This window comes from Kitasatospora sp. NPDC086009, from assembly GCF_044540385.1.
GTDB lineage: Bacteria > Actinomycetota > Actinomycetes > Streptomycetales > Streptomycetaceae > Kitasatospora.
Genome location: NZ_JBITSA010000005.1, coordinates 497073 through 554743, shown reverse-complemented (window position 1 = coordinate 554743; position 57671 = coordinate 497073). Strand labels below are relative to the sequence as shown.

At 75.6% G+C, this 57671-nt stretch carries 44 protein-coding genes (2 of these 44 cut by a window edge); 27 read left to right on the top strand and 17 right to left on the bottom strand.

What is annotated here, in order from left to right; genetic code table 11:
• From pqqB to ACIF6L_RS16565, 6 genes are all read right to left on the bottom strand, one after another.
• Positions 1–419, bottom strand: the 5' portion of a protein-coding gene (pqqB, locus tag ACIF6L_RS16590; protein ID WP_396487689.1) for a pyrroloquinoline quinone biosynthesis protein PqqB. It extends 475 nt beyond the left edge of the window; only the first 419 of its 894 coding nucleotides appear in the window; the start codon lies at positions 417–419; the stop codon falls past the left edge of the window.
• Between the two features lie 11 nt (positions 420–430).
• Positions 431–1840 (bottom strand): pyrroloquinoline quinone biosynthesis protein PqqE, encoded by a 1410-nt coding sequence (pqqE, locus tag ACIF6L_RS16585; protein ID WP_396487641.1) that lies wholly within the window; start codon positions 1838–1840, stop codon positions 431–433.
• Positions 1837–2586 carry a pyrroloquinoline quinone biosynthesis protein C gene (locus ACIF6L_RS16580; RefSeq protein WP_359837644.1) on the bottom strand — a complete coding sequence of 250 codons (750 nt, stop codon included), beginning with the start codon at positions 2584–2586 and terminating at the stop codon, positions 1837–1839. The genes pqqE and ACIF6L_RS16580 overlap by 4 nt, the downstream gene beginning before the upstream one ends.
• Positions 2571–2738: a pyrroloquinoline quinone precursor peptide PqqA gene (gene pqqA / locus ACIF6L_RS16575; RefSeq protein WP_396487639.1), complete on the bottom strand. Its 168-nt coding sequence runs from the start codon at positions 2736–2738 to the stop codon at positions 2571–2573. Before pqqA ends, ACIF6L_RS16580 begins: the two co-directional genes overlap by 16 nt.
• Before the next feature lie 280 nt (positions 2739–3018).
• Positions 3019–4587: a PQQ-binding-like beta-propeller repeat protein gene (locus ACIF6L_RS16570; protein ID WP_396487637.1), complete on the bottom strand. Its 1569-nt coding sequence runs from the start codon at positions 4585–4587 to the stop codon at positions 3019–3021.
• 256 nt (positions 4588–4843) lie between these two features.
• Positions 4844–5491, bottom strand: a complete 648-nt coding sequence (locus ACIF6L_RS16565; protein ID WP_396487635.1) for a hypothetical protein — start codon at positions 5489–5491, stop codon at positions 4844–4846.
• A 420-nt stretch (positions 5492–5911) separates the two neighbouring features.
• Between ACIF6L_RS16565 and ACIF6L_RS16560 the strand changes: the two genes are divergently transcribed.
• Together ACIF6L_RS16560 and ACIF6L_RS16555 are read left to right on the top strand one after the other, a co-directional pair.
• On the top strand, positions 5912–6292 hold the full coding sequence (locus tag ACIF6L_RS16560; protein ID WP_329491226.1) for a hypothetical protein: 381 nt from the start codon (positions 5912–5914) through the stop codon (positions 6290–6292).
• Between the two features lie 20 nt (positions 6293–6312).
• Positions 6313–6576 carry a hypothetical protein gene (locus ACIF6L_RS16555; protein WP_359837639.1) on the top strand — a complete coding sequence of 88 codons (264 nt, stop codon included), beginning with the start codon at positions 6313–6315 and terminating at the stop codon, positions 6574–6576.
• A gap of 276 nt (positions 6577–6852) precedes the next feature.
• On the opposite strand, the gene ACIF6L_RS16550 is transcribed toward ACIF6L_RS16555, so the two are convergent.
• Positions 6853–7788 (bottom strand): NADP-dependent oxidoreductase, encoded by a 936-nt coding sequence (locus tag ACIF6L_RS16550; RefSeq protein ID WP_359809984.1) that lies wholly within the window; start codon positions 7786–7788, stop codon positions 6853–6855.
• Between the two features lie 139 nt (positions 7789–7927).
• On the opposite strand from ACIF6L_RS16550, the gene ACIF6L_RS16545 reads away from it, so the two are divergent.
• The gene (locus tag ACIF6L_RS16545) at positions 7928–8347 is read left to right on the top strand and encodes a winged helix-turn-helix transcriptional regulator (protein ID WP_396487633.1); all 420 of its coding nucleotides are present in this window, start codon (positions 7928–7930) and stop codon (positions 8345–8347) included.
• Here ACIF6L_RS16545 and ACIF6L_RS16540 read toward each other — a convergent pair.
• Positions 8308–8964: an AAA family ATPase gene (locus ACIF6L_RS16540; protein WP_396487631.1), complete on the bottom strand. Its 657-nt coding sequence runs from the start codon at positions 8962–8964 to the stop codon at positions 8308–8310. The genes ACIF6L_RS16545 and ACIF6L_RS16540 overlap by 40 nt on opposite strands.
• 131 nt (positions 8965–9095) lie before the next feature.
• Between ACIF6L_RS16540 and ACIF6L_RS16535 the strand changes: the two genes are divergently transcribed.
• Positions 9096–9638: an AAA family ATPase gene (locus ACIF6L_RS16535; protein WP_396487630.1), complete on the top strand. Its 543-nt coding sequence runs from the start codon at positions 9096–9098 to the stop codon at positions 9636–9638.
• A 116-nt stretch (positions 9639–9754) separates the two neighbouring features.
• On the opposite strand, the gene ACIF6L_RS16530 is transcribed toward ACIF6L_RS16535, so the two are convergent.
• A complete protein-coding gene (locus ACIF6L_RS16530; protein ID WP_396487628.1) occupies positions 9755–10303 on the bottom strand; it encodes a MarR family winged helix-turn-helix transcriptional regulator in 549 nt (182 codons plus the stop codon).
• Positions 10304–10349: 46 nt separating this feature from the next.
• Between ACIF6L_RS16530 and ACIF6L_RS16525 the strand changes: the two genes are divergently transcribed.
• The 3 genes from ACIF6L_RS16525 (at position 10350) to ACIF6L_RS16515 (ending at position 12929) form a co-directional block, all read left to right on the top strand.
• A complete protein-coding gene (locus ACIF6L_RS16525; RefSeq protein ID WP_396487627.1) occupies positions 10350–11321 on the top strand; it encodes an EamA family transporter in 972 nt (323 codons plus the stop codon).
• Positions 11322–11465: 144 nt separating this feature from the next.
• A complete protein-coding gene (locus ACIF6L_RS16520) occupies positions 11466–12362 on the top strand; it encodes a neutral zinc metallopeptidase (RefSeq protein WP_396487626.1) in 897 nt (298 codons plus the stop codon).
• A gap of 204 nt (positions 12363–12566) precedes the next feature.
• Complete coding sequence (locus ACIF6L_RS16515) at positions 12567–12929, top strand: hypothetical protein (RefSeq protein WP_359810005.1); 363 nt, start codon at positions 12567–12569, stop codon at positions 12927–12929.
• 136 nt (positions 12930–13065) lie between these two features.
• Here the strand turns inward: ACIF6L_RS16515 and ACIF6L_RS16510 are convergent, their stop codons facing one another.
• Positions 13066–14610: an alpha/beta hydrolase gene (locus ACIF6L_RS16510; protein ID WP_396487623.1), complete on the bottom strand. Its 1545-nt coding sequence runs from the start codon at positions 14608–14610 to the stop codon at positions 13066–13068.
• 300 nt (positions 14611–14910) lie between these two features.
• On the opposite strand from ACIF6L_RS16510, the gene ACIF6L_RS16505 reads away from it, so the two are divergent.
• The gene (locus ACIF6L_RS16505) at positions 14911–16446 is read left to right on the top strand and encodes a hypothetical protein (protein WP_396487622.1); all 1536 of its coding nucleotides are present in this window, start codon (positions 14911–14913) and stop codon (positions 16444–16446) included.
• On the opposite strand, the gene ACIF6L_RS16500 is transcribed toward ACIF6L_RS16505, so the two are convergent.
• Positions 16443–17135, bottom strand: coding sequence for a nitroreductase (locus ACIF6L_RS16500; protein WP_396487620.1), 693 nt, complete (start codon positions 17133–17135; stop codon positions 16443–16445). The two genes, ACIF6L_RS16505 and ACIF6L_RS16500, sit on opposite strands and share 4 nt — an antisense overlap.
• Positions 17136–17240: 105 nt before the next feature.
• Here ACIF6L_RS16500 and ACIF6L_RS16495 point away from each other — a divergent pair, with 105 nt between their 5' ends.
• Together ACIF6L_RS16495 and ACIF6L_RS16490 are read left to right on the top strand one after the other, a co-directional pair.
• Complete coding sequence (locus ACIF6L_RS16495; RefSeq protein WP_396487618.1) at positions 17241–17849, top strand: TetR/AcrR family transcriptional regulator; 609 nt, start codon at positions 17241–17243, stop codon at positions 17847–17849.
• Positions 17850–17962: 113 nt separating this feature from the next.
• Positions 17963–19063: a M20 family metallopeptidase gene (locus ACIF6L_RS16490; RefSeq protein ID WP_359837626.1), complete on the top strand. Its 1101-nt coding sequence runs from the start codon at positions 17963–17965 to the stop codon at positions 19061–19063.
• 127 nt (positions 19064–19190) lie between these two features.
• Here ACIF6L_RS16490 and ACIF6L_RS16485 read toward each other — a convergent pair whose 3' ends face one another.
• Both ACIF6L_RS16485 and ACIF6L_RS16480 read right to left on the bottom strand, forming a co-directional pair.
• Positions 19191–19829, bottom strand: coding sequence for an NAD(P)H-binding protein (locus ACIF6L_RS16485; protein ID WP_359837624.1), 639 nt, complete (start codon positions 19827–19829; stop codon positions 19191–19193).
• A 78-nt stretch (positions 19830–19907) separates the two neighbouring features.
• Positions 19908–20891, bottom strand: coding sequence for an EamA family transporter (locus ACIF6L_RS16480; protein ID WP_396487615.1), 984 nt, complete (start codon positions 20889–20891; stop codon positions 19908–19910).
• A gap of 98 nt (positions 20892–20989) precedes the next feature.
• Here ACIF6L_RS16480 and ACIF6L_RS16475 point away from each other — a divergent pair, with 98 nt between their 5' ends.
• Complete coding sequence (locus tag ACIF6L_RS16475; protein WP_329491241.1) at positions 20990–21487, top strand: MarR family transcriptional regulator; 498 nt, start codon at positions 20990–20992, stop codon at positions 21485–21487.
• 98 nt (positions 21488–21585) lie between these two features.
• Here the strand turns inward: ACIF6L_RS16475 and ACIF6L_RS16470 are convergent, their stop codons facing one another.
• Complete coding sequence (locus ACIF6L_RS16470; protein ID WP_396487613.1) at positions 21586–22512, bottom strand: methyltransferase domain-containing protein; 927 nt, start codon at positions 22510–22512, stop codon at positions 21586–21588.
• A gap of 29 nt (positions 22513–22541) precedes the next feature.
• On the opposite strand from ACIF6L_RS16470, the gene ACIF6L_RS16465 reads away from it, so the two are divergent.
• Both ACIF6L_RS16465 and ACIF6L_RS16460 read left to right on the top strand, forming a co-directional pair.
• Positions 22542–24035: a PLP-dependent aminotransferase family protein gene (locus ACIF6L_RS16465; protein WP_396487612.1), complete on the top strand. Its 1494-nt coding sequence runs from the start codon at positions 22542–22544 to the stop codon at positions 24033–24035.
• Positions 24036–24198: 163 nt separating this feature from the next.
• Positions 24199–25410 carry a glycoside hydrolase family 3 N-terminal domain-containing protein gene (locus ACIF6L_RS16460; RefSeq protein WP_396487610.1) on the top strand — a complete coding sequence of 404 codons (1212 nt, stop codon included), beginning with the start codon at positions 24199–24201 and terminating at the stop codon, positions 25408–25410.
• Positions 25411–25432: 22 nt separating this feature from the next.
• On the opposite strand, the gene ACIF6L_RS16455 is transcribed toward ACIF6L_RS16460, so the two are convergent.
• A complete protein-coding gene (locus ACIF6L_RS16455; protein WP_359810035.1) occupies positions 25433–26149 on the bottom strand; it encodes a polysaccharide deacetylase family protein in 717 nt (238 codons plus the stop codon).
• A 297-nt stretch (positions 26150–26446) separates the two neighbouring features.
• On the opposite strand from ACIF6L_RS16455, the gene ACIF6L_RS16450 reads away from it, so the two are divergent.
• The 3 genes from ACIF6L_RS16450 to ACIF6L_RS16440 all read left to right on the top strand — a co-directional run bounded on the left by ACIF6L_RS16450 (position 26447) and on the right by ACIF6L_RS16440 (position 27727).
• Complete coding sequence (locus ACIF6L_RS16450; RefSeq protein ID WP_329491246.1) at positions 26447–26902, top strand: hypothetical protein; 456 nt, start codon at positions 26447–26449, stop codon at positions 26900–26902.
• Positions 26903–27146: 244 nt separating this feature from the next.
• On the top strand, positions 27147–27521 hold the full coding sequence (locus tag ACIF6L_RS16445) for an ArsR/SmtB family transcription factor (protein WP_396487607.1): 375 nt from the start codon (positions 27147–27149) through the stop codon (positions 27519–27521).
• 74 nt (positions 27522–27595) lie between these two features.
• The gene (locus tag ACIF6L_RS16440) at positions 27596–27727 is read left to right on the top strand and encodes a DUF6126 family protein (RefSeq protein ID WP_329491248.1); all 132 of its coding nucleotides are present in this window, start codon (positions 27596–27598) and stop codon (positions 27725–27727) included.
• Here ACIF6L_RS16440 and ACIF6L_RS16435 read toward each other — a convergent pair.
• Positions 27705–30239, bottom strand: coding sequence for a cytochrome P450 (locus ACIF6L_RS16435; RefSeq protein WP_396487606.1), 2535 nt, complete (start codon positions 30237–30239; stop codon positions 27705–27707). The genes ACIF6L_RS16440 and ACIF6L_RS16435 overlap by 23 nt on opposite strands.
• Positions 30240–30675: 436 nt before the next feature.
• Between ACIF6L_RS16435 and ACIF6L_RS16430 the strand changes: the two genes are divergently transcribed.
• The 3 genes from ACIF6L_RS16430 to ACIF6L_RS16420 all read left to right on the top strand — a co-directional run bounded on the left by ACIF6L_RS16430 (position 30676) and on the right by ACIF6L_RS16420 (position 32804).
• Positions 30676–31455, top strand: a complete 780-nt coding sequence (locus ACIF6L_RS16430) for a sigma 54 modulation/S30EA ribosomal C-terminal domain-containing protein (protein ID WP_396487604.1) — start codon at positions 30676–30678, stop codon at positions 31453–31455.
• Between the two features lie 241 nt (positions 31456–31696).
• On the top strand, positions 31697–32119 hold the full coding sequence (locus tag ACIF6L_RS16425; RefSeq protein ID WP_329491251.1) for a hypothetical protein: 423 nt from the start codon (positions 31697–31699) through the stop codon (positions 32117–32119).
• 118 nt (positions 32120–32237) lie between these two features.
• Positions 32238–32804, top strand: coding sequence for an SMI1/KNR4 family protein (locus tag ACIF6L_RS16420; protein ID WP_396487602.1), 567 nt, complete (start codon positions 32238–32240; stop codon positions 32802–32804).
• Between the two features lie 323 nt (positions 32805–33127).
• Here the strand turns inward: ACIF6L_RS16420 and ACIF6L_RS16415 are convergent, their stop codons facing one another.
• Positions 33128–34513, bottom strand: a complete 1386-nt coding sequence (locus ACIF6L_RS16415) for an NAD(P)/FAD-dependent oxidoreductase (protein WP_396487600.1) — start codon at positions 34511–34513, stop codon at positions 33128–33130.
• An 882-nt stretch (positions 34514–35395) separates the two neighbouring features.
• On the opposite strand from ACIF6L_RS16415, the gene ACIF6L_RS16410 reads away from it, so the two are divergent.
• The 8 genes from ACIF6L_RS16410 to ACIF6L_RS16375 all read left to right on the top strand — a co-directional run.
• Complete coding sequence (locus ACIF6L_RS16410) at positions 35396–37663, top strand: RICIN domain-containing protein (protein WP_396487598.1); 2268 nt, start codon at positions 35396–35398, stop codon at positions 37661–37663.
• Between the two features lie 141 nt (positions 37664–37804).
• Complete coding sequence (locus tag ACIF6L_RS16405; RefSeq protein ID WP_396487596.1) at positions 37805–38515, top strand: hypothetical protein; 711 nt, start codon at positions 37805–37807, stop codon at positions 38513–38515.
• Between the two features lie 112 nt (positions 38516–38627).
• The gene (gene galE, locus ACIF6L_RS16400; protein ID WP_396487594.1) at positions 38628–39644 is read left to right on the top strand and encodes a UDP-glucose 4-epimerase GalE; all 1017 of its coding nucleotides are present in this window, start codon (positions 38628–38630) and stop codon (positions 39642–39644) included.
• Positions 39645–40015: 371 nt separating this feature from the next.
• The gene (locus ACIF6L_RS16395; RefSeq protein ID WP_396487593.1) at positions 40016–40327 is read left to right on the top strand and encodes a hypothetical protein; all 312 of its coding nucleotides are present in this window, start codon (positions 40016–40018) and stop codon (positions 40325–40327) included.
• Positions 40328–41561: 1234 nt separating this feature from the next.
• Positions 41562–42782 carry a response regulator transcription factor gene (locus ACIF6L_RS16390; RefSeq protein ID WP_396487591.1) on the top strand — a complete coding sequence of 407 codons (1221 nt, stop codon included), beginning with the start codon at positions 41562–41564 and terminating at the stop codon, positions 42780–42782.
• Between the two features lie 244 nt (positions 42783–43026).
• A complete protein-coding gene (locus ACIF6L_RS16385; protein ID WP_329491259.1) occupies positions 43027–43659 on the top strand; it encodes an NAD(P)H-dependent oxidoreductase in 633 nt (210 codons plus the stop codon).
• A gap of 200 nt (positions 43660–43859) precedes the next feature.
• Positions 43860–45053: a cytochrome P450 gene (locus ACIF6L_RS16380; RefSeq protein ID WP_329491260.1), complete on the top strand. Its 1194-nt coding sequence runs from the start codon at positions 43860–43862 to the stop codon at positions 45051–45053.
• A 32-nt stretch (positions 45054–45085) separates the two neighbouring features.
• Positions 45086–57671, top strand: partial view of a type I polyketide synthase gene (locus tag ACIF6L_RS16375; protein ID WP_396487588.1) — the 5' portion only. It continues 4463 nt past the right edge of the window; 12586 of the gene's 17049 nt are visible here — the first part of the coding sequence; it begins with the start codon at positions 45086–45088; its stop codon lies off the right edge, out of view.

The window sequence follows — 57671 nt, the reverse complement described above, 5'->3', positions numbered from 1 at the left end:
GCCAGGTCGAAGGCGGTGCCCGGCGCGACGGACTGCCAGCGGGCCTCGGTGTAGGGCGCGAGCAGCGGGCCGACCGGGAAGGCGCCGTGCAGCGCGGCACGGACCGGTTCGGTGGCGTGCACGCTCAGCCCGGCGGCCTCCCGCAGGGTCAACAGGCCGAGCGTGTGGTCGAGCTCGCCGCTGGTGAGCAGGACGCCGCGCAGCGGGGTGTCCCGGGTGCCGGCGGCCGGCGCCAGCTCCGGGGCGGCCAGCAGCTGGCTCCGCAGGTCGGGCGACGCGTTGACCAGGTACCAGGCGACGCCGTCCGCGCTGACCGCCAGGCAGTCCTGGCTGCGGGCGGCGCCGGTGCGGCGGGCGGTGGAGCAGCCCTCGCAGCCGCAGTTCCACTGGGGCAGTCCGCCGCCGGCGGCCGTGCCCAGGATCCGGATCTTCAGCGCGTCCTCCGGGGCACGGGGGCCGGGGTGGCCGCCGGGACCGGCCCGGTGACCAGGTGGTGGTCGGGGGAGAGGCGGCAGGCCGGGTCGGTGGCGCCGGCGTCCCCGGTGAACTGGAAGGCCTGGCAGCGGCAGCCGCCGTGGTCGGCCTCGCGCAGCGCGCAGCCGCGACAGGGCTCCGGCATCCAGTCGGTGCCCCGGTACCGGTTGAACAGCGGCGAGTCGTGCCAGATCGCGGCGAGCCCGTCGGTCGCCGCGTTCGGCAGCGCCGGACCGGGCAGCTGCGCGGCGGCCAGGCAGGGCAGCACGTCACCGGTGGGCGCGACCACCAGCTGCCGGCGGCCCCAGCCGTCCATGCAGGGCTTCACGGCGCCGCCGTGGTGGTCGGCCGCGACGTGCACGATCTCGATCCGCCCGCCGTGGCGCTCCCGGGCGGCGGCCACGTCCAGCTCGGCCTGGCGGACCTGGGCCTCGCTCGGCGCCAGGTGCGCCCGGTTCTGCCAGGCCCAGCCGTAGAACTGGGTGTGCGCCAGCTCGACCCGGTCGGCGCCGAGCGCCACGGCCAGGTCGGCGAGGGCGCCGAGCCGGGCCAGATTGCCCCGGTGCAGCACGGCGTTGACGGTCAGCGCCAGCCCGGCGCCGGTCAGCAGCGCCGCCGCGGCGAGCTTGCGCTCGTGCGCGGCGAGGCCGGCCACGGCGTCCGCGCGGCGCAGGTCGGCGTCCTGGAGGGAGAGCTGGACGTGGTCCAGGCCCGCCCCGGCGAGCGCGGTGGCACGCGGCTCGTCCAGCGGGAGCCCGCTGGTGACCAGGTTGGTGTAGAGGCCCAGGTCGTGCGCGTGGGCGACGATCCGGGCGAGGTCGCGGCGGAGCAGCGGCTCGCCGCCGGTGAGGTGGACCTGGAGGACGCCGAGCCCGCGGGCCTGGTCGAGCACGCGCAGCCACTGGTCGGTGTCCAGTTCGTCCCGGTAGCGGGCGAGTTCGACCGGGTTGGCGCAGTAGGTGCACTGGAGCGGGCAGCGGTAGGTGAGTTCGGCGATCAGGCCGAACGGCGCCGGCGCCCGGACGGCCGCGCCCGGCAGGCCGGTGGCCGGGTACGGCAGTGCGGGTGCGCCGGAGCCGTCCAGGGTGAGCAGCCGGCGCTCGGCGAGGTCGGCGAGCAGCTCGCGGACCTGCCCGTCGTCCACCCCGTCGTACTCGGCGGCGAGCCCGGCGGTGATCAGGGCGGTGTCGCGCCGGCCGTCGCAGTGGCGCAGTACGGCGGCCGCGGTGTCGTTGAGCAGCAGGACGCCCTCGGGGTAGAGCAGGGCGGCCCGATCGCGGACCGGGTCGTGCACCAGCCGCACCCCGCGCCGCAGGCCGGGCACCTGGGCGGCGGGGGCGGCCTGGGCGGCCTGGGCGGTCGTCACCGGTCGGCCCCGTAGTCGACGGCGTCCAGCATGGCCCGCAGCACCTCGCACTTGAAGGCCAGGGCGTCGAGGGCGGCCTGCTGCTGGTGGGCGGTGACGCAGTGGTCCAGCACGAGCTCCAGGGTGCGGGCGCTGTCCTTGCGGGCGGTGGGGATGCGGTGCTCGAAGTAGGCGTACCCCGCCGGGTCGATCCAGTCGTAGTGGGTGCGCCAGGCGGTCACCCGCTGGGCCATGTGGTCGGGCGAGAACATCTCGGTGAGGGCCGCCGCGACGCCCTCCGTCCACGCTCTGGTCTGGCAGAAGTGCAGATAGCCGTCGACGGCGAAGCGGACCCCGCGGGTGACGTGCCGTTCGTCGGTGACCTCCGCGCGGTCCAGGCCGACCGCCTCGGCGAGGACCAGCCAGTCGGCGAGGCCGCCCTCGGCGGGTGCGGTGGCGTCCGGTGCGCCCCCGGCCGGTGCGCCGCGCTCGGGGCCGGGCAGGGGCGCGGCCGGTCCGTCCTGGTAGGCGAGCCGCTCGGCCCAGGTCCGGCGGACCTCCGGGAGCGGGCAGTTGGCGATGATCGCGGCGTTCTTGCGGGTCAGGCAGAGCTGGTAGTACCAGCGGTTGGCGACCCAGCGCCGCAACTCCGGTGGCGTGCAGCCACCGGAGTGCAGGCGCAGATGGAACGGGTGGCTGTCCCAGTAGCGCTCCCGCAGGTCGTACAGCCTGGCCGCGAACCGCTCGCGGGTCAGCGGCTGAGCCACTGGGCGGCCCGTCCGGCGTAGGCGGTGACCTCGGCGCCGGTGCGGTGGCACTCGACCGCCGGTGCGGACCAGGCGGGCTTCGGGGCGGCGTCGGCCGGGCGCCCGGGCGGTGCGGCGGCGGGGGTGGGCAGCGGAGCGGCGGTGCGGTTCATCGGGATTCCTCCTCGGGAGAGGGCGGGTGGGAGGAGCGCACGCGCGCGGTGGGCCGCGCGGCCCCGTGGGTCAGGACGCTACGAGCCGCCGGGCCCGGCCGCCGGTCCAACCCGCGCGATGTGCGGACAATCGCGCTCGAACGGGTGACGGGCCGGGGCCGGGGGTTTGACCGGCCACCGGGCGGTCGGGCCGGAGCGCTGTCGGGAGGCGGCGCTGCCGGGAGGCGGCGCTGTCGGACCGGAGCGGCATCCGGGGGCGGCGCGCCGGGTTGGAACCGTGTCAGGCGGCGGCGCGGCCGAAGGCGACCAGGTGGCCGTCCTTGGTGCCCACGAACACCCGCCCGCCGTCCGTGGCGGGCACGGCAAACCTGCTCACCGTGCCGAGCGCGAAGCTGCGGCGCAGCTTGAGCGCGCCGTTGACCGGCAGCGGGTCGTACACCCGCAGCTCGCCGTTCTGGCCGCCCGGACCGCTGCCGGAGTAGACGGTCCAGACGAGCGCCGAACCGGAGGCCGTCCCGTTGGAGGTGACCACGGGGGAGCCGGACGCGTAGCCGAAGCCCTCGGCGCTGGTGCCCGCGCTGGTCAGCTGGGGGTTCCCGGCGCTGTTCACCGAGTACTTGAGCGCGCGCAGCGAGCCGTAGTTCTCGACCAGGTAGACATAGCCGCCGTCCCCGCCCCAGACCCCCGGGTGGCCCCAGACGCCCTTGAACGGGCCGGTCGTGCCGACCGCGGCGTCGGTGCCGTTCGGGCCCTGGCCCATGCCGCCCAGCCGGTCACGGTCCAGCAGGAAGATCCGGCCGTCCTTGCCGACCTGCACCAGCAGGTGCGGGTGGGCGGTCGTGCCGAAGCCGGACGGCAGGGCGGCGGGCCCGCCGGAGCCGAGGTCCACGTCGCCGTGGTCCATGTCCCGGTTGTCGGTCGGGCTGAAGAAGTCCTTCGGGGTGAGGCTTCCGTCGGCGTTCACACCCAGCCGCACGACGGATTCGGCGAAGTGGCCCTGCGGCTTGTCGCCGGGGCCCTTCGGCGGGGAGGAGCCCGTGCCCGCGCCGTTGCCGGTGGCGAGGAGGATCCTCCCGGCGCCGTCCGAGACCAGGCCGCCGCCGCTCATCCAGACGCCCGCGTTCTGCGAGGCCGAGCCGGACTGGGTGGACCAGAGCGTCAGCTTGCGGGTCCCGGTGTGGACGCCCGCGACGTGGCCGACGTACGTCCCGACGCCGCAGTCCGAGGCGAAGCCGAAGTAGACCGCCCCGTCCAGCAGCAGGAGCCCGGCGCGCTGCGCCGAGGTGCCCGGGTTGAACGGGACCCCGGGGCTGTTCACCGGCGAGCCCTGGACGGTGACCGGCCAGTCGCCGCGCTCGGCGCCCGAGGCGACGTCCAGCGCGTGCACCGAGAAGTGGGCGCCCCCCTCGGTGGACTTCGCCACCAGGTAGACCGTGCCGGTCGACTTGTCGTACACGGGCGTCGAGGTGATGCCGGTGCCGGGGGAGAGGCAGGCGGTGGACGACGGGACCGGTGTGCCGAGCACGCGCTGCCACAGGATCCGGCCGTCGGTCGCGCCGATGCCGTAGACGTGGTTCGTCTCGGTGGCGACCACCACGGTCGAACCGGCGACCAGGGGCTGGGCGAGGACGGCGCCGTCGACGGCGGTGGACCAGCGCCGGCCGAAGTCCGAGCCGGAGACCTGCGCCGGGCCCAGGCCCGGCTCGGCCGCGTCCCAGCCGGTGCGCAGGCTGTTCACCGAGACGGTGGGGTTGTCGGCGTGCGCGGGTATCGGGGTAACCAGCGAACCGGCCAGGGCCGGGGCGAGCAGCGCCAGTCCGCCCAGCAGGGCGGTGGCGGCGTGTGACACCGGCGTTCGGCCCCCCGGAGGGGTGTCGCGCGGGCGGTCCGGGGGCGTGGATGGGTGGAGTCGGCTCATGCGGTCCGCCTTGGCTTTCGGGGGAGTACCGGGTACGGCACGGTGGCGTCATTCTGTGAACGCCCGTGCCGTACCCGCATCCGCCCGCAGGCCCCCGCCCGGCGCCGTTCACGCCCCGGAGGGAACCGGCTGCGCCGCCCGGCGTCCCCCCGGCGGCCGGTTCGGGGGCCGCCGGTTCGCCGTGGGCTCAGCCGCCGAGCGACTTGGCCAGCACCATCGCCAGCCCGCTCTCGGCGAGCGCCTCCGCCGGGGCGTTGACGCCGTCGCCCGGGCGGCGGTCCTTCACCACCTCGACGGCGTAGACGCGTCCGCCGGCCACGAAGAGGGCCCTCGGGTGGGTGCCGTCCTTACGCTGGGTCAGTACCGCCTCCTGGCCGACCCCCGGCAGGGTGGTGACCTGGAGCTGGCCGTCCGCCTTGGCCGAGGCCAGGGCGGTCGGGGTGGTCTCGCGGATCGAGGCGTAGGAGTCGGGCGAGCCCCAGGTGCAGCCCCAGACCGGGCTGCCGTCGCTCGCCGGGTCGGGGTGGGTGCCGCGGAACGGGCCCGAGGTGCCCACCGCCGCGACGACCTGGGGGGACTGCAGCAGCGTGCAGGCGTCCGCCGGCCGCCCGGCGGGCGCGGCGGTGGGTGCTCCGGTGCTCGCGGGGGCGGGCGCGGAGGCGCTGGATCCGGGTGTCGTCGCCGCCGTGGGCGCGGCCGCGCCGGGTGTGGTGGGCGGGGGCGCGGCCGTCGCCCCGCCGGAGGACGAGCAGCCGGCCACGGCGACGCCCGCGAGGGCCAACGCGGGCAGCCAGAGCTGCCGACGCCCGTACCGGACCGCTGATTTGAGCTGCATGGGACCCCCTCGTCCGGCGTCCGCCGGTGCGGCGGACTGTGGTGCTCCAGGGATCCTAGTGGCCGGGCCGGTCCGGTATTTCCCGTTCCGGAAACGGGAGTTGCACAGCTGCGTCACGAGCCCGACCCGGCGCGTCCGGCGGTCGGACCGGCGGTCCGGGGTGCGGGGGTGGTACGCGCACGTGCGGCCGGGCTCCCGGCGGCGCCCGGGACGGGAGGGTCTGACCAGGACCGATGCGACGCAAGTCCTTTACCAGTACCGGGCGGTCGGTGTCGAGCTCTCCTTCCTCAGCTCCCCGGACGGGTGATGTTCTGGTGAAAGTGGTCATGCCAGGAATGGCGGCCCGGCATCCTTGGGCCGGTGACCAGGCGGATCCCGCAATCGGCGGATCCCGAGACCAGGCGGATGGAGGCCCAGACGGTGAGCACGAACCTGCCGGAGACCGTGGCGGAGGGGCCGGTCCTCCCGGCGCCGCCCCGGGTCGTGGACGACCTGGCCCGTGACCTGACCCATGCCGCCGCCGCCGTCCGGGCGGTCTCGCGGGCGGGGCGCAGCGGCGGCGACGTCGCCGTCGCGGCGTACACCGCCGTGGTCTGCACCGGCCGTTCGGCGGCCCGGGCACTGGAGGAGGCGGCCGCGTGGTGCCGCCAGGCACCCGAGGCGGAGGTGCACTCGCTGGCCTGGGCCCGGGTGCCCGGGCACCGCGACGACGTCTACGAGTACCGCGTCACGCTGGCCGTGAGCTTCCCCGACCACGAGACCGGCGAGCACAGCGGCGACACCCACCACGCCCCGCGCTGAGCCGGATTATGATCGCTCCCATGGATGATGGGGGCACGAACGAGATACGGGCGACCACGGCCGGGGAGACCGAACTCTCCACCGGGGCCGCGGTGGTGGTGACCGTCCTGGCGGCGCTGGGGGCGGTGGCGGTCCTGCTGGCCGTCCTCCACTGGCTGGGCTGGACCGCCCCCGGGATCGGCTGGCTGCTTGCCAAGGGCGCCGTCAAACTCTGCGCCGGCGGCGCGGTCGGCCTGATCGGTGCCCTCGCCTGGCTCCGCCAACGGCACGCCTCACGCGGGTAGTTCCGCCGTCGTCCGCACGCCGACGCCCGGGACGAGGGCCGACGACCCGCTGTTCGCCGGCCCTCGTGCCGTCACGCCGGGGGCGGGACGGGGACCGGGGCCACGGCAGCTGGATGGCGTTCAGGCCCAGCCGGCGTTGGCGGGGACGGTGTCGGGGCCGGCCTGGAAGGCGGTGAGGTGGCCGGTGGTGTCGGCGAGACCGGTGTAGTGGCCGATGGCGCCGTCGGTGCGGTGGTAGAGCGGGCCGAGGTCGCTCCGTTCTCGCGCCGGCGGTGGTCAGGGGACCAGGACGAGCCGGCCGCGCAGGCCGCCGCCGGCCAGTCGGCGGTGGGCGTCGGCGGCCCGGGCCAGCGGGTGGGTGGCGGCGACCCGGAGGGTGAGCCGGCCCGCGGCGGCGAGGGCGGACAGCTCGGCGAGCGCCGGGCCGTCGGCGGCGATCCAGACGGTGGCGACCCGGATGCCGCGCAGGCCCTGGGGCGCGCCCCCGGACACGGTGACGAAGCTGCCCCGGTTGCGGACGGCGCCGAGTGCGACCACCCCGAGCAGGGCGGCGTCCAGGGCGCCGTCCACCCCGCCCGGGACGAGCGCCCGGACGGCGGCGGCCGGATCGGCGGTACCGCGCGGCACGAACCACTCGGCCCCCAGACCCCGGACCAGCGCCTCGTCCGCCGCACCGGCCAGGGCCACGACCCGCAGGCCGCGCAGGGCGGCGAGTTCGACGGCGAAGCCGCCCACCGCGCCGGCCGCGCCGGTCACCAGCAGCGAGGCGCCGGCCGGGAGGCCGAGCAGGTCCAGTGCCTGGGCGGCGGTCAGTCCGTTCAGCGGCAGCGTCGCCGCCTCGACGGCCGGCACCCCCGCCGGGGCCGGGGCGAGCGCCGAGGCGTCCAGCACCACGTACTCGGCGTAGGTGCCGAGCGGGACGTCCAGGCGGTCGCGCAGACCGATCACCGGGTCGCCCGGGCCGAAGCCGGACACTCCCGGGCCCACCCGGTCGACCGTGCCCGCCACGTCCCAGCCCAGCCCGGTCACCTCGCGCGGTGCCATCAGCCCCGCCGCCACCAGGGCCCCGGAGCGGGTCACGGCGTCCACCGGATTGACCCCGGCGGCGGACACCCGGACCCGCACCTGGCCAGGGCCGGCCTCGGGGACGGGCACCTCGACCAGCTCCAGGGCTTCCGGACCGGCATGGCTGCGGACGACGACGGCGCGCACGGGGCACTCCTCGGGGAGGGCGGCGGGACCCGGCGGTCCCGGGGCGATCGGACTTGCCAACGGCACCCACGCTAGGGAGAGTTGCCCTCCGGTCGGAAGCACGCACCGCGAAGTGCGTACCGTACGGGGAGGGAAGCCCATGGCCACCATGACCGCCGCCCAGCGCCGCTCGGCCGAGCGCGCGAGCTTCGACGCCTACCTCGCGCAGTGCCCGGCGCGGCAACTGCTCGACCGGATCGGCGACAAGTGGGTCAGCCTCCTCGTCAACGCGCTGGCCGACGGCCCGCAGCGGTACAGCGAGCTGCGCCGCCGACTGGCCGGGGTCAGCGAGAAGATGCTCACCCAGACCCTGCGCGCCCTGGAGCGGGACGGCCTGCTCACCCGCACCGTCACGCCCTCGGTGCCCGCCCGGGTCGACTACGCGCTGACGCCGCTGGGGGCCGGACTGCTGCCGGTGGTGCGGTCGATCAAGGCCTGGGCGGAGGAGAACATGCCCGAGGTGCTCGCCGCCCGGGACGCCTACGACACCCGGCCGGACGTACGCGGCGCGGGGGGCTGAAGGCCCGGCCGGTCCGAGGGCGTGCGGAGCGCCTCGTCGAGGCGGACCGCGAGAGTGTCCCACGGGCGGCAGTCGACCACCGGGAGGCCGTACCGGTCCGCCTGCTCGGCGAGCCAGTGCGAGTACCGGGCGCCGACCTCGGCCCGCCGCACCTGCGGGCCGCACCCGGGCTCGCGGGCGGCGTAGTTGGCGGTGATCCGGGCCGCGTCCGGCTCGTGCAGGAACACCGCCCGGACGCGGCGCCCGGCCGCCCGCCCCGCCTCGACGGCCCGGGCGGCGGCGGCCGGGGTGAGGTAGTCGCCCTCGACGACGGCGGGCACGTCCACCGTCAGGCGGTTGCGGACGACACCGAGGACGGCGGGCTCCAGCGCCTCGGCGGTCGCGATCTGCAGCTGCAACTCCTGCTCCGCTGTGCGGGGTTCGGCAGGGTCAGGGCTGTCGAAGTGGTGCAGCCCCGGGTGCTGGGCGGCTGTGGTGATCTCCTGGACGGCGCTGACCACGTCGTCGAACTCCACCACGAACGCGCCCGTCTCCCGGGCCAGTCGCGCGGCTGCCCGGCTCTTCCCGATGCCCGAGGCTCCGCCGATCAACACGATGTCCCACCACAAGGTCGTCATGCGGCGGACCGTATCGCGGGCCGAGGGGCGGGATCACCCGCATTCCACTGGGCCGGTGCGGCGACGGGCCGGCCCGTCCGCATCGCGGCGGTGCCCGGCGGGCTCCGGCGGCGTCCACTAGCGTGGGGTGGATGACAGGCAGTGAGCACACCGTGCTGATCGTCCTGCGGGGCAACAGCGGATCCGGCAAGTCGAGCATCGCGGCCGAGCTGCGGGCCCGGTGCGGGCGGGGGAAGTTCGCGCTGGTCGGCCAGGACAACCTGCGCCGGACCGTGCTGCAGGAGCGGGACACGGACGGTTGCGCCTCGATCGGCCTGATCGACACCGTCGCCCGCTACGCCCTCGACCACGGCTTCCACGTCGTCGTCGAAGGCATCCTGACCGCCGCGCGGTACGGCCCGATGCTCGGGCGGCTGGCCGCGGACCACCGCGGCCGCACCCTGCTGTACTACCTCGACGTCGACCTGGCGGAGACTCTGCGCCGGCACTCGCTGCGGCCGCAGGCCGCCGAGTTCGGCTCCGAGGAGATGACCGGCTGGTACGTCGGGGGCGATCTGCTGCCCGGTGGTGCGGAGCAGGTCGTCGGCGAGGACAGCACCCTGGAGCAGACCGTGGCGCGGATCCTGGCGGACGCCGGTCTGACGCCGCCGGCGTCCGGAGCCGGCGAGGCCTGAGCTGCCGATTCCTCAGCTGCCGAGCCCTGGGCCGTCGGAGTTCTGGGCCGTCGGAGCCCTGGCCCGTCGGAGTTCTGGCCCGTCGGGGCTTCCCGGGGAGGGCGGGCGGATCCTCGTCAGGCCTCGGTGGACTTCGGGGGGTGGTCCAGGTGGTACTGCCAGCTGGTCAGCAGGCCCTCCAGGGCGGTGGCCTCCTGGGGAGTGAGCAGTTCCAGCAGGCGGTGCTCGTTGCGCATGTGGGCGGTGAACGCCTCGTCGATCAATCGCCGGCCGGCCGGGGTGAGTGCGACGACGCGCCCGCGCCCGTCCTCGTCGCTGCGACGGCGGGTGACCAGCCCGGCCCGCTCCAGGCGGTCGATCCGCTTCGTCATGGCGCCGGTGGTGACCATCGTGTGGGCGGCGAGTTCGCCGGGGGCCCGTTCGAAGGGGGTGCCGGCTCGGCGCAGCGCGGCGAGCACGTCGAACTCGCCCTCGCCGAGGCCGTAGCGGGCGTACACCAGGCTGAGCTCGTCGGTGAGGCGGGCGGCGAGGCGGTGCAGCCGGCCGATCACCGCCTGCGGCGAGACATCGAGGTCGGGCCGCTCCCGCCGCCATTCGGCCTGGATGGCGGCCACGTGGTCCGGGTCTCCGGGCGGCGGTCCGAGCGGGTCGCGCTGCTGTTCCATGGCGCCATCCTAGCCGGATAGCTTCCTGGGAAGTTATATTGCTTCCATGGAAGCGAATATTCGGTGGATCCTGGTGACCGCCGTCGCGCCGGTCGCCTGGGGTGCCAACTACTACGTCACCCGCGAGTTCCTCCCGGCGGACCGCCCGCTCTGGGGTGCCGCCCTGCGGGCCCTGCCGGCCGGCCTGATCCTGCTCGCCCTCGCCCGGCGGTTGCCGCGCGGGGCCTGGTGGTGGCGCTCGGCGGTGCTCGGACTGCTCAACACAGGAGTCTTCTTCGTCCTGCTCTACGTCGCCTCGCAACTGCTCGCCACCAGCGTCGCCTCGACCGTCATGGCGGCCTCCCCGCTGGCGATGATGCTGATCGCCTGGGCCCTGGTGGCCGAGCGGCCGGCCCGCGCGCACCTGGTCGGCGCGCTGGTGGGGCTGGGTGGGGTCGGGCTGATGGTGCTCGGCCGGGCGGGTGCGGTGAGCCCGGCCGGGTTGGCCGCCTCGATGGCCGCCATGCTGGTCTCCTCCTTCGGTTACGTCCTCGCCGGCCGCTGGCGCGACGGTGCGGACGTCCTGGCCTCGACCTCCTGGCAGCTGATCGCGGGCGGGCTCGTCCTGCTCCCGGCGGCCGCGGTTGCCGAGGGGGTGCCGCCGGTGCCCGCCCTGGCGGAGCTGCTGGCGTTCGGGTACGTCGCCGTGGTGGCCACGGCGCTGGCGTTCGTCGCGTGGTTCGCCGGTCTGCGGCACCTGCCGGCCGGGACGGTCGGCCTGGTCGGCCTGCTCAACCCGATGACCGGTGTCCTGCTCGGTACGGCGGTGGCGGGAGAGGAGCTGGGGCCGGTCCAGGCGGGCGGGTTGCTGCTGGTGCTGGTGGGAGTGCTGCTCGGGCGGCCGCGCGGGGCGGGGCGGCGTGCGGAACGCCCGCGGCCGGGGGCGCCGGTGGAGGGGGTCGAGACGGTCGAGGGTGGGGCCTGCCGGGGTGCGGGGCGCGGGGCGGGCGGGGGGTTCCGGGCCCGGCGACGTGGGTGAGCCGGCTCAGCTGGTTCACCCCGGCGGCCGGGTCCGGCAGACCCGTTCTGACCTGCGCGTCCTGCCCCGGCCGGGGTGGTCCGGCGGGCTACCGTGGCCGGGCGGCCGCACCCGGGTCGCGGCGGGTGCGACGGACGGAGGGACATGCAGTTCGACGAGCAGGGGGACCTCGACACCTCGCAGGTGGACGACCGGCGCGGCCGCCCGGGAGGCCGGGTCGCCATCGGCGGTGGCGCGGCGGGCCTGCTGATCGCGCTGGTCGCGGTGCTCTTCGGGGTCGACCCGAGCCTGCTCGGTCTCTCCGAGGGAGGCGGTCCCGGTGCGGACGCGCGCCCCAGTACCGCCGGCGAGGTGCAGCAGGTCTGCCGGAGCGGCGCGGACGCGAACCGCCGTCAGGACTGCCGGATCGTCGCCGTCACCAACAGCCTCCAGGAGTACTGGCGGGGCGAACTGCCCCGGCACGGCACGCCCTACCGCCCCGCCGAGACGGTCCTGTTCACCGACCGCGTCTCCACCGCCTGTGGCGCGGCGACGTCCGCCGTCGGCCCGTTCTACTGTCCGGGCGATCGTCAGGCCTACTTCGACCTCGGCTTCTTCGACGAGCTCTCCACCCGCTTCGGCGCCCGCGGCGGCCCCTTCGCCGAGGCGTACGTGGTGGCCCACGAGTACGGGCACCACATCCAGAACCTCACCGGCACGACCCAGCGGGTCGGCGGGGACCGGCAGGGCCAGAACAGCGCCTCGGTGAAGCTCGAACTCCAGGCGGACTGCTACGCGGGGGTCTGGGCGCACCACGCCACCACCACCCCGCAGGCCTCCACCGGCCGGCCGCTGATCAGCACCCTCACCGACCAGGACATCGCCCAGGGTTTGGACGCCGCGGCCGCCGTCGGCGACGACCGGATCCAGAAGCAGGCGACCGGCCGGATCGACCCGGAGGTCTGGACGCACGGCTCCTCGGCGCAGCGCCAGGCCTGGTTCACCGCCGGCTACCGCACGGGCTCGATGAGCGACTGCGACACCTTCGCGACCCCGCGCTGACCCTGTTCGGACTTCACGCCGACCGGTACCGGTATCGGCCACCCGGCTGCTCCCGGGGCTGCTCGTGCGTGTCGTTCCGCGCGCCCCGCCGCCCGCCACACCCTGTCATCCGTCAGGGACCGTTGCCGCCGCACCGCTCCTACGCTGCTGATCAGTGGCCGGATCACTCACCGCCGGCCCCCGCGACCCCAGAGGGAGAACCACATGCGCAGGATCCTGCACGCCGCCGCCGCGCTCGCCCTGGCGACCGCCGCCGTCACCACCCTGGGTGCCACCGGCGCCCAGGCCGCCGGCAGCTGGGACGGCTGCCCGTCCGGAGCGGTCTGCATCTACGGCGAGGGCGCCCCCACCTCCACCCCGCCGACCGATGTCCTCTACAGCTACGGAGCCCACAACCTGAGCAACAAGACGGGCTGGCACTGGGTCCTCAACAACCAGACCGGTGGCGCCCACGCCCGCCTGTGCCTCGGTTACAACGGCACCAACTGCAACTACGACATGGCCGCCCAGAACGGCGTCTGGGCCGACCTGGGCCCGGTCAACTCCATCACCCTCGACCGCCCCTGAGCTCAGCCGGCTCCGATCCGCCGAGGATGCGGGGGTGGCCGCCGGGCCCCGTGGCCACCCCCGCACTCCGGGCAGGCCGGGGCCACCACCCGTCCGCCCGGACCGCACCCGGCGCCGGGGGGCGCCTGGGTGCCGGTCAACCCGACTGCGGGGAGGGGCAGCTGAGATCACGGGCGGGGACGCGGCCGTCGAGCAGGTAGGACTCGACGACCTCGCGGACACAGGCGTTGGACCCCGGGTACTGGCCGTGGTCGCCGCTGCCGGTCACCGTCACCAGCCGGGAGCCGCGCAAGGCCCGGTGGGCCGAGCGGGCCGCCTCGTCGTAGGTGGCCGGGTCGTGCACCGAGTTGAGCATCAGCGTGGGCGGCAGGCCCGCCCCCGTCACCCGCACCCGGGAGGCGGTCGGCGCCGGCCAGGTGGCGCACACGGCGGCGAAGGCCAGCGTCCGGGCGCCCGCCAGCGGCCAACGGGCGGTGAGTTCGCGGCCCCGCGCGACCCAGGTGTCCAGATCACCCGTCCAGGGCGTGTCGTTGCAGGTCACGGCGAAGTACTCGGCGAGGAACCCGGGGCTCAGGTACTGGCCGAAGACCTGCCGCGCCGTCTCCCGGGCGGCCGGGCTCGCGCCCGGCCAATCGTCCAGTGCGGTCAGGGCGGTGGCCAGCGCGGGGAATCCGTCGCTCGCCCGGTAGACGGCCTGGACGGTGCCGTTGTCCAGCTGGTTGGGGCCGACCGTCAGGGCGCCGTCGACGAGCGGGCCGTCGTGCAGGGCCGCGCGCCGCCGCTCCCAGTGGGCCCCGGCCTCGGCGACGGTGGCGCCGTAGTGGTACGTGTCGTCCCGGGCCGCCAACCAGGGCAGGAAGTCCTCCTCGAAGCGGCGCTGGAAGCTCATCGGCTGCCCCAGCTGGAACCGCTCCCAGCTGCCGTCGAAGCCGACGTTGCTGTCCAGCACCATCCGCTCCACCCGCCGCGGGAAGAGCGTCGCGTAGTACGCGCCGATCATGGTCGCGTAGGACGGGCCGTAGTAGGTGATCCGCCGCTCGCCGAGCAGGGCGCGGAAGAGGTCGAGGTCGCGGACGGTCTGCTCGGTGGTCAGGAACGGCAGCAGACCGCCGCTGCGCCGCGCGCAGTCGGCGCCGAGGCGACGGGAGTTGTCGATCACGTGGGCGCGGGCGGCCGGGTCGTCGTCGCGGAAGTCCCCGGCGAAGAAGTCCTGGAACTCCTCCGGTGTCTGGCAGACGGGCCGGGTGCTCCGGCCCACCCCGCGCTGGTCGAAGCCCACCACGTCGTACGCGGCTCCGACGGCCGGCGCCGCGCGCACGAAGCTGCCCGGCCGCAGCAGCCCCGCCCCGCCGGGGCCGCCGGCGGCCATCAGCAGGGTGCCGCGCCGCTTCGCCGGGTCGTCCGCCCGGTGCCGGGACACCGCGACGGAGAGGTCCGGACCGCGCTTCGGGTGGTGCCAGTCGCGCGGGACGGCCATCGTGGCGCACTCCAGCTCGGGCGCCTCCACACAGGGCTGCCAGGCGAGTCGCTGCTGGGTGTAGCGGGAGGGGACGGGCGGTACCGGGGCGCCAGTGGCCGCGGCGGCGCCGGTGACGGGCAGGGACAGGGCGGCGAGGAGCGCGGCCACCGCGGTGGCGAGCGCCCCCCGGCGCCGACGGGTGCTGGGTACGGATTCGTTCACGTCTTGATCCTCGGGGCCCGGAGCGGGTGCGGTCGATCCGGCACGCACCACTTTTCGGGGTGGTGCGGACGACACCCGCCGAACGGCGGGGGTGCCGAGGGCGCAGGGCTCCTCCGGGTGGCCCGGGCAGCACTGTTGACGGGCCGTCGGCCGGACGAACGGCGGGCGCGCGAGGGGGGCGGCCCGGTCGTGTGTCGGGGCCGGGCCGCCCGGAGGAGCGATTGTCGGTGCAGGTCGTTAGGCTGCCGTCCGCAGTGATCGGAACGGAACCAGCACGGGCACGGGGCAGGCGGTAGCGGTATGACGACGACGGACGACGGGGTGGGCGGGGCCCGCGAGGCGCTGGCCGCGCTGCGCGCGCTGGCGCGGGAACCGTCCGGTGGGATCGAGCTGCTGGGCGGCTTCACGGACGAACAGATGGACGCCTGGCCGGTCTTCGTGCCGGCGGCCTGCCGCGCGGTGCTGCGCGAGGTCGGCGGGGTCGAGAGCGAGGAGTGGGGCACCTACGCCTTCGGTCCGGTCGGCGGGGAGGCACCGGGCGAGGGCTACCTGGTCGTCGGTGAGACCGGCTACGAGGGCGGGCAGCTGGTGGTCGGCGTCGGGGCGGCGGCGCGTGCCGACTGGGGCCCGGTGCTGCGCCTCGAACCCTGGGGGGACGAGGAGAGCGTCGTCGAGGCGCCCGGATTCGTCGGCTGGCTGCCGGAGTTGGCCGGCCGGCTGGCCGAGGGTGAGGACGCCTGGCAGCAGCCGGCCGGTGCCTCGACGGTGCTCGCCGTGCCCTCGCTGCGGGCGGCGGCCGCCGATCCCGGGCTCGCCCGGCTGGCCGGCCCCGGCGACAGTCTGACCGACGTCGTCGACCTGCGGGAACTGCCCGGCTACCCGTGCACGCTCGGCTGGGAGCCGTACTACTCGACCGCGCACGCCACCGCGGACACCAGCGGCAGCGAGGTCTCGTTCACCCTGGTCGGCGACGGGCGGGCGCTGCTGGTCCGGAGCCTGGTCAGCGGGGACTTCCTGGGCCGCCCGGTCGAGCGGCCCGCCGTCCCCGGCGACGCTCCCGAGCGGGCGGTGGCCGAACTGCGCGCCCTGGCGGCGGAGCTGCCCGGCCTGGTGGTCCTGGAGGGGGGCTGCACCGAGGCGGAGCTGGACGACTGGCCGGTGCCGCTGCCCGGCGAGGTGCGCGCCGTGCTGCGGGAGCTCACCGGCGTCCGGATCGCCGGTCTGGAGCCGGTCGAACTGCGCCCCGGTGCGGTGGCCGACCGGCACTCGCCGACGCTGGTGGACATGGTCGGCGGCCCGGGCTCGTTCTGGCCGGTGGCCTGGCTGGACCGGGGCCGCGACCCGGTCTCCGTGCAGGTGCGGATCGACCGGGAGACGGGGGAGTGGGGCCATGTCGTCTCCGTCCCGGGGGACGCGGAGCGGCTCGCCGAATGGCCGGAGGTGTCCCTGCTCGCCGAATCGCTGCCGCACCTGCTGCTCGTCCTCGCCCGGGCCGCCCGCGGTGCGGCGCGCCGGGCGGCGACGGCGGACGGCGGTGTGGACGGCGCCCGGTTCGCGAGCCGGGTGCGGTCCGCCCTCCACCACTTCCTGCCCAACACGGGCGAGCCCTGGGTCTTCTCGGCCCCGGCGCGGCAGTGGGCCACGGCCGGTGACGCACTGCGGGCCGCGGCGGCGGCCGCGCTCCCCGGGGACGCCCTGGTGGCGGACCTGCGGGAGGCGCCGATACCGGCCGACCTCTGCTTCCACCGGGTGCGGGCCTGGGGCTACCGGACCCGGGCCGAGCGGCTGTGCTTCCTGGCGGGCGGCCGGATCGTCGCCGTCGTCCCGGTCTCCTAGTCGTGGAACGTCGTGGTCGCCGTCAGTGCCACGCGTCCGGTGCTGACGCGGTTCACCGGTGCGGCGGCTTCGGCGTAGCCGAACGAGACCCCGACGAGCAGCTTCCCTCCGCTGACGCCGAGTTCGCCGCGCACGGTGTCGGCGTAGAAGCTCAGCAGCCCCTGGGGACAGCTGTCCACCCCGTACGCGGCCATCGCCAGCAGCAGCGTCTGCAGATAGGCGCCGACATCCGCGGCCGGGCGCGCGTCGGCACGGTCTGAGGAGACGAAGAGGAACGCGACGTGCGGTGCGCCGTAGAACCGCAGGCTCTCGGCGTCGTAGGCCGCGCGTGCCGCGGCGTCGTCGCGGCCGATACCCAGCGCGCCGTAGAGCTCGGCGCCGAAGGCGGCGCGCCGTTCCCGCTGGATCGGGGCGTACATGTCCTCGCGGTACGGGAAGTCGGCGGAGGTGCGGCGGGCGGCGTGGGCCGCCTGCAGGGCGTCTGCCAGTCGGTCGCGCGGTGCGCCGCTGACCACCTCCACCCGCCACGGCTGCGTGTTGGAGTTGGACGGCGCGGCGCCGGCCAGCGAGAAGACCGCACGCATCGTCTCCGGGGGCACGGCGTCGGGCCGGAACGCACGCACGGCGCGTCGGCCGCGGATCAGCCGCTCCGCGTAACCACTCAGCTCGGTGTGACCGGACCGGCCCATGGAGCACCCCTCACTCGCACGAAGTAGACGCAACCGTTTACTTGGACGGGTGCGACTCTACCCACCCGTCGCAGCGGAAGTAAACGCCGCCGTATACTCGCCCCCATGACTGCGGCACCGGAGACGGAAGTGCACGTACCTGCGCGGCCGGGGCGGGGTGCGCGGGAGCGCATCCTGGCCGCCGCCACCCGGCTGTTCGCGGACCAGGGGATCACCGCGACCGGCATGGAGCAGATCGCGGAAGCGGCGCCGGTGTCCAAGCGCACCCTCTACGCCCACTTCCGGACCAAGAGCGACCTCGTGATCGCCTACCTGCGGGCGCTCGCCGGGTCGGGGAACACGCTGGAGAGCGTGCTCACCCGTGAGGATCTCGACCCCCGGGAGCGGATCCTTCGGCTGTTCGACCCACCCGCCGCGGCGGCGGCCCCGGTTCGGGGGTGCCCGTTCATCGGTGCCGCGGCGGAGTTCCCCGACCCCCTGAGCCCGATCCACGCCTACGCCCGGGAACGGAAACTGCTGATGGCCCATCTGGTCACCACGCTCGTGGCGGAGCTGGGGTGCGCCGAGCCCGCCGCGCTCGCCGAGCAGTTGGTGACCCTCGCGGACGGCGCGGCCAGTCGCGCCATGGTGTTGAACGAGGCGGACTACGGCCGGCACGCGCGCGCGGCTGCGGAGACCCTCCTCGCCCACGCCCTCACGCCTCCCCTCCGCTGATCGCGCCCGGACACGTTCCCCGGGCGCGGCGGGCGGGTCGACGGGTCGGGCTCGGGGGCCTTCGGGGCGGGACGGCGGTTCGAGGGGCGGGCGGGTTCAGTAGCGTGGCGGGCATGACTACGCACAAGGCCGCACCGGTGAACGTCGACGAGATGCTCAAGGATCTCAGGACACTCGTCGAGGTCGAGTCCCCGTCACGTGACCTCGACGCGCTGAAGGCCTCGGCCGAGGCCGTGGCGGGTGTGGTCGAGAGCCGTCTCGGCGGGCGCGCGGTGCTGGTCGGGACCGACGCCGGGCCGCACGTCCACTGGTCGGGCGGCGGCGAGCCCAAGGTCCTGATCCTCGGCCACCACGACACGGTGTTCCCGTTGGGCACCCTCCGGCGCCGCCCGTTCACAGTCGAGGGCGGGCACGCGACCGGTCCCGGGGTCTTCGACATGCTCGGCGGCCTGGTCCAGGCCGTGCACGGGCTGGCGGCCCTCGACGACCTGTCGGGCGTGGAGATCCTGGTGACCGCCGACGAGGAGGTCGGCTCGGGCTCGTCCCGGGCCCTCATCGAGGAACGTGCGCGGGCCTGCGGCGCCGTGCTGGTCTTCGAGGGGGCGGCCGACGGCGGGGCGCTGAAGACCGGCCGCAAGGGCTGCGGCACGTTCGAGGTCTCCGTCGTGGGCCGGGCCTCGCACGCGGGCCTCGAACCCGAGGCGGGCGTCAACGCCCTGGTCGAGGCGGCGCACCAGGTGCTCGACATCGCGGCGCTCGGCCGGCCGGAGGTCGGCACGACCGTGGTCCCGACCGTGGCCTCGGCGGGCACCCTGGACAACGTCGTGCCGGCCGGGGCGACCGTCACCGTCGACGTCCGGGTCGAGTCGGCCGGGGAGAAGGAGCGGATCGAGGCCGCCTTCGCGGCGCTCACCCCGCATCTCGACGGGGCGCGGATCACGGTGCGGGGGAGCGTCGGCAGGCCGCCGATGCCCGCGTCGGCGTCGGCCGAACTCTTCGCGCTGGCGGAGCGGTTGCTGCCCGGTGTCGGGAGCATGAGGGTCGGCGGTGGGAGCGACGGCAACTTCACGGCCGCCCTGGGGATCCCGACACTCGACGGACTCGGAGCGGTCGGCGGGGGTGCCCACGCGGACCACGAGTACCTGGAGGTCGCGTCGATGGCCGAGCGGGCGGATCTCGTCGCCGGTCTGGTGACGGCGATCCGGAACGCGTAGGACGCTCCCGCGGCCGGCCCCGCCACCGACCCGCCCCCGCGGCCGGCCCCGCCGCCGGCCCGCCCGCGACGTGCGGGTGCCCGGTGCCGAGGGCACCGGGCACTCCCGGGGGCGGTGACGGCGGGGCTCAGTAGGCGACGGTGAAGCGGGTGCGGTGGTGGACCGGCCGAGCGGCTTCGTCGAGGAGGGCGACGGCGAGGTCCTCCATGGAGATCGCCGAGACACCGGCCTCGTCGACCAGCAGCTCGTCGCGCCCGAGGCGGTAGTGGCCGGTGCGCCGGCCCGGTTCGAGCAGCGCGGCGGGGCTGAGGTAGGCCCAGTCGACCTCGGTCTCGGCCCGGTAGAGGGCGAGCTGCTCGCCGCAGGCGAGGGCGATGGGGAGCCAGGCGGCCGGGAAGTCGGGGTCGTCGATGACGGTGGCGCCGTCGCCGCCGGGCAGGGTCAGGCTGCCCGCGCCGCCGACCACGAGCAGGCGGACGTCCGTCCCGGCCAGGCCGGCCAGCAGGCCCTTGGTGGCGAGCGCCAGGTCGGGCTCGCTGCCGGGGGCGGGGCGGGTGGCGCTGATCACCACGGACCGGCCGGCGGCGAGACGGGCGACGTCCTCCGGGTTGCGGGCGTCGCCGGTGGCGATCTCGGCGGCGGCCGGCAGCGCGTGCGGCCGGGACGGGTCGCGGAGGACGGCGGTGACCTCGTGGCCCCGGGCGAGGGCCTCGGTCACCACCCGGCTGCCGACGTTGCCGGTCGCGCCGAAGACGGTGATGCGCATGGGATGGCTCCGGTTCTCTGGTGGTGCGGGTGAGGGGTGGTGTGGGTGAGGGGTTCCGCGGGAGTGCCTGACGACGGTTCAGGCGCGTACGGCGGCGGACTCGTTCGCGGGCCGCTCGCCGTCCCGCGCGGGTTCCGGGTCGGCCGGGTCAGCGGGGTCGGTCGGGCCGGTCGGGTGGGCCGGGTCGGCCGGGGCCGCGGCGGCGCGGGGCCGCTGGGTCTGGGCGGCGACCAGCGAACCGAGCACGATCACCGCGCCGAGCCCCTGGACGGGGGTGAGGTTCTGTCCGAGGACGAGCCAGCCGAGGGCGGTGGCGACCACCGGGCTGAGCAGTCCCAGGAAGGTGACCGAGGTGGCGGGCAGCGCCCGGATGCCGCGGAGCCAGAGCGCGTACGACAGGGCCGCGCCGATCAGGCCGAGGTAGCCGTAGCCGAGCAGGTTGTCGCCGGTGAGGTGGGAGGGCGGGGCGCCCTCGACGACGAGGGCGACGGGCAGCAGCAGCAGTCCGCCCGCGGTGAGCTGCCAGCCGGTGGTGGCGAGCAGTGGTGCCGGTGAGGTCCAGCGCTTGGAGAGGACGACGCCGGTGGCCATCACGACCGCGCCGCCGAGCGCGGCCGCGACTCCGAGGGCGTCGAGCTGGGCGCCGGCGCGCAGGACCAGCAGGCTGACGCCGGCGATCCCGGCGATGCCGGAGAGGAGGGTGCGCAGTGAGAGCCGGTCACCGAGCAGACCGGCCGAGAGCCCGGCGGCGATCAGCGGCTGGACGGCGCCGACGGTGGCCGCGACCCCGCCCGGCAGTCGGTAGGCGGCGATGAAGAGCAGGGCGAAGAACGCGCCGATGTTGAGCGCGCCCAGGACCAGTGAGCGCCACCACCAGCTGCCCTTCGGGAGCCGGCGGGTGAGGGCGATGAGCAGCAGCCCGGCGGGCAGGGCGCGGATCACCCCGGCGAGCAGCGGGCGGCCGGGCGGGAGCAGTTCGGTGGTGACGAGGTAGGTCGAACCCCAGATGGCGGGGGCCAGCGCGGTCAGCAGGACGATTCCGAGTCGTCGGTTCCTTAGCACTAAGCCAATGTATCTCAGCGCTAAGGCATCTCGGGCCGGCGCCGGCCGTTCGGTCGTGTGAGGTATCTCACCGCTAAGGCATCGTTTAGGCTGGGGGCGTGGCAGATCATGTGGACCGGCTGGTCAAGCAGTGGGGCGCCGAGCGTCCCGACCTCGACGTCTCCCCGATGGAGGTGATCGGCCGGCTGAAACGGCTCACCTACCTGGTGGAGGCCGAGCTCAAGCGGAACTTCGCCACCCACGGTCTGGACGCCCCCTCCTTCGACGTCCTCGCCACCCTGCGCCGCAGCGGCCCGCCCTACCGCCTCACCCCGACCGGCCTGATGCGGACCGCGATGGTCACCTCCGGTGCCATCAGCCAGCGGCTCGACCGCCTGGAGGCCCGCGGTCTGGTCACCCGCACCCCCAGCGGCTCCGACGGGCGGAGCCGGGACGTCGAACTGACCCCCGAGGGCCGCGCCCTGGTCGACCGGGCGCTCCCGGACCACCTGGTCACCGAACGGCGGCTGCTGGCCGGCCTGGACGAGCGGCAGACCGAGGCGCTGATCGACGCCCTGCGCACCCTCCTCGCCTCCCTCGGGGACAGCCCGGAGTAGCACAACCGAGGCCGGGGCGGGACCGGGACCGGGGTGGGACCGGGACCGGGGTGGGACCGGGGCGCCACCGGCCCCGGCCGGCAACGGCAGCCGGACGGTCAGGGGTTGACCGCCACCGCCTTGAAGAAGGTGTAGTGGAACGTCCCGCCCTCCTCCGCCGTGCGCCGCAGGTCGGCGATGCCGCGGTCGAACGCGGCCGCGGTGCTGAGCCCCGCGGCGAGGGCGTCGGCGCGCACGGACTCGACCATCGCGACGAAGGTCCGCCGGGTGAACCCCTCCACCAGCGCCGGCCGGCTGTCGTCCACCGAGACGGTGAGCGGGCGGACGGTGATGTCCCGGAAGCCCGCGGCCGCCAGGACGGGGTGCAGCCGGCGGCCGAGGAGCGCGTCGCCGCCCGCGTCGGCCTGGAGCCGGACCAGGTGGCCCACGGTCGCCCGGGCGGCGGCGCTGTCCGGGTGGAAGAACGTCGACCCGTGGTCCCCCTCGATCACCGTGACGGTGCCGCCGGGACGCAGCACCCGCCGCAGCGCGGTCAGCGCGGCCGACGGATCCGCCAGGTGCTCCAGCACGAAGCAGACGAAGAGGTGGTCGAACGAGTCGTCCGGAAAGGGCAGTTCGTGCAGGTCCCCGTGGTGCCAGGTCACCTGCGCGCCGGGCGCCTGCGCCGCCACCCGGGCGCGGGCCTGGGCGAGCGAGTCGGCCGAGATGTCGGCGGCCGTCAGCTCCGCGCCCGGGCTGGACGCCAGCAGGTGCACGGTCTGCGCCCCGACGCCGCAGCCCGCCTCCAGGACCCGGCTGCCCGCCGGGTAGGCCGTACCGGCGTGCAGCAGTTCGGCGAGGGTGTCGGCCTGGTCGCCCAGCCGCAGCGCCTCGGTGGGCGAGTAGCCGTGGACGTAGGAGTGCTCGCCGGCCTGTTCACCGCCCCGCTCGTGGGCGTGTGCGTGGGGCTGGCGGTCGTCGTGCGGGAGCGGGGTGCTCGCCGGTCCGGCGGTGGGGGCTGCTGTGTCCGTCGTCTCCGTGGTCATGACCCCACCCTGGCCCGCACAATGGCCCGGTGAACAGGTCCAAAGTGACGCCCGCCCAGGGGTCCATAACCGCCGGTGCGGACTTCCTCCAGCTCGACGCCGCCGACGCGCCGCCCGGCGGCCTCGGCGACTGGCTGGCCCACCGCCTGCGCGAGGCGATCTCGGACGGCCGGCTCCCGGCGGGCAGCCGCGTGCCCGCGACCCGGGTGCTGGCAGCGGAGCTGCGGATCTCCCGGGGGGTCGTCACCGACGCGTACCGGCGCCTCACCGAGGAGGGCCGGCTCGCCGGTCGGGGGCGCGGCGGCACGGTCGTCCTCGCCGCGGCCGTCTCCGTACCACCGCCGCCGTTCGTGACCCCGGTGCCGGCCGCGCCGGAGCCCGCCCTGTTCGCGGCCGACCCCGTCCCCGCCAGCTTCGACGCGCTGCGGGCCGCGCCCGCCCGGATCGACCTCTCGCCCGGCGTGCCCGACCTCGCCGCCTTCCCCCGGGCCGCCTGGCTCCGGGCCGAACGCGCCGTCCTCGACGCGCTCCCCGCCCACGAGTTCGGCTACGGCGACCCGCGGGGCAGCGCAGCGCTGCGCCGGGCCGTCGCCCGCTGGCTGGCCCGCAACCGCGGCATCGGCGCCGACCCCGACGAGGTGCTGATCGTCGCGGGCGCCGCCCAGGCCCTCGCCCTGCTCGGCCAGGTCTTCGGCCGGGCGGGCATCAGCGAGGTCGCCGTCGAGGACCCGGGCTCGCTCGGCACCCGCCAGCACCTCGGCCACTGGCTCCGCGCCACCCCGCCCGTCCCGGTCGACGCGGAGGGCATCCGGGTCGACGCACTGCGCGCCACCGGCGCCCCGGCCGTGCTGCTCACCCCCGCCCACCAGTTCCCGACCGGCGTGGTGCTCGGTGGCCGGCGCCGCCGCGAACTGCTGCACTGGGCCGGCGAGGGCGGTCTGGTGATCGAGGACGACTACGACGCCGAGCACCGGTACGACCGGCCGCCGGTGCCCGCCCTGCGCGCGGTCCTCCCCGAGCAGGTCTGCTACATGGGGAGCGTCTCCAAGCTGCTCGCCCCCGCGCTGCGGACGGGGTGGCTGCTCGTCCCGCCCCGCTACCGCGAGGCCGCCCTCGCGGCCAAGCGCTTCGCCGACCTCGGCAATCCCGTGCTGCCCCAGCTGGTGCTGGCCCGGCTGATGGACTCCGGCGAGCTGGAGCGGCACCTGCGCCTGCTGCGGCCCCGGCACCGGCGCCGCCGGGACGCGATGATCGCCGCGATCGGCGCGCACCTGCCGGGGGCCGTCGTGCACGGCGCCGCGGCCGGGCTGCACCTGATGGTCACCTTCCCGGCCGGGCTCGGCTGCGGTGACGCCGAACTCGCCACCGCGGCGCTCGCGCACGGCGTCAAGGTGCAGCCGCTCTCCTGGCACGCCCGGCTGCCGCACCCGCCCGGGCTCGTCCTCGGTTACGCGGCGGGCACGCCGGGCGGGATCGAGGAGGGCATCGCCGTCCTGGGCCGGCTGCTGCGCGGGCCGGGGTGACGGGCCGTGGAGGCGCCCGGGGCCGGGGGAGGGCGGGTGCCGTCCGCCGTGCCGGTCGGCCGCCACCCCGGTAGCGTGGCGGACCGGGCGGGCACCTCGCCCGGTCCGCTCGAACCCGTCCGCCCGTACCCGTCCGCACTCGTCCCAGTCCCGGGGAGGCCCGATGCCGTCGCTGCCGCGGACCGCCGGTGTCGTGCTCCCGGCGCTGCTGCTGACCGCGGCGGCCCTGGTGCCGGCCTGTTCGGCGCAGGGAGGGCAGCGACCGCCGTCCGCGGCGGAGAGGACCTCGTCGATGGCCACCGGTCCGGATGCCGCGTCGCCCACCACCGCGGGCTCCCCCTTGCCCACCGACCGGACCGCCGGTCTGGACTCCCGGCAGCTCGCCGGCCGGCGGATCGTCTACTCCTACCCCGGCCCGACGCCGTCGCCCACCGTGCTCCGGGCGATCCGCGAGGGCCGGGCGGCCGGTGTCATCCTGTTCGGCGAGAACGTCACCTCGCCGGAGCAACTCAAGGCAGCTGTCGGCGAGTTGCGGCAGGCCGCGGCCGAGGCGCCGGACCCCCGCCCGCTCCTGCTGCTGACCGACCAGGAGGGCGGTCAGGTGCGCCGCCTGCCCGGCGCGCCCGTACTCTCCGCGCGCCGCACCGGGGCGTCGGCCGATCCCGTCGGCGAGGCCGCCCGATCGGGAGCCGGGGCGGCCCGCACGGTCGCGGACGCCGGCCTGAACGTCAACCTCGCCCCCGTCCTCGACGTCTACGACGCCCCGGACAACTTCATCGACCACCGCGAGCGCTCCTACGGCCAGGACCCGGCCTTCGTGGCCCGGCTGGGGAGCGCCTTCCTCACCGCCCAGCAGGACCTCGGCGTCGCCGCCACCGCCAAGCACTTCCCCGGCCTCGGCTCCGCCCCCGGGGGCCTGGACACCGACGAGGGCCCCGTCACCCTGCCCGTCCCCCTCGCCGACCTCCGGGCCCGGGGCGAGGAGCCGTACCGGGCCGCCATCGCCGCCGGGGTCCGGCTGGTGATGACCTCCTGGGCGGTCTACCCCGCCCTCGACCCCGACCGTCCGGCGGGTTTCTCCCCGGCCGTGGTCCAGGGCGAACTCCGCGACCGGCTGGGCTTCCGGGGCGTCACCGTCACCGACGCCCTGGAGGCCGGGGCCCTCGCCCCCTACGGCGACACCGGCGCCCGCGCCCTGGCCTCCGCCGGGGCGGGCATGGACCTGTTGCTCTGCTCCGCCCGCGACGCCGGCCAGGGCGAGGCCGCCGCGACCGCCCTCGCGACCGCCCTCGACGCGGGCGGCCTGGACCGGACGGCCTTCCTGGAGTCCGTCCGGCGGATCGACGCCCTCCGGGACTCGGTCGGCGGGAGCTGAGCGGGAGCCGGGGGAGGGCGGCTCAGCCGTCCAGGAGGGTGCGCAGGTCCAGGATGCGGTAGCCGCGGTCGCGGACGGCGTCGATGATCAGGGGGAGCGCCTCGGCGTCCAGACAGCGCCGCTCGGCGCTCGCGTCGGACGCGCCGACGTGGAGTTGGAGGATGGCGCCGGGGGCGAGGGCGGCGAGGGCGCGGTCGACGGCCCTGGCGGTGGTCATGCCGCCGGCGGTGCCGAGGTAGCCGTTGGTGTCGGTGGTGAACTCGAGGTCGGCGAAGCCGAGCGCGTTGACGTCGGCGATCCGCTGCGGCGTCGTCTCGCTGTAGGGGAAGCGGAAGAACGGCAGGGGGTCCGTCCCGGCGGCCTTGCGGATCGCCGTGTCGGCGCGCAGCACCTCGGCCCCGGCCTGCCGGGCGTCGAGCTCGGTGAACAGCGGGTGGCTGTACGAGTGGTTGCCGAGCCCGTGCCCGGCGGCCGCCATCGCGCGGACCGCGTCCGGGTGCCGCTCGGCGTACTGGCCGGTGGGGAAGAAGGTGGCCGGCGCCCCGCGCTCCCGCAGGGTGCTCAGCACGGTGTCCAGACCGGTCTCGTCCCAGGCGGCGTTGAAGGTCAGGGCCAGGACGCGATCCCCGGTGGGGAGCAGGCGCACCTCCGCACCCATCAGCGGTGCGGGCACCGGCCGGGCGGCGACGAGGGCGAGGGCGGCGAGCACGGCGGCGAAGGTCGTGCGGAAGGGCTTCACGCCTGCCCAACGCGTCCGGACCGGGCGGGGCACGCGGCGCACGGCCGACCGGGTGTCCCGTGCGCCCGGACCCCGGGCGGCTCGGTCGGTCTCGGTCGGTCTCGGTCGGTCTCGGTCGGGACGGGCGGGACGGGCGGGGCGGCGGTGATCGCGCCATCGAAGGTCGATTTCTGGTCTGTTCAGGTTTTCCGGGGTGGATCACCACTCAGGTGTTCGAATCCCATGCCAGGGTTGAGGCATGGCACATGTGAAATGTCACATGTGAATGAGTCGATGTTTCAGAAGACGGAGAATCCGATGAACCGAATTGCTCTGCTCGCCGCCGGGGTCGCCGGGGCGGCGACCCTGCTGGCCGTTCCGGCGCAGGCCGGTGCCGCCACCACGACCGCCACCGGCACCGTCACCACCTGCGGTGCCTCCGGGCTGCAGGCCGGCCTGGCGACCAAGGTGTGCGTCGAGGTGACCGGTGACCAGGTCCAGCTGTACGGACAGGTCTCGCTGGCCGGTCCGCCGACCCCGGGCGGTCCCGCCCCGCAGACCAAGGAGCTGCTGACCACGCTGTCCGGTGAGGTCGTGGGCGGTGCCTCGCTCGGCTCGTCGAACGGGCGCACGCTGTTCACTGCCAGCACGGTGCAGGTCCGTGGCGTCGGCGGCACGGTGCCCTGCGGGTCCACCGTCCACGGCAGCTTCGGCGTGGCGTCCTTCCCGTGGAACCCGGCTCCGGTGACCGTGGATGTGGTGGTGGCCTGCTAGGCGACGCGTGCGTGGCGGCCGGGCCTGGGGGTGGTGCGAACCCCCGGGCCCGGCCACCGCGTTTCCCGGGGGCGCCCCGGGCTCGGCCCGGCGCGCCCCCGGGGTGCTCGGGCTCCGGATGATGATGACTTGAAGAAATCTTCATCTGCCAGGATGATGCTTCCCGGTCGTGGCGGCCGGGGCACGGCCCCGCCGGCGCGGGCGTGCACACCGGCACCACCGAGCAGCAGGGAGCGAGCGGACGATGGCGGTCCCGCTGTACCAGGCCAAGGCGGAGTTCTTCCGCACCCTCGGGCACCCCGTCCGGATCCGAGTCCTGGAGCTGCTCCAGGACGGGCCGCGGCCGGTGCGCGAACTGCTGGCCGAGATCGGGATCGAGCCGTCCAACCTCTCCCAGCAGCTCGCCGTGCTGCGCCGCACCCGGCTGGTCACGGCCACCCGTGAGGGCAACACCGTGGTGTACGCGCTGAGCACGCCGGACGTCGCCGAACTCCTGCGGGCCGCCCGGCGGATCCTCACCGACCTGATCACCGACCAGGGCGCGCTGCTCACGGAGCTCCGGGAGCCGGACGCCGCCGGGGCGCCGGGCCCCCGCGCCGAGCGAGTGACGAGCGGATGACGGCCGTCCGGCCCGACGCCGCCGCCCGGCCGTCCGATCGCGCACCCGGCCCCCGACCGAAGGAGAACCCGGCCATGGCCAGCGGCACCAGCGACGAGAAGAGCAGGCGCAGGGCGATGCTGATCCGCGCGGGCATCTACATCTTCGCCACCCACCTGTTCGCCGGGTTCGTGCTCCTGCTGTTCACCCTCGGCGACCGTCACTGAGGTAGCGGCGACTGGTGCTGGTCCACGCGTAGACGCCGTCGACCAACTCCCGGCTGCCGTCGAGGTACCAGTGCCCGGCGGGGTGGCGGCGCCGCAGCCGGCGGCGCAGCGTCCGGCTCTCCTCGCGCAGCCGCGCGATCCGGGCGCGCACCGACAGCTCCGCCCGGCGGCGGGTGCAGCCGCGGACCCGCTGCAGGGTCAGCACGGTGTTGAAGGCGGCGGCCGGCTGGCGCTCCTCCCGCTCCAGCGAGTAGAGGTCGTTGATCAGCGTCGCGGCGTCGGCCGTGTGGGCGCGCAGCCGGTGCAGTTCGGGATCGGCGTGCAGCCCGGCGGGCGCGTCGGCGCCGTGGACGCGCTCCAGTATGTTCATGAACGGGTAGAGGCAGCTGGCGTGGCGGCGCAGCCGCATCGTCTCGGGGAGGCCGGGGGAGGTGCCCCGCGACCGGTGCACCGCCTCGGCGATGAAGGTGTCCAGGCAGGACCGCCACTCGGTGGCGCCGCGCGCGCGCCAGGCCGGTGACATGCCCTCGTTCTGCCGCAGCCACAGCTCCCGCCAGGCGCCCAGGAGCCGGTCGTCGCCGGGGGCCGGTCCGGCGGGCGCGGTCGCGCGGTCGGGGCCGGTGAGGACGGCGAGCAGCGGATCGACGAGGGCGCGGGCCCGGTCGGGGTGGCGGCCGGGGGCACCGTCGAAGCGGTCGTCGAGGATGGTGAACCAGCCCAGGACGTCGACGAGCAGGTCGAGTTCGGCGCCGCGGGCCCGGGGGTAGGCGTGGCCGATCAGCTCGGGGAGCGCGTAGGCCTGGTAGCGCGGCAGGTCGGCCGGGGTGAGCAGGCCGTGGCCGACCACCCAGTCGGCGTGCCGGGCGGTGGAGGCGCGCAGTTCGGCGGGCCGGCGCGGGCCTCCGGGGGCGGGCGGCCGGGCGGCGGGGTAGGCGGGCGGAGCCGGCCGGGGGCCGAGCGCGGCCCGGGCGGCGACCGCGGCGGGGCGGGCCGGCACCTCGTGCGGCGCCCGGCCGTCGGGCTGGCCGGCCGGTCGGTCCGGGGTGGCGGCGGTGCGCGGGGCGAGGCGGACGCGCAGGTCCTGGGCCTGGACGGTCGTCCAGACCACCTCGCGGGCCCGGGATCCCGCCACCGCCGTCGGCCGCCAGCGGCGCAGGATCGCGGCGGTGGCCACGGTCAGCTCCGCCCAGGCGAACGCCTCGCCGATGCACTTGTGCTTGCCCGCGCCGAACGGCAGGAACGCCTGCCGCCCGGCGGTCGCGGCCGCGCCGCCCTCGCGCCAGCGGCCGGGGTGGAAGCGCAGCGGCTCCGGATAGAGGTGCGGGTCGCGGTGCAGCGCGGTGAGGCTGTACAGCAGCTCGGTGCCGGCCGGGATCCGGTACGGGCCGAGCTCGACCGGCACGGTCGCCGTCCGCATCAGGAAGGCGTTCGGCGCGTGCAGCCGGACCACCTCCTGGGTGACGCTGCGGGTGTAGCCGAGCCGGGCGAGCGCCTCGGGGGTCGGGACGGTGCCCGCCGGGAGGTGTTCGTCCAGCTCGGCCAGCACGCGGGCCTCCACCGCGGGGTGGCGCAGCAGTTCGTCGAGCAGCCAGGTGAGCGTGGTGGAGACGGTCTCGGTGCCCGCGCCGAACATGGTGATCGCCTCCGACCGGACGTCGGCCTCGGTGAGCGGCCGGCCGGTGGCGGGGTCGGTGGCCGCGCGCAGCAGCGCGGGGAGGGTGCGGTCCGCCGGGCCGGAGGGCCGCCCGCCGCCCGCGGAACCGCCGAACGGGCAGCCGCCCGCCGGCGTGCCGCCGGGCCGGGCACTGCCGTCGACGGCCTGGTCGACGACCTGGTTCAGCACCCGGACGGCGGCGTCGAACCGCCGGTTGACCGGCAGCGGCAGCCGGGCGAACGCCGGGTGCGGGTACAGCGACTGGACGATCTGGCCCTTCACCAGGTCGGGCAGCGCCCGGTGGAAGGCGAGCGTGGCGTCCTCGCTCAGCCGGGCGTCGAACAGCGTGCTGGTGACGATCTCCAGCGCGAGGTGGTTCATCTCCTTCGCGACGTCGAGGACCTGGCCCTCCCGCCAGCTCCCGGCCCGCTCCTCGGCGACCCGGTGCATCACCGCGAGGTACTCGGCCGTCCGCTCCGGGCCGAAGGCGGGCTGGACGGTCCGGCGGCGGTCGCGGTGCGCCTGGCCCTCGGACATCAGCAGGCCGTCGCCGAACGCCGTCCTGAGGGTGTCCTGGACGGCGCCGCGCGGGCAGTCGTACGCGAGCGCGACCAGAAGGGTGTGGACCAGGCCGGCGTCGGTGACGACGCAGACGGTGCGCGGGCCGAGCCGGATCCGCACCACGCCGCCGTGGCGGGCGAGCGAGCCGAGGAAGCCGAGCGGGTCGCGCAGCAGGGCGGGGGCGTGGCCGAGGCCGGGCAGCGCGCCCGGCGCGAGCGGGGGAGGGGCCGCGGGGGTTCTCCGTGGGGTGCTTCTGGGGGGAACGGTCGATCTCCGGGTCTCAGTCGTCAGGACCATGACATTACCTCTCACCAGATGAACCGTCGCGGCGGCACCGCCGGTGTCGTCGCCGCGACCGGGGGCGGGAATCGGGGGCTCCGCGGAGCGGACCCCGCGCGCACCACTGCCAGAGGGCGCACGACATGGGAAACGCGCCGGTCCGGCGGGCGTTGCGCCGTACTCCGGTGGATCACCCCATCGGTGGAGCGCGCGGCGTGCGGCCCGCGAGCGGCGCCCCGGCTGCCGGGGGCACGGCGGAGGCGCGTGACGGGGACCCCCGGAGGCACGTGCGGCCCGGCCGGTGCGGTCCGGTGCGGTCCGGTGCGGTCCGGTGCGGTCCGGTGCGGCCGGGCCCGGGCCGGGTGGTCCCGGGCTGCCGCACAGACCAGGTCTTTCGGCCCTCGGCGGGAGGGCCCCGGGCGGTCCAGCATGGTCCCGGACCGAGGAGGACCTGATGACCCGTCTGCACCACCCGCCGGCCCCCGACCTGCGGGTGGAGATCCGCGGCGAACTGCCGCGCGCGGATGCCGAGTACGCGCGGGCGCGGGCACTGGGGCTGGGCACGGCCCTCGGGCCGGGCGCGCACGCCGTCCGGATCCGGCTCACCCGGCTGCGCCACCGCTCGCTCACCCGGCCGGTCGTGGCGCAGGCCGCGGTCGAGCTGGACGGTGTCGGCCGGGTCCGGGTGCAACTGGCCGCCGCGACCGGGACCGAGGCGGTGGACGTCGCGCTCGGCACGCTGGCCGGGCGCGCCACGCGGCTGCGCGAGCAGGGGGAGATCGGACTGGCCGCGGTGTACGAGAGCGCCTACCGGCCGCAGTACGCGCCGCGCCCGCTGGCCGAACGGCAGCTCGTCCGGCGGAAATCGGTCACGCCGGCCCGCTGCACCCCCGACGAGGCCGCCCGCGCGATGCTGGCCCTGGACCACCGCTTCCACCTCTTCGTCGACGCGCTCACCGGCCAGGACGCCGTCGTCCACCGCGGTGCGGTGAGCGGCGGCCTCCGGGTGGTGCGCGCCCACGCCGGCGCGCGCGCCGGCGGCTCCGGGCTCCTCACGACCGAAAGCCCGCGTCCCGCGCCCACGTCGGACCTGGCCGAGGCGGCCCGCCGGCTCTGGCTCACCGGTCGGCCGTTCGTCTTCCACACCGATCCCGGCGATGCGCGGGGCCGGGTGCTCTACCGCCGCTACGACGGCCACTACGGCTTGATCACGGCGGTAGCGCGGCCCTGCTGAGGGGCAGGTATCGGACGGCACCGGTCGCCCGGGACGACCCCGGCCGGTCCGGTACCGCAGGACGCAGGACGCAGAAGACAAGGCGCAGGACGCAGGACGAACGAGGCGAGACGCAGGACGCCGGACGAACGAGGCAAAGCGCAGCACGCGGGACGCGGCACGGCACCGCCCCGAACGAGTGGCGAGCAGACGAGCACCCGACCGACCGGCACACCCCTAGCGCAAGACGGGAACTGGGACCATGGACTGCGAAGAAGTCATGCTGACCGTCCGGATCTCCGCGGCCGAGCGGGCCCTGCTGCGCGCACTGGCCCGCGGCCACCGCGGTGACGTGTCGGAGGTCGCGGTGGACGGCCTGCTGGACGTCATCCCCGCCCTGCACGACGACGCGGGCGTGCCGGGGCTGTTGCGCGTTCTCGCCCGGCCCGCGCCCTGCGCCGTCACCCTCTGGCTGCCCCTGCCGGTCGCGGACCTGCTCCCGCTGGTCGGTGAGCGGGTCACCCGGGCCGCCGGGCTGCCGGTCGGCCCCGCCAGTGCGGCGCTGGCGGCCGGGCTGCGGCTCTGGTTGGCGGGTGACCCGGATCGCCTGGCGGCCTCCCTCGCCGCCATGCACGCGCAGGGTGTCCACTCCTACGGCGTGGGACACCTGGGCGTCGCGGCCTGAGCAGCCCTGAGCAGCCCCGAGCAGCCCTGAGCAGCCCCGAGCCACCGTGAGCTGCCCTGAGCCCGTGCCCTTCGTGCGGGGGCCGCGGTTGTCGTACCCCTCTGGTACCCCTGACGGCATGACGGAACACGCCTCGGCCGCCGACCTCGCTCTGCTGCGCGCCGCGTTCGGTGCCGACCGGGCCGGGTCGGCCGTGCGGACACCACCACTCGGCCGCGGCGGGGTGCGCGCCTTCGAGGCCGAGCACGGCATCGTGCTGCCCGAGCCGTACCGGACGTTCGTGGCCGAGATCTGTGACGGCTTTTCGGACGGCCCGCCGCACCACGGGCTGATACCGGCCGCCGCGCTCCCGGCCGACTGGGGCGCCGGCCGTCCCGGGCAGGTCCTCGCCGAGCCGTTCCCGCTGTCGGCCACCTGGCTGTGGGACGACGATCCACGGCCCGAGGAGGAGGTCGAGGCGCTCCTGGAGCGGGTCTTCCACCACGGCTCGATCGTGCTGGGCACCGACGGCTGCGGGATGTACTGGCACCTGGTGGTCTCCGGCCCCCGGCGCGGCGAGATCTGGCTGATCACGGGTGAGGGCGCCGTCCCCTACCGCGCCCCGGACGGCGGGTCGGCGGGGGAGCCGGGCTTCGCGGGCTGGGTCGCGCGCTGGGCGGCGGGCCTGCCGTGGTGGTCGGAGTGACAGCAGGGGCCGGGCGGGCCTGCAGGGGCGGTCCGAATGGCATGTCCTGGGCGGGAAGTTGGCTGGTCGGAGTTCTGGTCACGGCGCCGGCTCAGGTCTAGCATTCCGGTCACGGCAGCCGTGGTCCGGGCATTCGGACCAGCCGGCCGGGTGGCTCCGCCACCTCATGCCGGGGAGCGCGTACCCCCCGAGCGCGCTTCCCGGCGCCGCCGGCCGACCGTCGGCGGGGCCGTCGGCGACCGGAGCCGGGCGGTCGGTACGGGCCGGTCAGAACAGGTCGGTCGGTACGGTCCGGTCAGAACAGGTCGGTCAGTACGGTCGGGTCAGTACGGTCCGGTCAGTTCGGCCACCCGCGGGAACCGGGCGATCGCCTCGCCGAGGGTCGGTGGGACGGTCCGGCGGGGCCGCAGCGTGGCGAGGGCCACCGCGGGCGAGGTCAGCCGGCCGGCGGGGGCGGCGAGCGAGAAGACGTCGAAGTAGGCCGCCGAGACGGCCGGGTCGGTGAGGGCGGCGCGCAGCAGCCGCTCGGTGTACCAGCGGCCGAGTCGCGCGGTCGGCCGCTGGGCGGGAGGTTCGTTCGACCGTGCGCCGGGGAAGTCCCGGTCCTGCTCCTGGGCCATCTTCCACGGGGTGTCGACGGCGCGGGCGATCCGTCGCTGCACGGTGGCGCTGACGTGCGGGTGGAGCCCTTCGGCGTCGAGGGTGGTCCGGATGGCGACGGCGCACTGCGCGGCGACGGCCATGCCGTGGCCGTAGACCGGGTTGAGGGCGGCCAGCGCGTCGCCCGTCGCGGCGAACCCCGCGGGTGTCCCGCTCTCGTAGCAGCGGCGGCGGTTCAGCGTGCCGCGACACGTGCGGATCGGGCCGACGGGGCGGGCGGCGCGGGCCAGGTCGTGCACGACCGGGTGGGTGAGACCCTTGAGGAAGGTGTGGAACTCGGCCTCGGTGCGGGTGGGTTCGCCGGCCCGAGTGCCGGAGAGGGTGATGATCCAGCGGTCGTTCTCGATGGGGACGACGGTGGCGCCGCGCCCGGGTGTCCGCCGGCCGGGGACGGGGACGATGCTGACGACGGGGAAGCCCTGGTTGCCGCGCGGCGCGTCGAACAGGCGGGCGGCATAGGCGAGTCCGGCATCCACGGTGACCTCCCGCGGACCTGTCGAGCCGAGTGCGCGCAGCCAGCGCGGGGCCTGGGAGCGGCGGCCGGTCGCGTCCACGACCAGGTCGGCCGGGAGGGTCTCGCGCGATCCGTCCGGGTTCCGCACCAGCGCCCCGCGGACCTGGGCCGCGTCGCCGGTCAGGCCGAGGACGGAGGTGCCCTCGCGGATCGTGACGGCGGCCCGGCCGCGCAGCCGCTGCCGGACGATGTGGTCGAGCAGGTGCCGGCTGCAGGCGATCAGATAGGCGGTCGACTCGAAGGCCTGGAGCCAGCCCGGGCCGAGGCGCATCAGCATGCCGGAGGGCATCGGCCGGCGGTGTGCTCCGGCGGCCAGCAGCGCGTCGACGGTTCCCGGCAGCAGCGCGTCAAGGGCATCGGCTCCGCCACCGAGCAGGATGTGGCTGAAGTCGCCCTGCGGTAACCCCCGGCGCGGGTACGGCCCGTCGGGGAGGGTGTCCTGCTCGACGACGGTGACGCGGCGGGCGTGCGGTTCGAGGGCCGCGGCGGCCAGGAGCCCGGCGAGTCCGCCGCCGAGCACGACGGCGGTGCTCACCGCGCTCCGGCGGAGCGGTCGGACGCGCGGTGGTCGAACAAGCGGTGGGTGGGCGTGCGGTGGGCGGACGTGCGGTGGGCGGTGAGACGCTCGGAGCCGGGGTGCGCCGAGCCGCGGTCGGCCGTCGGGGGTGGGGCGTCCGGCGGGTCGTGCGGGAGTGGCACCAGGTGCCCGACGGGCGGCCGGGGGATCATCGAGGAGCCTCCGTGCGGTAGCGGACGGCGGGGCCGCCCAGTGGACGAGGGCGCGGACGAACGGGTTCCGCTCGTGTACGAACTCCGCTTCGGGGGAGCCGACTTCGCGAAGCGGCGAGGGGTGTGCCGGCGGGGTGGGGCGCCCGGGCAGCCCGTGGCGGTGGCACCGGTGACGGCCGGACGGGCGTGCGCCCCGACCCCCCGGCCGGAGCCCGGCGAACCCGGCTCCATGCCCCCACCCCCGCTCTTCGATCGCCGGTCCCCGGCTGCCGGTCACCGGACTCCGGCGGTCACCGGTCATCGGCCACCGGTCGGTCGACCGAGGAAGCCCATTCTGGCCAGCGGCCGCAACTGTTCAAAGGACAACCTTCGTTCTTCCCTCGCACGGGTGACCACGGCCCGGGTGAACGGCGGTCACGCGGGCGACCGGACCGGTCGGGCGGGGCCGTCCGGGAGCCGGTGCGGTGCGGGCCGAGCGGCCCGACCACCGGCCCGCGCCGAGGGGTTCGCCGCGTGCTCGGTGGGCCCGTTCGCGCGCCGGTTCGAAGCCATCCGCAGATCTGCGCGAGTTTCGAAAGGAGGTTTCTGTTATCCGGCCCGGTCGGCCGTGATCTCCCTGGTGTCGGACGGTCCGGCCGCCGCGAGCAGCGGCAGGCGGACCGTCACACCGAGGAGAGGAGACGAACACATGGGAGACCGGAGCAGCGAGCGCCGGAGTACCGAGCGGCGTCGCCGCCGGAGCGGCAGGCCGGGGCGCCGGACGGCGCTCCTGGCCGCAGCCGTGGTGGCCGGGCTGGTCGCGGGCGCACTGGGGATCCAGACCGCGTTCGAGCCGGCCGCGGACCGCAGCGTGTCGGTGGCGGCCGACGCCGCGGCCGACCGGGCGGCGGGTGGCATGGCCGGAGTGGTCGCCGACGGCGACCCGGGGGAGACCGGCACCGCGGAGGGGGCCACCCAGGCGCCCGCTCCGCAGCGGGAGAAGAAGGCCGCCCCACTGCAGGAGATACCCAAGGACCAGCCGGAGCGCGGTCTCGTCTACGCCGGTCTGGCCCTGCCGAGCGGCGACCGGTGCGCCGGCTCGCTGGAGGTCTCGGGCGGGCAGCTCTGCAGCCACGGGCCGGACGCGCCGCCCAAGGACGTGGACATCCGCAAGGACATCCCGCCGGTGGCCGCCGCGGCCGACCGGGCGCCGGTGCTCACCCCGGCCCCGGACGCCCAACCGCCGGCCGCCGCTGACCTGTTGAAGGGTGCGGCGCCCGTCCTGGACGCCGGGCAGAAGGCCCTGCTGGGTGACGCCGCCGCCGGAGCGCCCGCGCCCCAGCAGGCCGCGGCCGCCGCCGGCTCCGCGCTCGTCTGCGAGGGCGACGGCAGCACCGGCAACCGGGTCCAGGCGGTGTACGTCCACGCCCCCGGCAACGACCGGTTCGCCCAGTACCTGGCCTCGTTCAAGAAGTGGGCCGCGGACGTCGACGTCATCTACAACGCCAGCGCCCAGGAGACCGGCGGCGTGCGGCACGTCCGCTTCGTCACCGAACCCGACTGCACCGCCTCGGTGCTGAACGTGCAGATCTCGGACTCCGAGATCAAGGACTTCAACGCGAGCAACCGCGCGCTCGCGGCGCAGGGCTTCAACCGCAAGGACCGCAAGTACATGATGTTCACCGATGCCAAGGTCTACTGCGGCATCGGCACCTTCGCGGGCGACGAGCGCCCCGGGCAGGACAACCTGAGCAACTTCGGCCCGTCGTACGGCCGGACCGACTCCGGCTGCTGGGGCGGCTCCACGGCGGCGCACGAACTCGGCCACAACCTGGGTGCGGTGAGCAACAGCGCACCCAACTCCAGCAAGGGCGGCCACTGCGTCGACGAGTGGGACCTGATGTGCTACTCGGACACCCCGTACTACCCGGCGATGAAGACGGTCTGCCCGGACAACGCCAGTGACAACCGGCTCGACTGCCACCACGACGACTACTACAACACCGCTCCCGCGCCGGGCAGTTACCTGGCCACGCACTGGAACGTCGCCAACAACCGGTTCCTGATCCCCGGGGGCGGCACCGGCCCGAACCCCAACCCGAGCCCCACCGCCACCCCGACGGCCACGCCGACCCGGACCACCACGCCGAGCCCGACCGGCACGCCGACCAAGACGCCGGCGCCGACCCCGACCGGGAGCCCGACGGCGACCACCACCCCGTCGCCCACCGGTACGCCGACCCGGACCGCCTCGCCCACGCCGACCCCGACCGCCTCGCCCACCGGTGGCAACGCCCCTGATGTGACGGCCAGTCAGCTCACCCAGAACTCGGTCATGCTGAGCTGGACGGCCGCGCCGGCCGCCGCCGGGTACGACGTCCTGCTGAACGGCCAGACCATCGGCACCGTCCGCTCCACCGTCGTCGGTGTCGTCGGGCTGGCGCCCAACACCTCGTACACCGTCGCCGTCGCCGTCCGCGACAGCGCGGGCAGCGTCTCCAAGCCCGGTCGCGCCGCCACCTTCCGCACCCTCGCCGACGCCGGCCAGCCGCAGCCGGGCACCCGCTACACGATGGTCAACGGGCTGACCGGTCAGGCCGCCGACCTCTGGGGCAGCTCGCTCAACGACGGCACGGTGGCCATCGCCTACCAGCGCACCGGCTACGCCAACCAGAAGTGGAGCTTCGAGGACGCCGGTTCGGGCACCGTGCGGATCAAGTCGGCGCGTTCCGACAAGTGCCTCCAGCTGGGCGGCACCCCGGTGGCCGGCCAGTACCTCGCGCAGCAGCCCTGCTCCGACTCCGGCGCGCAGAAGTGGCGGCTCACCCAGTCGGGCGGTGGGGTCACCCTGACGGCCGAGGGTTCGACCCTCGTCCTCGGTGTCAGCAGCCGCTGGTACTACGGCGGTTGGCTGCTGGAGCTGCAGAAGCCCAACGGCCAGGCCTACCAGTCCTGGACGCTCCAGAAGACCAGCTGACGGCGGCCCCGCCGAGGACCGTCCGACGGCGGGTCGCCCCGCCGTGCCCGTTCCCCCGCCCGTCCCGATGACCCCGGGTGCGGCCGCCACCGCTCGACAGCGGTGGCGGCCGCACCCGGCCACCCCCGAGGATGCCCCACCATGCGCACCCGAACGTTCGCCACCGCCCTCGCCCTCGCGGGGGCGGTCGTTCTCGCACCCGCCGCACTGCCCGCCGCCGCCCACGGCGACACCGTCCACCTGGAGGTCACCGGGCAGGACAGCGGACACGTCACCACCGTGGCCACCTGGGAGAACGACCACGACCCGGTCACCGAGGAGTTCGCCGGGTCGCTCGCCGCGACCTCCGCCGACGGCCGCTCGGCCGGGCCCTGGCGTCTGGTCGCCGTGCCCGGGCACCCCGGCTCCTACACCACCCGGGAGATGCTGCCGGCCGGCCACTGGCGGATCACGGTGGACTGTGCGTTCCCCTCGCTCGGGCACGGCGAGCGGGAGCTCGACATCGAACCGGCGGTCATCTCCGACCCGCCCCTGCCGACCCCCACCGGGACGTCCGGCGCGCAGCCCACCACCGCCGGGCCCACGGTGGGGCCCACCGTCGTGCCCACGCCCACGCTCACGTCCGGAGCCACGCCCGCACCGACCCCTCCGGCGGGGTCCCCCTCCGCCGGACCGACGGCCGGACCGACGACCGGCCCGACCGCCGGGCAGACCGTGCCCCCTGCGCAGGACACCGCCGCCGGGAGCGACGGTTCGTCCACGGCGGTCCGGCTGGCCGTCGGCACCGCCGTGGCCGCCGTCGTCCTGGCCGCCACCGGCTTCGCGCTCCGCCGCCGGGCCCGCCGGCGCTGACTCCCGGTCGAAGGATCCGCAGGTCAGCGGAACCGGCGGGCCCGAACCCACCGTCCCCCCTCTCAACCGGACGCCGCCACGGCGTCCGACGGGAGCAAGGGAGCGTCCGCGTATGAAGAAGGTCCTGATCACCGGTGGCGCGGGATACATCGGCAGCACCGTCGCGTCCGCACTGCTCGACCAGGGCATCACGCCGGTCGTGCTCGACGACCTCTCCACCGGCCGACCGGAGTTCGTCGAGGGCCGGGTGTTCTACCGGGGCGACATCGCCGACGCGGACCTCCTGGACCGCGTCTTCGCCGAGCACCCCGACATCGGCGCAACCCTGCACTGCGCGGCCCGGATCGTGGTGCCGGAGTCGGTCGCCAAGCCGCTGTTCTACTACCGGGAGAACGTCGCCAAGACCGTCGAGCTGCTGGAGGGCCTCCAGCGCAACGGCTGTACCCGGGTCGTCTTCAGCAGCTCCGGCTCCATCTACGCGCCCACCCCGGACGCCCGGGTCGACGAGAGCTGCCCCGTCGCCGCCGGCAGCCCGTACGCGCGGACCAAGCAGATGATGGAGCTGGTCCTCCAGGACTGGACCCGGGGCGAGGGCGCCGAGGACCTCCGGGTCGTCGCGCTGCGCTACTTCAACCCGGTCGGCGCCGACCCGCGGCTGCGCACCGGGCTGCAGGACCTCCGGCCGACCCACGCCCTCGGCAAGCTGATCGAGGCCCATGCCGACGGCGTGCCGTTCACCGTCACCGGCGCGGACTGGGCGACCCGGGACGGCTCCGGCATCCGGGACTACATCCACGTGCAGGACGTCGCCGAGGCCCACGTCGCCGCCCTCACCCGGTTCGACGAGGTGATCAAGCCCGCGGCCGAGGACCGCTACCGGGTGATCAACATCGGCACCGGCGAGGGCACCACCGTCCGCGAGCTGATCGCGGCCTTCGAGGCCGCCGTCGGCGCCGAGGTCGAGGTCCGGGAGGCGGACCCCCGGCCCGGCGACGTGATCGGCTGCTACGCCGCCGTCGACACCGCCCGCGAACTCCTCGGCTGGACCGCGCGGCGCACCATCGCCGAGGCCGTCGCCGACGCCCTCGCCTGGCGCGCCAAGTGGACGGCGCACCTCGCCTCCGCCTGACGGGCTCCGTCCCGGCCCGCGCAAGCCCCGCCCGGCGCCGGACGGGGCTTGCGCGGGCCGGAACCGCCGCACCCGCCCACCGCGTCCTCCGGCGACGGCGAAGGCGAAGGCGAAGGCGAGAACCGGGCCGACGGCCGCCCGGGCGAGCCACCGGGCAACCCGCCGGCCGCGCCGGACCGTGGGGAGCGGAGTGGAGTACCCGGTGGGAGAGCGGGTGGCCGGAATCAGCTGGTGGACGTGGACGTGGACGTGGAAACGCGCAGGGTGCTGATCGGACTCTGCGGGGCGGTCCTGCTGCTTCCGGTGGCGCTGGTCGCGATCCGGCTCGGCGGCTGGGACGACGGCACGACGGCACCCCGCCGGCGCTCCCGATGGTGCTCCTGCCCTACGCGGCGGTCGCCGGCCTGGTGGTGCCGGGTGTGCTGCTCGCCCTGCGCCCGTGGTGGGCGGCGGCCCTGGCCGGGCTGCCCGCCACCGGTCTGACGAACTCCCACGCCGAACTCGGCCGGGGCGGTTCGCCCGCCCGGCCGGAGGACAATGCGGACTTCCCGCACCTACCGCCGGTGATCCAGATCGGCCATGTCCTCCGTGGTGAAGGTTTGACCGTCGTGGCGGTGTCCGGGCACCGCGTGCCGGGTACGGATCACCGTGCGGTGGTGGCCGAACTCGCCGTGACGGGCTGAACGTCGAGCGGTCGGTACGGCCTGCGCCACGCCGGTCATCGGCATGGCTCGGACCGGCCGGCCGCCCTTTGTGCACACGGAGAGCGACATGCCACAGGCGTCACTCCGGTCACAGAAATGATCACGATCATCACCCGATCGTGTTCGACATGACGTAGAGTCTGAATCGGCATGGACAGGCCAGGGGGCGCGTCCGAGTGCGTCTTCCGGCGGGGGCCGGGGGGCGACGGCCCGCGGTGCGGGCGGGGACGGGTCTTTCCGGCATGTCGCACAGCGGGCGAGGCTGCGGGCCGAGGGGGTGGATGCTGCGTGCGGATCGAGTCGGTGGTCGTGGTGGGTCGCGACGTGTCTGAACAGCTGCGGCGGCGAGACGATCTGTTCCACGATGTGGCCAGCCCTTTCCAAGGCCCCGGTGTTCTGGGCATGCTCGTGGGGGGCCTCCGGGGGGGCGCCGCCTTCGCCGGTCACGGCGACCGGGGTCGCTGTCGCAGCCCGGGGCACCGGCCGACGGAACATCAGGGTGCCTGCGGCGAAAGCCCCTTACAGATCGGACGGTGTTCGCTGCCCTACCGTTCGCGGATGACCGACGACCCGGTCATCGCGCATTCCTCTCCCCGTCTCCTCCCGCCGGCCCCGTCCGGTGGTCGGGCGGCTGTTCAGAGCCCCGTCGACATTGTGGTCGCACCCGGCACCTCGTGACCGGAGCGGGCTCTTCCGGCTCATCGGCTGCGCGCCGCCGCGCGTTCGGCGGCCGACGCACCGTCGCGCAGTGGTCAATCTCACGTCAGCGCCCCAGGCGGCCCCGGCAGGTCTTCCTGGAGTCGAACGACGGCTCTGTGGAAGGGGGTTGCCGAATGTTGTCCAGACGTTCCGGCGCTCCGGAACCGGCCCTTCCGTCCTGCGGACCGGGCCCGGCCCGCCGGTCGACGGGCTCGGGACACGGGGGCCCGACCATGCGTCGCGGACCGCCGGGCCGCCGCTCGTCCGCGACCGACCAGGCACCACCGGCACGATCGTGTTGCAGGCCCCACATTCCCATGTCGAATCGAGTGGCGTCCGACGATGCCCGCCGAGCAGCCGGGCAGGACAGGGCGGTACCGATTCCGAGTCGGAGGATACAGTGTCATTTCGGACTTACACGGCGCCCGGTCCTTCCCTGCAGTTATCCGACGAAGTCGTCCAGTTGGCGGCGCGTTCCGCCCAGTCGTGGCTCGACGGCCAGCTCGGTAGGAGTATGGATCTGGCTGCCGCCGCCACGGGCCGGGCGCAGGCCGGAGCGCCGGGCTCCTGCTCGCTGAAGGCGAGGATCTGGCACGCGACGCTGTTGACCCGCGTCCGCGGTCTGGGGGCGGCTACCAACATGCTCGCCGACGACACGTCACCTGTCCACGGATCGAACCAAGTTGAGAAGCGCGCCGCTCATTTGCTGTGCGAGGCGGAGCTGAGCCTGGCCAAGGGCGAGCTCGACCGGGCGGTCGCCTCGGCCCAGGCCGGTCTCCGGCTGGCCCAGCAGGCCGGCAACCGGTCGCTGAACCCGAGCGGGTTCCTCGTCATGGCGGTCAGTACGACCCGGCAGCTGGACCTCACCACCGCCCTCCAGTACGCGAACCGGCTGCGGGACCACGCCCTGCTCGGACGCGCGAACCTGATGGCCGGGCAGTGTGCCTGGGCCGTCGCCCAGGTGCTGGAGGCCCGGGACGGGACGGAGAGCATCGCCCACCTCCTGAAGGGGCTGGTGCACGACGGTGCGCTGGCCCGGGAGTTGCTGGTCTCGCAGCCGGCGGCGGCGGCCTGGCTGGTCCGCGCCGCGCAGCGGCTGTCGGACGACGAGATCGCCGTCCGGACGGTCACCCAGGTCAACGAGCTGGCGGCGCGCAACCCCAGCTTCCGCACCGTCCAGGCGGCGTCCGCGCACGCCATCGGCCTGTTCGAGCGGAACGCCGCGGCCCTGGAGCGGGCCGCCGGCCTGCACCTGGACCGGTGGGCGCAGGCCTCCGCGCTGGAGGACGCGAGTGCGGTGCGGTTCGCCCGCCGCTCCGAGCAGGACCAGGCCGTCGAGCTGCTGAAAGGGGCGGCGGACGGCTACGGGGCGGTCGGTGCCTCCCGGGACGTCCTGCGGGTGCGCAGCAAGCTCAGGGAACTGGAGGGCAACAGCGGGCAGTTCTCGCGCCGCCCGAGCCGGACCAGAACGATGGCCAGCCAGTTGACCGACACCGAGTACGCGGTGGCGGAGCTGGTGAGCCAGGGACTCACCAACGGGCGGGTGGGGCGACAGCTCTTCATGTCCCCGCACACGGTGGCGTTCCATCTCAAGAAGATCTTCCGCAAGCTCGACGTCGCCTCCCGGGTGGAGCTGGCCGGCACCTGGAACCGGCTCGTGGAGGAGCGGACGACCGAATTGGGCGCGGAGGCCGCGTTCGTGCCCGAGGTACCGGCCGGGCGGTTGGCCGTGTGAGGCCCGCGCGCCGGTGCGACGGTGTGCGGACGTTCGCGGAACGGGCCCTTCCGACGGGGCCGCCGCGGCGTGCCGCCCGGCCGTCCGGGCCGGCGCGTGGGCCCGCCGCGCGGCTCCTCACGGGCCGGTGGCCACCCGCGCTACCAGACTGAGGGATGCCCGTCCGGGGCGTTTCTCCTTAGACTCGAAGAGCGTTGGAAAAGCAGTTCTCGGTGAATCGCTCAGGACAATCCAGGGGCCCTTTGTGTCTTCTCTTCTCCACATTGATTCGAGCATCCGCGCCACCGGCTCCGTGACGAGGCAGTTGTCGTCGTATTTCGCCACCCAGTGGCGCCAGAACCACCCCGGTGACGGTTACACCTACCGGGACCTGGCGGCCCAGCCGGTGCCGCACATCACCCACGCGGTGCGCGAGTCGCTCCTGGACCCCAGCCGTGACCACGGGCTGGCGCCGGCGGAGAAGGCGCTCACCGAGGCCGTGGTGGCCGAGGTCCGCGAGGCGAGCACGATCGTGCTCGGCGTCCCGATGTACAACTACGCCGTGCCGTCGACGATCAAGTCGTGGATCGACCTGCTGGTCAGCCCGGCCCACATGGTGCCCCCGGGCGCCGAGTCGGGCCCGCTGAGCGGCAAGACGGTCATCGTGGTCACCGCCCGCGGCGGCTCGTACGCGCCGGGCACGCCGCGGGAGGGCTGGGACCACCAGGAGCCCTACCTGCGCGCGGTGCTGAGCTCGATCGGCCTCGCCGACGACCTGAAGTTCGTGCACGCCGAGCTGACCCTCGCGGCGATCGTGCCGGCGATGGCGGCGCTCAAGCCGCTGGGCGAGCAGTCCCTGGCGAACGCCAACGAGACGCTCAAGAAGCTGGCTCTCTGATTCCACGGAACGGCCCGGCCGTCATTCGCGGCCGGCGGGAACATCGCGGCGGGCTTGTGCCGGATTCGCCGCGTGATTCGCCGTGCCCGCACACCGGTGCGGGCCCGGTGAATTATCCGGGAAACGGCTCCGTACCGAACCGGCGGGGCTGCCGTTTTCGTGCGCAGGGATATTTCGACCCGAAACGGAGAAGGTGCGTCATGAGCGAGGCGATCTCTTACGAGGATGCCTGGGCGCGGACTGACAAGTTCGACCCGCCGGCGATATTCGACGAGCTGCGGAAGGAGCGCCCGCTGGCGCGGATGGTCTACCCCGACGGGCACGTCGGGTGGATCGCCACCAGCCACGAGCTCGCCCGGCAGGTCCTGAGCGACCCGAAGTTCAGCCACAACCTGGAGATCGGGCACTTCCCGGTCACCAAGTACGGTGGCCCGGTACCGCAGTTCCCGGCCATGCCGGGGATGTTCATCCACATGGACCCGCCGGAGCAGACCCGGTTCCGCAAGCTGCTGACGCGCGAGTTCACCGGGCGCACGATCAACCAGCTGACGCCGCAGGTCGAGGCGGTGGCCGCCGAGCAGATCAAGGTCATGCGCGAGCACGGCAACTCCGCCGACCTGCTGGAGACCTTCGCCAACCCGCTGGTCCTGCGGGTGCTGTCGGACCTGATCGGCCTGCCCTACAGCGAGCGGGACCGCTACGCCGAGGCGCCGGCGGTCATGAACAACCCGTTCGGTGACGCGCAGGAGTCGATGGCCGCGTTCGCCCAGGTGGGCGCGTTCATCCACGAGACCATCGCGCGCAAGAAGGCGGAGCCCGGGGACGACATCCTGAGCCGGCTGATCGCCACCGGGGAACTCAGCGACGAGGAGCTGGGCAACATCACCGCCCTGCTGCTGTTCGCCGGTTACGAGACCACGGAGGGCGCGCTGACGGTCGGCGTGTTCGCGCTGCTGCACCACCCGGAGCAGCTGGCCGCCCTGCGGGCCGACCCCTCGAAGATCGACGACGCGGTGGAGGAGATCCTCCGCTACATCACCGTCAACCAGTACGAGATCTTCCGGACCGCCCTGGAGGACCTCGAACTCGGCGGCCACGCCGTGAAGAAGGGCGAGACGGTCACCGTTTCGCTGCCGGCCGCCAACCGTGACCCGGCGAAGTTCGGCTGCCCCGCCGACCTCGACCTCTCCCGGGACACCGCGGGCCACGTGGCCTTCGGCTACGGCGTCCACCAGTGCATCGGCCAGAACCTGGCCCGACTGCAGCTGCGGGTCGGCCTGCGGGCCCTGCTGGAGGCCTTCCCCGACCTGCGCCTGGCGGTGCCGGCGGACGACGTCCCGCTGCGGACCCACGGGTCCGTCTTCGCTGTGAAGTCCCTGCCCGTTTCCTGGTAACTCCCTGCTCTCCGGAAGGAGTTCGCGGTAAGGTGCGCCCCGATCTGATCACCCCGCTCCCGGTCATCCTCCGGGAGAACGCGGTCCGTTTCACGGACAAGATCGCTTTCGAGGACGACCGGCACGCGGTCACCTACGGAGAGCTCGAAGCACGGACGCGGAGGCTGGCCGGTCACCTGGCCGGCCTCGGCGTCCGGCGCGGGGACCGGGTGGCACTCTGCCTCGGCAACTCCGTCGCCATGGTGGAGGGCTATCTCGCCGTCGTGCGGGCCGGCGGCATCGGCGTGCCGGTGAACCCGCGGGCCACGGCGGCCGAGACCGAGTACCTGCTGACCGACAGCGGCGCGGTCTTCGCGCTGACCGACACCGGTCACGCAGAAACGTTCCTGCGATTGCTGCCGGCCCCGGCCGGTGCGTCCGGCGTGCTGGTGGCCGGCCCGGCCCCGGCCCCGGCGGGCACCCTCTCCTTCGACGAACTCGCCGTCACCGAACCCGTCACCGAGGCCCCCGACGACCTCGGACTGGACGAGGTGGCCTGGATGTTCTACACCTCGGGCACCACCGGCCGGCCCAAGGGCGTGCTGTCCACCCAGCGCAACTGCCTCTGGTCCGTGGCCTCCTGCTACGTGCCTGTGCCGGGCCTGTCCGAGCACGACCGGGTGCTGTGGCCGCTGCCGCTCTTCCACAGCCTCTCGCACATCGCCTGCGTGCTCTCCGTCCCGGTGGCCGGTGCCACCGCCCGGATCATGGACGGCAGTTCCGCGGACGACATCCTGACCGCGCTCCGCGAGGACCGCTCCACCTTCCTCGCCGGCGTCCCCACCACCTACCACCACCTGGTCACCACCGCCCGGCGGACCGGTCTGTCGCTGCCCGACCTGCGGATCGGGCTGGTCGGCGGCGCCGTCACCGGCTCCGAACTGCGCCGCTCCTTCGAGGAGGGCTTCGGGGTGCCGCTGGTCGACGCCTACGGGAGCACCGAGACCTGCGGCGCGATCACCATCAACCCGCCGGACGCCGCCCGCGTCGAGGGCTCCTGCGGCCTGCCCGTGCCGGGCGTCGGCGTGCGGATCGTCGACCCGCGCACCGGCCTCGACGTCGCGGCCGGCGAGGAGGGCGAGGTCTGGGTCAGCGGACCGAACGTCATGGTCGGCTACCACAACAGCCCGGAGGCCACCGCCGCGGCGGTGCGGGACGGCTGGTTCCACACCGGCGACCTGGCCCGGCGGGACGAGGCCGGGTACTTCACCATCTGCGGCCGCCTCAAGGACCTGGTCATCCGCGGCGGCGAGAACATCCACCCCGACGAGGTCGAAGCCGTCCTGCGCACCGTCGAGGGCGTGGCCGACGCCGGGGTCGCCGGGGTGGCGCACGACACGCTCGGCGAGGTGCCCGTCGCCTGGGTGGTCCCCGGGCCGGCCGGCCTCGACACCGCCGCGCTGATCGACCGCTGCCGCGAGCGGCTCTCCGCGTACAAGCTGCCCGAGCGGGTCTACGAGGTCGCCGGGATCCCCCGGACGGCCTCCGGGAAGATCGTCCGGCGCCTGCTGGCCGAGCAGCCCGCCCGGCTGCGCTACGCCGCCGACGGACACCATGACGCCCTGCTGGCACCGGCCTGGGTGCCGGCGCCGCCCGCACCCCCGGCGGCCGCCGGAACAGCCGCACCGGGCTGGGCGGTGGTCGGCCCGGCCGACGCGCTCGTCACCGGCCTGCGGGCCGCCGGTGTCGACGTCCGGCACCACCCCGACCTCGCGGCCCTGGACGCCGCCGTGGCCGCCGGCGAGCCGGCTCCCGGCGTGACCCTGCTCGACCCGGTGGCCACCGCCGCCGAGGGCCGTGCCTCGGCCACCCGGCCGGTCCCGGCCGGGGCCCGGCTGGTCCTGCTCACCCGCGGCGCGGTGACCGCCACCGAGGGGGACGCCGCGCCCGACCCCGCGGGCGTCCCGCTCTGGGCCGTCGCGCGCTCCGTCCAGGCCGGCAGTGACCGCCCCGAGGCCGTGACCGTCCTCGATCTCGACGCCCGGCCCGGCGCCGAGGTGTCCGCCCCGGAGCTGCTGGCCGCGGTCGCCTCCGGTGAACCCCAACTCGCCCTGCGGGCCGGGCAACCGCTGGTCCCACGACTGCTCCCGGTGCCGGTCGCCGACCGTCCGCTCGGCGCCGGCCCGGCCGGACTCGGCGCGACCGTGGTGGTCACCGGGGCCGACACCCCGGCCGGCGCCGCTCTGGTGCGCCACCTGACCACCGCGTACGGGGTGGAGCGGTTGCTGCTGGTCGACGCGCCGGACGCGGGCGAGCCGCTGGACGCCGACCTCCCCACCGGGCTGGAGCTCGCCCGGGTGACCGCCGACGGCACGGACCGGGCCGCACTGCGGACGGCGCTGGCCGGCCTCGGCCACCCGGTCACCGCCGTCGTGCACGCCGCCGGGGACCAGGCCCTCGCCCGGGCCCTTGACGAGCTCACGGCCGACACCGGGCCCACCGCCTTCGTCGCCGTCACCGGCACCGCCGCCGTGCTCGGCTCCCCCGGGGCCCCGGACACCGCCGTCGCCGAGGCGCTGACGGAGGCACTGGCGCACAGCCGCCGGCTGCGCGGGCAGGCCGGCTCGGCCCTCGCCTGGAGCACCGGCTACCCGGTGGCCGACGCCACCGAGGAGGCCGGGGCCCGGCACCTGCGGGACGGGCTCGCCGCCTTCGACCTGCTGATCGAGACCGGCGCCCCGGCGCTGGTGGCGCTGCGGACCGGCCCGCTCGACCCGGACGGCCGGGTGCCGGCGGTCCTGCGCGCCCTCGCGGCCACGCCGCCGCCCGCCGCCCGGCCCGACGAGACCGTCACCGCCGACCTGCGCGCCCGCCTGTCGGGCCTGGACGAGCGGGCGCAGCTCGCCCTGCTCGAAGAGCTGGTCCGCACCCAGGCCGCCGCCGTGCTGAACCGGCCCGGCACCGGCGCCGTCCCGGCCGGACAGGCCTTCCGCGACCTGGGCCTCACCTCGCTCGCCGTCGTCGAACTGCGCAACCGGCTGACCGGGAGCACCGGGCTTCGCCTGCCCGCCACCGTGAGCTTCGACCACCCGACGCCGGAGGCGCTGGCGGCCCATTTGCGGGCCCGCGTCCTCGGCCTGCGGGAGGCCCCGGAGCCGGCCGGCCGGGCGGTGCCCGCCGATCCGGACGAGCCGATCGCGATCGTCGGCATGGCTTGCCGCCTGCCGGGCGGTGTGACCGGCCCGGAGGAACTGTGGCGGCTGGTCCGCGAGGGCCGGGAGGCCCTGTCCGGCTTCCCGGAGGACCGTGGCTGGGACTTGGACGCCCTGTTCTCCGGCGATCCGGAGCAGGCCGGCACCTCCACCGCCGACCGCGGCGGGTTCCTGCGCGACGCCGGTCTGTTCGACGCCGGGTTCTTCGGCATCAGCCCGCGGGAGGCGCTGGCGATGGACCCGCAGCAGCGGTTGCTGCTGGAGGCGTCCTGGGAGGCGATGGAGCGGGCCGGTATCGACCCGGCCGGTCTGAAGGGCGCGGACGTCGGGGTGTTCTCCGGCGTCATGGGCCAGAGCTACGGCGCGGGCGGCGCGGCGCCGGCGGAGCTGGAGGGCTTCACCGCCACCGGTACGGCGTCGAGCGTGGCCTCGGGCCGGGTCTCCTACGTGTTCGGGTTCGAGGGCCCGGCGGTGACGGTGGACACGGCGTGCTCGTCGTCGCTGGTGGCCATGCACCTGGCCGCGCAGGCGCTGCGGCGCGGGGAGTGCTCGCTGGCGCTGGCCGGCGGCGCGACCGTGATGGCGACCCCGGACACTTTCGTGGAGTTCTCGCGGCAGCGGGCGCTGGCGACGGACGGCCGCTGCAAGTCCTACGCGGACGCGGCGGACGGCACGGGCTGGGCCGAGGGCGCGGGCGTCGTGGTGCTGGAGCGGCTCTCCGAGGCGCGGGCCAACGGGCACCACGTCCTGGCGGTGCTGCGCGGCAGCGCGATCAACCAGGACGGCGCGTCGAACGGTCTGACCGCGCCCAACGGGCTCTCCCAGCAGCGGGTGATCCGCAAGGCGCTGGCCAACGCGGGCCTTTCCACCGCCGAGGTGGACATCGTCGAGGGGCACGGCACCGGCACGGTGCTGGGTGACCCGATCGAGGCGCAGGCCCTGCTGGCCACCTACGGTCAGGACCGGCCCGCCGAGCGGCCGCTGCGGCTCGGCTCGCTGAAGTCGAACATCGGCCACACCCAGGCCGCCGCCGGGGTCGCCGGTGTGATCAAGATGGTGGAGGCGCTGCGGCACGGCGTCATGCCGCCCACCCTGCACGTGGACGCGCCGTCCACCCAGGTGGACTGGACGGCGGGCGCCGTCGAGCTGCTGACCGAGGCCCGGGACTGGCCGGAGACCGGGCGCCCCCGGCGGGCCGGCGTCTCCTCCTTCGGTGTCAGCGGCACCAACGCCCACCTGATCCTGGAGCAGGCCCCCGAGGGGGAGCCGGCCGAGGTCGAGGCCGGCCCCGCGGGTGTGCTGCCGCTGGTGGTCTCGGCGAAGAGCGCGGCCTCGCTGGCGGGCCAGGCCGGGCGGCTGGCGCCGTTGGTGACGGCCGGCGACCGGGCGGCCCTGGCCGGTGCGCTGGTCACCCGGCGGGCGCTGCTGGACGAGCGTGCCGTGGTGGTGGCCGGCACCTCGGAGGAGGCGCTGGCAGGGCTGGCCGCGTTGGCGCGCGGGGAGTCGGCGCCGGGGTTGGTGACGGGCAGTGTGTCCGGTGCGGGCCGCACCGTGCTGGTCTTCCCGGGGCAGGGTTCGCAGTGGGTCGGGATGGGGCGTGAACTGCTGGACGCCTCGCCGGTGTTCGCGGAGCGCGTCGAGGAGTGCGCCCGGGCTCTGGAGCCGTTCGTCGACTGGTCGCTGGAGGACGTGCTGCGCGGTGAGGCCCCGGCCGAGCTGCTGGAGCGCGTCGACGTGCTCCAGCCGGCGAGCTTCGCGGTGATGGTCGGTCTGGCGGCGGTCTGGGCGTCAGTGGGTGTGGTGCCGGACGCGGTGGTCGGCCACTCGCAGGGGGAGATCGGGGCGGCCTGCGTGGCGGGTGCGCTGTCGTTGGAGGACGCGGCGCGGATCGTGGCGGTGCGCAGCCAAGTGATCGCCGGGAGCCTGGCCGGTCGCGGGGGGATGGCGTCGGTGGCGCTCTCCGAGAGCGAGGCGCTGACTCGTCTGGTGCGCTGGGCGGACCGCGTCGAGGTCGCCGCCGTCAACGGCCCGGCCTCGGTGGTCATCGCGGGTGACGCCGAGGCGCTGGACGAGGCGCTGGAGGTCCTGGCGGCCGACGGTGTCCGGGTGCGCCGGGTGGCGGTGGACTACGCCTCCCACACCCGTCATGTCGAGGCGATCGAGGACACCCTCGGCGAGGCCTTCGCGGACATCCGCAGCCAGGTGCCGCGGATTCCCTTCTACTCGACCGTCACGAGTGCTTGGGTCACCGAGGCCGGCGTGCTGGACGGCGGGTACTGGTACCGCAACCTGCGCGGCCAGGTCCGCTTCGGCCCCGCCGTCGCCGCCCTGCTCGAAGCGGGCCACACGGTGTTCGTGGAGTCGAGCGCCCACCCGGTGCTGGTCCAGCCGGTCAGTGAGATCGTGGACGAGGCCGGGGCCGAGGCCCTGGTCACCGGGACGCTGCGGCGGGACGAGGGCGGTCCGCGCCGACTGTTCCTGTCGATGGCCGAACTCTTCGTCCGCGGCATGGCCGTGGACTGGACGGGCGTGCTGCCCACCGGCACCGCCCGCGTCGAGCTGCCGACCTACGCCTTCGACCACCGGCACTACTGGCTGCGGACCACCCGGGCCACCGACGCGGCCTCGCTCGGCCAGGCCGCCGCCGACCACCCGCTGATCGGCGCGATCGTCGGTGTGCCCGGCTCGGGCGGCTTCATGACCACCGCGCGGTGGTCGCTCGGTGCGCACCCGTGGCTCTCCGAGCACGTGGTCGGCGACACCGTCCCGGTACCCAGCGCGGCGCTGGTCGAGCTGGCCGTCCGGTTCGGCGACGAGGTCGGCACCCCGACCGTCGCGGAACTGACCGTCGACCGGCCGGTGGTGCTCCCACTGCGCGGGGGGCGCGCCGTCCAGATGACCGTCGGAGCGGCCGACGACACCGGGCGGCGCGCCGTCGAGGTGTACTCCCGCGCGGACGACGCGCCGCTGGACGCGGAGTGGACGCGCCACGCCCACGGCACCCTGGCACCCGCCCCGGCGGACACCCGGGCCGCCCGGCCCGCCGACGGCCCGGTGACCGAGGTCTCGCTGGACGACGCGGCCGGCCCCGCCGACCGTTTCGGCCTGCACCCGGCGCTGCTGGACGCCGCCGTGCGCACCGCCCTCCCGGAGGGCGCGTTCGCCGCCGAGTGGCGCGGGGTGACCCTGCTGGCCTCGGGCGCCACCGAGCTGCTGGTCCGCACCTCCGGGACGACGGACGAGGGGGCCCGGCTGGAGCTGAGCGACCCGACCGGTGCGCCGGTGCTGATCGCCGATGCCGTCCTCGCCCGGCCCTACGCGCCGGAACAGGCCGGTTTCGCAGGGGAGTTGACGCAGGACGCGCTGTTCCGGCTGGAGTGGTCCGAACTGCCGCTGCCCGCCGTGGCAGAGGCCGCCCCCGGTACCGCGACGATCGCGACCGCCGGGGACGTCGAGACCCTCGCCGCGTCCGACGGTCCGGCCCCGGAGGTGCTGCGGTACGCCGTGGAGCACCCGGGGGGTGATCCCCGGGCCGCCGTGGCCGCCGCGCTGGCCGTCCTCCAGGCCTGGCTGTCCGCCCCCGCGCTGGCGCAGTCCCGGCTGGTCGTGTCGGTCAGCGGGGACGGGACCGACCTCGCGACCGCCGCCGTGTCCGGTCTGCTGCGCTCGGCGCAGTCCGAGCACCCGGACCGCATCGTGATCGCCGAACTCGACGACTCCGCCGCCGCGTTGCTGCCGGCCGTGCTGGCCAGTGGCGAACCGCGGGTGCGGGTCCGGGCGGGTCTGGCCGAGGTACCCCGGCTGGTCCGGGCCACCGTCCCGGAGCGCACCACGGGGACGCCCGGAGCCGGGACCGCCGAAGCCGGGACGCCCGGAGCCGAGGCGCCCGGAGCCGGGACCGCCGCGGGCCTCGACCCCGCCGGGACCGTCCTGGTCACCGGCGGGACCGGGACGCTCGGCGCCCTGGTCGCCCGGCACCTGGTCACCGCGCACGCCGCCCGCCACCTGCTGCTGGTCAGCCGCCGCGGCCCCGCCGCCGAGGGCGCGCAGGCGCTGCGCGAGGAACTCGCCGCGCTGGGCGCCACCGTCACCGTCGCCGCCTGCGACACCGCCGACCGCGCCCAGCTCGCCGCGCTCCTCGCGGCGGTACCGGCCGGGCACCCGCTGACCGCCGTCGTGCACACCGCCGGCGTCCTGGACGACGGCGTGGTCACCGCGCTGACCCCGGACCGGGTCGACACCGTGCTGCGGCCCAAGCTGGACGCCGCGCTCCACCTGCACGAGCTCACCCGGGGCCTGGACCTCGCGGCCTTCGTGCTGTTCTCCTCGGCCGCCGGCGTCCTGGGCAACCCCGGCCAGGGCAACTACGCGGCGGCCAACGCCTGCCTGGACGCCCTGGCCGAGCTGCGCCGCGGGCTCGGCCTGCCCGGCGTCTCGCTCGCCTGGGGCTACTGGAGCCAGGCCAGCGGCATGACCCGCCACCTCGGCACCGCCGACCTCCGGCGCACCAGGCGGCTGGGCATGGCCGGGCTGTCCGACGCCGAGGGGATGGCCCTGCTGGACGCCGCCCTGCGCGCCGGCGCCGGGACGCCCGCCGCCCTGGTGGCCGCCAGGTTCGACCTGCCCGCCCTGCGCGCGGCCGCCCGCAGCGGCCCCGTGGCACCGCTGCTGCGCGGCCTGGCACCGGCCGGACGGCGGACCGTCCGCGCCGCCGCCGGCCCCGACACCGGCTCCCTGCGGGACCGGCTCGCCCGGCTGGGCGAGGCCGAGCGGACCGAGCAGCTGGTGGCCCTGGTGCGCCGGCACGCCGCCGAGGTGCTCGGCCACGCCGCCCCCGACGCCGTCCGGGCCGACCGGGCCTTCAAGGAGGCCGGCTTCGACTCGCTGACCGCCGTGGAGCTGCGGAACCGGCTGGCCTCCGCGAGCGGCCTCACGCTCTCCTCGACCATCGTCTTCGACTACCCGAAGCCGGTCGCCCTCGCCGAGCACCTGCGCGTCAGGCTGTTCGGCAGCACCGCCCCGGACGGCGCCGGGACGGGCCGAGCGAGCGCCGCGGCCGTCGACCCCGACGAGCCGATCGCGATCGTGGCGATGTCCTGCCGCCTCCCGGGCGGGGTGCACAGCCCCGAGGACCTCTGGCGGCTGGTGGCCGACGGGGTCGACGCCGTCACCGAGTTCCCCGAGGACCGCGGCTGGGACATCGAGCGGCACTACGACGCCGACCCGGACAGCGCGGGCAAGACCTACGTCCGCCACGCCGCCTTCCTCGACGACGCCACCGGGTTCGACGCCGGCTTCTTCGGCATCTCGCCGAACGAGGCGCTGGCGATGGACCCGCAGCAGCGGCTGCTGCTGGAGACCTCCTGGGAGGCCTTCGAACGCGCCGCGATCGACCCCACCGGCCTGGGCGGCCAGGACATCGGCGTCTTCGTCGGCGTCAACAGCCACGACTACACCGTGCGGATGCACCAGGCGGCCGGCGTCGAGGGCTTCCGGCTCACCGGCGGCTCCGGCAGCGTCCTGTCGGGCCGCGTCGCCTACCAGTTCGGCTTCGAGGGCCCGGCCGTCACGGTCGACACCGCCTGCTCCTCCTCGCTGGTCGCCCTGCACCTCGCGGCCCAGGCGCTGCGCCGGGGCGAGTGCTCGATGGCGCTGGCCGGCGGCGTGATGGTGATGGGCAACCTGGAGACCTTCGTGGAGTTCTCCCGGCAGCGCGGGCTGGCCCCGGACGGCCGCTGCAAGGCCTTCGCGGACGGCGCGGACGGCACCGGCTGGGCGGAGGGCGTCGGCGTGCTGCTCGTCGAGCGGCTCTCCGAGGCGCGCCGGCGCGGCCACCAGGTCCTGGCGGTGATCAGCGGCAGCGCGGTCAACCAGGACGGCGCGTCCAACGGTCTGACCGCGCCGAACGGGCTCTCCCAGCAGCGGGTGATCCGCACGGCGCTGGCGAACGCGGGCCTCTCGCCGGCCGAGGTGGACGCGGTCGAGGCGCACGGCACCGGCACCGTCCTCGGCGACCCGATCGAGGCGCAGGCGCTGCTGGCCACGTACGGGCAGGACCGCGTGGACGGGCAGGAGCCGCTCTGGCTCGGCTCGGTCAAGTCGAACATCGGCCACACCCAGGCCGCGGCCGGGGTGGCCGGGGTGATCAAGATGGTGATGGCCATCCGGCACGGCGTCATGCCCCGGACGCTGCACGTGGACCGGCCCTCGACCCATGTGGACTGGTCGGTGGGCGCGGTCGAGCTGCTGACCGAGGCCCGGGACTGGCCGGAGACCGGCCGCCCGCGCCGCGCGGGGGTGTCCTCCTTCGGCATCGGCGGGACCAACGCGCACGTCCTGGTGCAGCAGGCGCCGGCCGACGCCGCCGCCGTGCCGGAGCCCGCGCCGCCGCAGGACCCGGCCGACGCCGCCCAGGCGCCGCCGGTGCTCGTCCCGGTGCCGGTCTCGGCCAGGTCGGCGGCCGCGCTGCGCGGCCAGGCGGGGCGGCTCGCCCGCTTCGTCGACGACCGGTCCGACGTCCCGCTGGCCGGGACGGCCCACGCGCTCGCCACCGCCCGGGCCGGGCTCGACCACCGCGCGGTGCTGCTGGCGAGTGACCGCCGGCAGCTGGCCGACGCCCTGCGCGCCCTCGAAGCGGGCACGCCCGACGCCACGACCGTGGTCGGCAACGCCGCCGCCGACGACGGCAGGCTGGCCTTCCTCTTCACCGGGCAGGGCAGCCAGTGGGCCGGGATGGGCCGCCGCCTCGCCGAGGCTTTCCCGGTCTTCCGGGACGCCTTCGCCGCCGCCTGTGCCGCCGTCGAGCGGCACCTGGACGGCGCGTCGACGCGCCCGCTGCACGAGATCGTCTTCGCCGACCCCGGTACGGCGGAGGCCGCGCTGCTCGACGAGACCCTGTACACCCAGGCCGGTCTCTTCGCCCTGGAGACGGCGCTGTTCCGGCTCTTCACCTCCTGGGGCGTACGGCCCGACCTGCTGGCCGGGCACTCGATCGGCGAGCTCGCCGCCGCCCACGCCGCGGGCATCCTCGACCTCGCCTCGGCGGGCGAACTGGTCGCCGCCCGAGGGCGGTTGATGCAGGCACTGCCGGCCGGCGGCGCGATGGTCGCGGTGCGGGCGACCGAGGCCGACGTCGCGCCGCTGCTGGCCGGCGCGGCGGGCGTGGTCGGTGTCGCGGCGGTCAACGGCCCCGACTCGCTGGTGCTCTCCGGCGCCGAGGACGCGGTGCTCGCCGTCGCGGCCGAGCTGGCCCGGACCGGTCACAAGACCCGGCGGCTCGCCGTCAGCCACGCCTTCCACTCGGCCCTGATGGAGCCGATGCTGGCGGAGTTCGAGGCGGTCGCGGCCAAGCTGAGGTACCGGCCGGGCAGCATCCCCGTGGTCTCCACGGTCACCGGCCGGCTCGCCGAGGAGGGGCACTTCGGGACGGCGGCGTACTGGGTCGACCAGGTGCGCGACGCCGTCCGGTTCGGCGACGCGGTCACCGCGCTGCGCGACCAGGGCGCCGCGACCTACCTCGAACTCGGCCCGGGCGGGGTGCTGACCGCGATGGCGCTCGGCACGCTCGGCGAGCGGCAGGCCGGCGGCTGCGTCGCCACCCTGCGCGGCGACACCCCCGACGACACCGCCGTCCTCACCGCGCTCGCCGAACTGCACGTGCGCGGCGTGGACGTGGACTGGCCCGCCGTCCTCGGCCGGCCGGTCAAGGCGGTCGGCGCCGAACTGCCCACCTACGCCTTCCAGCACGAGCGGTACTGGGTCGAGAGCGGCGCCGCCGCGGACGCCGAGGCACTCGGCGCCCGCAGCACCGGGCACCCGCTGCTCGGCACCGTCGTCGACGTCCCCGGCGAGGACGGCGGCACCGGCGTCGTGCTCACCGGGCGGCTGACCCGGCGCAGCCGGGGCCTGCTGGTCGACCCGGCCGGCGCCGGTGACACCGCCGTCCCGGCGGCCGTGCTGCTGGACCTGCTCGTCCTGGCCGGCAGCGAGGCCGCCAGCGGCGCCGTCCGGCAGCTCACCGTGGCGACGCCGCTGGTCCTGCCCGGCCACGGGGACCTCCAGCTGCGGGTCTCGGTGGAGGCCCCGGGCACGGACGGCCTGCGCCGCGCCGGGGTGCACTCCCGGCCGGCCGGCCCGGAGCAGGGCCCCTGGGTCTGCCATGCCCGCGCCCTGCTGGCCCCCGGGCTGCCGCAGCCCGGCTTCGACCTGCGGGACTGGCCGTCCGCCGAGGACGTGGCGGACACCGCCGAGGCGGCGGACACCGCCGAGGCCGCGGACACCGCGTCCCCCGCCGCGAAGGTGGCCGGCGTCCGCAGGCTCTGGCAGCGCGACGGCGGGCTCCTCGCCGACATCGAGCTGCCCACCGAACTCCTGGCCGAGGCGCAGGCGTTCACGCTCCACCCGGCACTCGTCGACACCGCGCTGAAGGTCCTCGCCGCGCACACCGGAGGCGACGCCGACGGGCGCGACCGCGAGCCGGCCGCCTGCGCCGAACTCGCCGTGTACGCGGAGGGCGCCGCCACCCTGCGGCTGCGGATCACCCCGGCCGAGGGCGGCCGCCACCTGCTGGAGCTGGCCGACGCGGAGGGCGAACCGGTCGCCACCATCGGGCCGTTGACGCCGGCGGGCACCGACGGGGCCACCCGTGCCGACGCGGTTCCGGCGGCCCCGGCGGACGCCCCGCTGGCCCGGCGCGTGGTGCGGCGCGGTGTGGCGGCCGGTGGTTCGACGGCCGCCCGCCTCGCCGACCTCGCCCCGGCGGAACAGCACCGCCGGCTGATGGCGCTGGTGCAGGAGAGCGCCGCCGCCGTCCTGGGCCACCAGGGCGCCGACTCCTTCGACGCCGGCCAGCCGTTCCGCGAGCTCGGCTTCGACTCGCTCAGCGCCGTCAAACTCCGCAACCGGCTGCAGGACTTCACCGGCCTGTCCCTGCCGACCAGCCTGGTCTTCGACTACCCGACCCCGGCCGCACTGGCGGACCACCTGCGCGGCGAACTGCTCGGCGAGCGGCCGGCGGACGGGCAGGCGGCCACGGCGGCCGCCACCGACCCGGACGAGCCGATCGCCATCATCGCCATGAGCACCCGGCTGCCGGGCGGCGTGAACACCCCCGAGGAGCTCTGGACCATGGTCGCGGAGGGGCGGGACGGGCTCTCCGCCTTCCCCACCGACCGGGACTGGGACGTCGACAAGCTGTACCACCCGGACCCGGCCCACCCGGGCACCAGCTACACCCGGGTCGGCGGATTCCTGCACGACGCGGCCCAGTTCGACGCCGGGCTGTTCGGCATCTCGCCGCGTGAGGCACTCGCCATGGACCCGCAGCAGCGGCTGCTGCTGGAGACCTCCTGGGAGGCGCTGGAGCGGGCCGGGATCGACCCGCTCTCCACCCGGGGCCGCGACATCGGCGTCTTCACCGGCATCGTCC

Excerpts from the sequence above, each read along its gene's own strand:
- pqqA (WP_396487639.1), bottom strand. The coding sequence starts at position 2,738 with ATGAACCGCACCGCCGCTCCGCTGCCCACCCCCGCCGCCGCACCGCCC.
- ACIF6L_RS16565 (WP_396487635.1), bottom strand. The coding sequence starts at position 5,491 with ATGCAGCTCAAATCAGCGGTCCGGTACGGGCGTCGGCAGCTCTGGCTG.
- ACIF6L_RS16555 (WP_359837639.1), top strand. The coding sequence starts at position 6,313 with ATGGATGATGGGGGCACGAACGAGATACGGGCGACCACGGCCGGGGAG.
- ACIF6L_RS16545 (WP_396487633.1), top strand. The coding sequence starts at position 7,928 with ATGGCCACCATGACCGCCGCCCAGCGCCGCTCGGCCGAGCGCGCGAGC.
- ACIF6L_RS16540 (WP_396487631.1), bottom strand. The coding sequence starts at position 8,964 with ATGACGACCTTGTGGTGGGACATCGTGTTGATCGGCGGAGCCTCGGGC.
- ACIF6L_RS16535 (WP_396487630.1), top strand. The coding sequence starts at position 9,096 with ATGACAGGCAGTGAGCACACCGTGCTGATCGTCCTGCGGGGCAACAGC.
- ACIF6L_RS16530 (WP_396487628.1), bottom strand. The coding sequence starts at position 10,303 with ATGGAACAGCAGCGCGACCCGCTCGGACCGCCGCCCGGAGACCCGGAC.
- ACIF6L_RS16525 (WP_396487627.1), top strand. The coding sequence starts at position 10,350 with ATGGAAGCGAATATTCGGTGGATCCTGGTGACCGCCGTCGCGCCGGTC.
- ACIF6L_RS16520 (WP_396487626.1), top strand. The coding sequence starts at position 11,466 with ATGCAGTTCGACGAGCAGGGGGACCTCGACACCTCGCAGGTGGACGAC.
- ACIF6L_RS16515 (WP_359810005.1), top strand. The coding sequence starts at position 12,567 with ATGCGCAGGATCCTGCACGCCGCCGCCGCGCTCGCCCTGGCGACCGCC.
- ACIF6L_RS16505 (WP_396487622.1), top strand. The coding sequence starts at position 14,911 with ATGACGACGACGGACGACGGGGTGGGCGGGGCCCGCGAGGCGCTGGCC.
- ACIF6L_RS16500 (WP_396487620.1), bottom strand. The coding sequence starts at position 17,135 with ATGGGCCGGTCCGGTCACACCGAGCTGAGTGGTTACGCGGAGCGGCTG.
- ACIF6L_RS16495 (WP_396487618.1), top strand. The coding sequence starts at position 17,241 with ATGACTGCGGCACCGGAGACGGAAGTGCACGTACCTGCGCGGCCGGGG.
- ACIF6L_RS16490 (WP_359837626.1), top strand. The coding sequence starts at position 17,963 with ATGACTACGCACAAGGCCGCACCGGTGAACGTCGACGAGATGCTCAAG.
- ACIF6L_RS16485 (WP_359837624.1), bottom strand. The coding sequence starts at position 19,829 with ATGCGCATCACCGTCTTCGGCGCGACCGGCAACGTCGGCAGCCGGGTG.
- ACIF6L_RS16470 (WP_396487613.1), bottom strand. The coding sequence starts at position 22,512 with ATGACCACGGAGACGACGGACACAGCAGCCCCCACCGCCGGACCGGCG.
- ACIF6L_RS16460 (WP_396487610.1), top strand. The coding sequence starts at position 24,199 with ATGCCGTCGCTGCCGCGGACCGCCGGTGTCGTGCTCCCGGCGCTGCTG.
- ACIF6L_RS16450 (WP_329491246.1), top strand. The coding sequence starts at position 26,447 with ATGAACCGAATTGCTCTGCTCGCCGCCGGGGTCGCCGGGGCGGCGACC.
- ACIF6L_RS16445 (WP_396487607.1), top strand. The coding sequence starts at position 27,147 with ATGGCGGTCCCGCTGTACCAGGCCAAGGCGGAGTTCTTCCGCACCCTC.
- ACIF6L_RS16440 (WP_329491248.1), top strand. The coding sequence starts at position 27,596 with ATGGCCAGCGGCACCAGCGACGAGAAGAGCAGGCGCAGGGCGATGCTG.
- ACIF6L_RS16435 (WP_396487606.1), bottom strand. The coding sequence starts at position 30,239 with ATGGTCCTGACGACTGAGACCCGGAGATCGACCGTTCCCCCCAGAAGC.
- ACIF6L_RS16430 (WP_396487604.1), top strand. The coding sequence starts at position 30,676 with ATGACCCGTCTGCACCACCCGCCGGCCCCCGACCTGCGGGTGGAGATC.
- ACIF6L_RS16425 (WP_329491251.1), top strand. The coding sequence starts at position 31,697 with ATGGACTGCGAAGAAGTCATGCTGACCGTCCGGATCTCCGCGGCCGAG.
- ACIF6L_RS16420 (WP_396487602.1), top strand. The coding sequence starts at position 32,238 with ATGACGGAACACGCCTCGGCCGCCGACCTCGCTCTGCTGCGCGCCGCG.
- ACIF6L_RS16410 (WP_396487598.1), top strand. The coding sequence starts at position 35,396 with ATGGGAGACCGGAGCAGCGAGCGCCGGAGTACCGAGCGGCGTCGCCGC.
- ACIF6L_RS16405 (WP_396487596.1), top strand. The coding sequence starts at position 37,805 with ATGCGCACCCGAACGTTCGCCACCGCCCTCGCCCTCGCGGGGGCGGTC.
- galE (WP_396487594.1), top strand. The coding sequence starts at position 38,628 with ATGAAGAAGGTCCTGATCACCGGTGGCGCGGGATACATCGGCAGCACC.
- ACIF6L_RS16395 (WP_396487593.1), top strand. The coding sequence starts at position 40,016 with ATGGTGCTCCTGCCCTACGCGGCGGTCGCCGGCCTGGTGGTGCCGGGT.
- ACIF6L_RS16390 (WP_396487591.1), top strand. The coding sequence starts at position 41,562 with ATGGATCTGGCTGCCGCCGCCACGGGCCGGGCGCAGGCCGGAGCGCCG.
- ACIF6L_RS16380 (WP_329491260.1), top strand. The coding sequence starts at position 43,860 with ATGAGCGAGGCGATCTCTTACGAGGATGCCTGGGCGCGGACTGACAAG.